The following is a 50,283-nucleotide window of genomic DNA, read 5'->3' as shown; positions in this document are numbered from 1 at the left end:
CCTTCGACTCGCGCTGTGGCGGCTCCTAGCGCTGGGGGATCCGACCCTCCCGACCCGCTCGGGCCTGCGAGGGTCTTGGGCGTCACGCCTCACGCCTCACCAACCAGACGCGCCCGGGAGAGGAGCGCCCCCGACCTCCGCCAACCCGCGAGCCTCCTCGACCCACCCACAGCCCCCACAAACGCCCCCTCTGGGGGCGACCACACACCCACTAGAAGGCACGAACGCGTTTGAGGACAACCCGCCCCCAGTCCGTCTCGCCTGCGGGGGCCATTAAGAGGCAGCAGCGTTCCAGGAGGAGTAGTCGTAGTCCGGGAAGCAGACCTGACACTCGCCGTCCGGGATGTTGTTGACCCGAGCGAAGCCCTCGGCGTTGAGTCGGCCGGTCTTCTTGGTCCCGTCGGGGAGGGTCAGCTCGTACTTGGCCTTGGGCACGGGGTCGCCGTCTTCGTCCTTGAGCTCGATCTCGATCCACCCGAGCTCCTCGTTGACGACCTCTCGCTCCTCGGGCTCGGCGGCCTGGTTGGGCACGTACTCCTGGGCCTGAGCGCCGCCGCGGAGGGAGGAGCGGGCGTCGGCGTGGAGCCGGCCCTGGGCGACGAGCGCGTCGACGATGCGCAGCATGGCCAGGCGATCGTCGACGCGGAAGGTGGCCGAGACGGCCATGGGCGAGGAGGGCCGGGAGATGTCGGCGATGGCGATGAGCCGGCGCAGGAGGTGGACGTCGCCGAGCTGGCGGAGGGACCAGCGCAGCTCCGAGACGGACAGTCGGCGGCCTCCAGTCGAGCGTGGGTTCGTCCCCGCGGCAGAGACGACGAGCCACTGCGCTCCCAGGCGAAAGGCGACGGTACGATCGAGCATGGACGGGACCCCCCGCGATGGTAGCAAGTCGGGCGGGCCCTGTGTCAGGGCGTGGTCGTGAATTCCAGCACCCGCGGCCGGGCGACCTTGGCCCAGTCTGCGGTGGCCAAAACGATGGAGTCTGTGAGCGAGCCGGCGTTGAAGGCGATGCGCGCGTTGGCCAGCACGGAGGCGTCGGCGATCAACGGGAAGGGGAGGATGGGCTCGCCGAAGGGGGGCACGCTGCCGGGCACCAACCCGCCGGTCAGCGCGGCGAGCTCCTCGGGGGTGGCGAAGCGGGACTTGCGGGCGCCGACGCTGCGGCGCAGGGCCTTGGAGTCGAGGCGGCGGGCGGCGGACAGCACGAACAGCGCGAAGCGATCGTCGACCTTGATGAGCAGGGCCTTGCCGCCGATCTCGAGGGGCTCGCCGCGCTCGCGGGCGCTGTCTCGTGAGGTCCGCGTGGGCGGGTGGTGGAGCTCGCAAAAGGGGAGCTCGTGGGTGGTCAGCAGCTCCCGGATGCGCTCGAGGATCACGGCGCCGAGTGTAGCCCGCGTGCTGCTATGCTCGCGCCGATGCTGCTGCCCCGCTCGCTCACCCTCGTGCTGACCTCGCTCGCGCTGTCCGTGTCCCTGTCTGCGTGCAAGGACAAGGGCGAGGCGGGGGAGGACACCGACGCCAAGGCCGAGGGGGGCGATGCGAAGGCCGCGGAGGGTGGTGAGGCCAAGGCTGGCGAGGGCGGTGAGGCCAAGGCCGCCGAGGCGGGGGGCGCGGACACGGCCGCCAACGCGGCCGGCGCGGACGGAGGCGGCGCTCCAGCCGTGGCCGAGGAGCGCGAGGATCTGAGCTGCGACCCCGCGGAGAAGGGCGCCTGCCTCGAGGGCGAGACCTGCGTCGGCGGGCAGGGCTGCGAGGCGGTCTGGGAGTGCGACGCGAAGATCGACTGCAAAAAAGGCGTGCGCGAGTACTGCGGCTGTGACGGGCGGACCTTCGAGGCGGTCTACGGCAACTGCCCGGCGCAGAAGTATCAGTACCCCGGCCCCTGCAAGTGAGGGCGCGTCAGCTCTCCTCGGCAGGCCCCGCGAGCGGGAGGTCGATGCGAAAGCACGCGCCGCGGCCCGGGGGGCTGTCCACGGACAGCTGCCCGCCGTGTTCGCTGACGATGCCGTGGGACAGGGCCAGGCCGAGCCCGGTGCCCTCGTGGCGGCCCTTGGTCGTGTAGAAGGGGTCGAAGATGCGGGGGAGGACCTCGGGGGGGATGCCGGGGCCGTTGTCTTCGACGCGGATCGTCAGCCAGTTCGGGCGCTCGCTGGTGACGCGGACCTCGATGGCCTTGGGCGCGCCCTCGCCGGTGTCGGCGGAGTTGAGGGCGTCGCGGGCGTTGGTGATCAGGTTGATCAGCACCTGGCGCAGCTGCTGCGGGCGGCAGCGCAGGCTCGGGGCCTGCTCGAGCCCGACGATGCGCAGCTCGACGCGATCGTGCTCGAGGGTCACGCGCAGCAGGGTCATCATGCTGTCGAGCACGCTGGCGAAGCGGACCGCCTCGAAGGGCTGGCGCTCCTCGGACCGGGAGAAGGTCAGCAGGTCGCGGACGATGGTCGCCACGCGCTCGGACTCCCGCCGGATCTCGAGGGCGAACTCCCCGACGACCTCGGGCTTGTCGCGGTCCTCGTCGAGGAGCTCGGCGTAGCTGAGGATCCCTTGGATGGGGTTGTTGATCTCGTGGGCGACGCCGCTGGCGAGGGTGCCGATGGCCTCGAGGCGCTGCTGCTGACGCAGCTGGGTGGCGAGGCGGCTGCGCTCGGCCTCGGCGCGCTTGGTCGCGGTGACCTCGGTGGCGATGACGATGACGCGGCCCTGGGCGTGGTCCTCGGCCGGGGTGGCGAGGGGGGCGAGGCGGGCGTGGAAGTGGCGAGCGGGGGTGTCGGCGGCGAGGGCCGGGAGCTCGAGGTCGAGCTCGCTGCCTCGGCTGAACTCGAGGGCGGCGGCGACGGCCTGGGACCACGCTTGCTTGGGCAGGGAAGACTCGGCGAAGCGCTCGAGGATGGCGCGGTGCTCATCGGGGCGCGGGCCCTGGCTGCGGTTGACGAACTCGACGCGGCCGCGCTCGCCGAGCAGGGCGATGAGATCGGGGGCCCCGTCGACGAGCGAGCGCCACCGGGTCTCGCTCTCGAGCAGGGCGCCGTGGATGCGCGCGCGATCGAGGGCCCGCGCGGCCTGCCCGACGATGAGCTGGAGCGCGTCGAGGCGCGCGGCGTGGAAGCTCCCCGGTGAGCCGTGGTGCTCGAGGGCCAGGACACCGAGCGGCCGGTCGTCGAGGCGCACGGGCATGACGAGCAGGGATCGGGCCGCGGTCGCGTCGAGGTAGGGGTCCCCGTGAAAGCGGGCGTTGGCGGGGTCTTCGAGGTCGTCGAGGATCAGCGCCTGGCTCGTGCGCATGACCAGGCGGATCAGCGAGGTGGGCACGCGCTGCTCCGCCTGGTCGAGGGCGAGGGACCGGGGGAAGACCTCGCTCTCGACCTCGCCGGTGTCGGGGGCGAGCTGGGCGACGCCGACCAGCCCGACCCGCCCGTTGCGCTCGAGCACGAGGGCGCCGTGGTCCGCCCCGGCGTTGGTCAGCGCGGCTCGCAGGACCTGGGCGACGACCTCGTCGAGGCCCAGGCCCATGGCGATGGCGGACACGCTGCGGACCACGCTCTCGTAGTCGAGGGCCTGGACGCCGCCCTGGCCGTGGCCGCGGCGGAGCTCGAGGCTGGCCTTGTTCGACGAGGCCAGGGAGCGGCCGGGGGCGCTCGAGGTGCTGGCCGCGAGCCGACCGCCCGAGCTGCCCTCGCGCGGGCCGAAGTCTGCGAGCTCGTCGGGCAAGCTCGCCTCGCGCAGGCGCTCGGCGGGCAGCCGCGCGCCCCAGCTCGAGTAGGCCCGCAGCGCCATCAGCCGCGCGCCGAGGCTGTAGCTGCTCAGGGCGTCGTCGGGGGAGCCGGGAGAGGGGGCGAGGGCGATCTGGGTGATGAGCTCGGCGCTCAAGCCCTCCAGCCACCGGCAGCCACGGGCGGCGGCGAGGGTGCGCGCGCGCTCGAGGTGGCGGAGCGCGGCGAGCTGTCGCGGAGGGCGAGCGCGGAGGCGCTGGAGGCCACGGGCGAGCTCGCGGTAGTGGGCGTAGTTGTGGGGGTTGTGCCGGGCCCAGCGCAGGACCAGGGCGTGGGCCCGGCGGCGCAGCTTGGCGGGCAGGCCTGGGGCCTCGCCGTGTTGGGCGCGAGCGCGGACCTGGAAGTCGGCGCTCAGCATGGTCACGGCCAGGCGGGGGATCAGCCAGGACGCGACCAGGACCTGCTCGCTCGTGGGGAAGGCGCGGGCGGAGACCTCGAGGGCCCGGGCCGGTCGACCCAAGAGCAGCTCGCCGAGGGCCCAGTTGGTGGCCGCCACGGTGACGCCGTAGCGGCTGGCGCCCGCGGCCTCGAGCTCGGCGGGGTGCAGGGCGCGGTCCGGATCGTCGCCGAGCTCGCCACGGCGCAGCCGCTGGGTCAGGGCCTCGAGCGATCGCATGCGCAGCTGCGCTTCGCTCGACGAGCGCCCGCGCAGCTCGGCGAGCCGCGCCTGGCAGTCCCGCCCGAGGGTCTCGAGGTGGGTCCCCGTGTCGAGCTGCATCGAGAGCTCGAGGGCGCCGGCGTAGCCCGCCCACAGCGAGTCGCCGGCCTCGAGGGCCTGGGGGTAGGCGTCCCGGACCGCGGCGAGGACCGAGGGGAAGGGCTGGCTCAGGTGGCAGACGAAGAACTGGGCGGCGCAGGTCGTCCGCACTTGCCCGGGGCGGTCGGTCAAGCTCGGCGCGACGGCTTGGGCCAGCTGGGCGAGGGCGACGGCGCCCTCGACGTGGCGCACGGACGACGCGGCGACCGTGGTCGCGAGCTGGGCGATGGCCGTGGGCAGGGTCGGGTGGCTGCCCGCGCGCAGGGTCCACTCGATCTGCGCGGCGATGAGCAGCTCGTAGAGGTTGTGGTCGACGGCGAAGGCGGCGTTCTTGGCCTTGTCGAGCAGGGCCATGACGGCGACCGCGTCGGGATCGGTGCAGCGCGGGAGCGCGAGCACGGCCGCGGCGTCGAGCTTGCGCAGCTGCGTCCACGCGCGCACCAGCTTGGCGCGGGCGCGCCAGCGGCTCGGGCGGCGGGGCAGGGGGCAGCCGTGGGCGGCGAGGCGCTCGAGGGCCAGATCCACGGCCTCGACGCTGCGGCCCCGCAGGTGCAGGTGCGCGACGCGGGCGCGGGCGATGGCGACGGCCAGCTCGGGCTCGACGGCGCAGTCCAGCAAGGCGGCGAAGATGGTGTCGGCGCGGTCCTGGCCGAGGGCGGCGAAGGCCCGGGCGCGGTCGTGGTGGAGGGCGGCGAGGCGGGCGTGATCGCTGCCGGTGTGGGTGGCGAGGTCCTCGGCTTCGGGGGCGCCGAGCAGGGCCGTGCAGCGCTCGAGGTAGCGCAGGGCGAGGCGCGGGGCGGCCTCGTCGAGGGCGCGCGCCCCCGCCCGCGACAGGTGGTCGACGACCCGGGCGCGGCGCTCGGGATCGTCGAGCCCGGGCGGGGGCCGGTCCTGGGCGAGGGCGGCCTCGAGGTGCTCGGCGACGGCGAACAGCTGGGCGCGCGCGTGGACGGAGCCCGCGGCCATGGCGTGCTCGGCCACGCGCCAGTGCAAGCTGGCCCGCTCGCGCGCGGGGCAGTCGGCCAGGGCCGTGGTCCGGATGTCCTCGTGGGCGAAGCGGTAGCGATCGTGGACGGGGTTGAGCAGCCCGGCCTCGACGAGGGTGTAGAGCTCGCGGACGAGGGCGTCGAGGGGCTGGGCGGAGGTCGCCGCGAGGGTCTCGACGTCAAACTCGGGGCCGACGCAGGCGGCCAGGCGCAGCAGCGCGGCGGTCGAGGGCTCGAGGGCGCGGAGCTCCCGGATCATGAACTCGTGCAGGTCCCCGGGGAGGTCGGCGGCCTCGACCTGGTCGAGGTCCCAGCGCCAGCCCGTCGGGGAGGGCGAGAGCAGCCCGTCCTCGTGCAGCAGCGAGAGCAGCCGGTGCAGGAGCAGGGGGATGCCGCCGGTCTTGCGGGTCAGCAGGGGCGCGAGCGCGGCGGCGTCCTCGGCCGGGCAGTCCAAGCTGAGCTCGACCATGGTCGCGACCCGGTCGACGGACAGGGGGGCGAGGGCGACGGTGTCGAGGGCCGGCGCGCCGATCTCTCGGCACAGCCGCGCGAGCCGTCGCAGGGCGTGCGCGTCGTCGGCCTCCGTCGCCGGGGTCGCGCTCACGAGCACGAGCAAGCTGCCCTCGCCCTGGCCCGCGAGCAAGGTTGCGAGGAGCTCGAGGCTGCTGGTTTCGGCGAGCTCGAGATCCTCGATGACCAGTACCAGGGGCTCGCTCCCTCGCAGCGCTGCGCACACTCGGGCGACGGTCAGCAGCACGCGCTCGTGGGGGGCGGCGGCGTCGTCGAGGGCCTGCGTCGGCGAGGCGAGCTGGGGATCGACGAGCGCCGCCAGGGTCGGGACGAGCTCGACGGCGAGGGCCGCGACGCCGCCGAGGCTCCGCTGCAGCCGCGCCCGCCAGTGCGCGAGGGACTCGTCGTCGCGGCTGAGCAGCTGCTCGAGGATCTGGGTGATGGCGTCGGCGATGGCCGAGTAGGGGCGCGTGGCCGTCGCGCGGAAGCTGCCCTGACCGACCAGGGCGCCGCGCTGCGTGAGGTGGTTTTGGAGCTCGAGCAAGACCGTGGACTTGCCCATGCCGCGGGCCCCGACCACGGCCAGGCCCGCGCTCGCGCCCGCGTCGACGCCCTGTTCGGCGAGGGCCCGGAGCCGGGCACACTCGCGCTCATGGCCGAAGGTCAGGGTCGGCGGGTGGAGGGCCCAGCCGCGCTCGCTGGTGTCGAGCTCGAAGCCGCGGGTGTCGTCGCCTGCGGCGTGCAGGGTCTGGAGCGCGCGGAGATCGGCGGCGAGGCTGGTCGCGCTCTGGTAGCGCTCCTGGGGCGCCTTGGCGAGGAGCTTGGCGAGCACCCGCGAGAGCCCGTCGGGGACGTCGAGGCGGCGCGCGTGGGCGGGCTCTGGGGTCCGGGCGAGGTGGGCGTAGACGAGCTCGAGCAGGCCCGCGCACACGAAGGGCGGCTCGCCCACGAGCAGCTCGTAGAGCACCGCCCCGAGGGAGTAGAGGTCGCTGCGCGCGTCCGTGCCGCGGTTGGTGCGGCCGGTCTGCTCGGGGGCGGCGTAGGCCAGCACCTCGGTCAGCAGCGCGCCCTCGTCGAGGGTCTCGCGTTCCCAGGTCAGCAGGGCCCGGACCCCGACGCCCGCGAGGCTGACGCGCAGCGGGTCGGCCTCGATGAAGGCCCGCGCCGGGCGGATGCTGCGGTGCAAGAGCCCGCGGGCGTGGACGCGGGCGAGGATCTCGGCCAGCTGCGCGCCGATCTCGAGCAGGTCGGCGATGGAGATGACCCGGTGCTCGGCGCAGGTCGCCAGCGTGATGCCGGCGGGGCGCTCGAACACCGTGGTGATCAGCCCGTCCGCGCGCTCGAGGCTGAGCGCGCGGGCGAGGCCGTCGACCTGCACGTCGACGAGCTGGGCGAACTCGTGGGCGACGCGGGCCTCGAGCTCGGGGTTGTCGACGCGCATCGAGGCGACGACGACCCGGCGTCCGCTCTCGGCGAGCTGGGCCTCGAACACCTGGACCCGGTCCGAGCCCCGCTCGCGCGTGACGTTGATGTAGCCGGTGGGGTTCGGGATCATCGAAGGGGCGCGGTCGCCTACTCGCTCGGAGGCACGAAGTAGCGGGTGAGGGCCTCCTTGATGCGCCACTCGCCGTCGACGCGGACGTACTTGTCGGAGTAGCCGCCGCGGAACTGGACGAGCTGGGCGCCCTCGCCAGCGGGCAGCGAGTCGATCAGGTAGTACCAATCACCGGTCGCGGCGTCGCCGTCGACCTCGATGACCGGGTTGACGATGTAGTGCGTCGACCACTTGGTGCCCTGGGGCAGGAGGTTCTCGAAGGCGTTGATCAGCGCGTCGCGGCCTTCGAATTTTCCGAACGGTCCGAGGTCGAGGACGCCGTCGTCGGTGAACAGGTCGGCGAGGGCCACGGCGCTGGCGTTGCCGGGCTCGTTGAACACGGCGTCCGAGCGCCGGGCATAGTTGGCGCGCAGCTCTTCGATGGCGGCGCGGGACTCGAGGGTGCGGAGGCGTTTTTTGATGATGGGCGGGACTTGCGACATGGCTACTCTCGGAAACTACGGGTGTCCGACGAGTGTACAGCTCGGTCACCTGCTCGCGGGCCGTTGTGTGTCCGCGAATCCGTCGTGTTCGAGCCGCTCGTGTTCGCGCTCGAGCAGCTCGTGTCTGCGCTCGCGCTGCTCGTCTTCGCTCGACAACCCCGCGCCATGGTCGGGCGCGAGTCCGTCTTCGTCGCGGTCTCGGTCCGTCCGCGTGTTCGCAACCGCGACGCCGCCCGCGATCAGCAGCGCGCCGACGATCGTGCTGGCGTAGATCGGCTCGTCGCGGATGACCCACCCCAGGGACAGGGCGATCACCGGCGTGGCGTAGGCGGTCAGGCTCAGGCGGCTCGCCGAGCCGTGGCGGAGCACCCAGTAGTAGAGCCCGAGGGTGAGCACGGAGCCGAACAGGGCGAGGTAGAGCATGCCGAGGATCGTCCGCGCGCCGCACTGGCTCGGGAGCTGCTCGCCGCTGATCAGCGCGGCGAGCAGGAGCAGCGCGCCGCCGAACAGCATCGCGTTGCGGTTGAGGACGACGGAGCTGCACTGCGAGCCGTGGCGCTTGAGGGTGAGGGTGCCGGCGGCCGTGGCCGCGGGGCTCAGCAGCAGCAGCGCCGAGTCGCGCCGCGCCGTGGGTCCGAGGGAGTCGAGGTCGCTGCCGAACAGCGCGGCGACGCCGAGGAAGCCGAGCAAGAAGCCCAGCCACTGCAGCGCGCCGAGGCGCTCCCCGTCGAGGATGAAGTGGGCGCCGAGGACCATCAGCACCGGGTAGACGGCCCACAGCAAGCTGACCAGCCCGGACGGGAGCACCTGCTGGACCGAGTAGACGACGCCGTAGCCGATGGCGAAGTTGGTGGTCGCGACGAGCAGCCACAGCCACGCGGGCGGATCGGCCCCGCCCTCGCGGCGTCGGGCCCAGGGCGCGAGCGCGGCCATGAACGCCCCCGCGATCACGAAGCGCACCCCCGCCGAGAACAGCGGGGGCAGGGTGTCGAGGCCGTCGCGGACCACGACCCACGCGCTGCCCCACACGATGCAGAGCACGACGACGGCGAGTCGGAGCGTCCACGCTGAGGGGGGCGCGTCCAAGTGCGGCGCCAGCCTAACAGAGCCGGGCACGCAGGCGCACCCGAACGCGGGGACGGGCCTGGCTACTTGGCTTTGGCCTTGGCGGCCTTCCGAGCCTTGCGCGCGGCGAACAGGCCCCGGACGCTGAAGTCATCAAAGTCGCGGAAGAATAGCCACAGTCCCAGGCCCAGCAACAACACCGAGGTGACGCCGATGATGCCGCCCCACAGCCAGTAGGGGCCGCCCAGCGCGTTGGCGACCTGGGCGACGTCCGAGGGCATGCGGCCGTTGGCCGTCTCGGCGTACTCGGTGAACAGGTAGTCCCCGCGGCTGAACACGGCCAGGGTCATCTGGGTCGCCAGGAACACCAGGGTGATCTGCGAGACCTCGGGGTTGGGCCGGCTGGCCAGGAGGCCGATGATCAGGGTGAACACGGCGACGAAGCCGAGGCCGAAGGGGTTGCGGACGATCAGCGCCGCGATCAACACGAGGCCGATGGTGCCGACGTAGAGCGCCCACTTGGCCCAGTTGGCCTTGCGCGCGATGAAGAAGGCGGCGGCGGCGAACACCGGGGGTCCGACGAGCCCGCCCGCGGCGACCATCGCCGTGCGCAGCGGGCCGAAGTTGCCGGACCAGGTCGCGGCCCCGGACGCGTCGGGGTGCATCACGAACTTGTGGAAGCGGCCGCCGAGGAGCGCCGCGGTGAAGCCGTGGGCCAGCTCGTGGACGAGGGTCGAGATCCACACCAGCGGCAGGCTCACGTACCAGGCCTCGGCGACGTAGTAGGGCGCGACGTAGAGCAAGAGGGTCAGGGCCGTGCTGCCCAGCAGGAACCAGCGGGCGCGCCGGGCCGCGCGCTCGGGGTCCACGCCGGCGGAGCGCCGCTTGATCTCGTCGTAGCTGATCACGCGAGCTCTAACTTAGCACTGGGGTGATCGATTCGCGCCGAGGTGGCGCACCTGGCGCATTCGGCGCTGTCAGGCCCGCTCGGCCTCGGCCTCGGCGGCCTTGGTCTCGGGCTCGCGCGGGGCCTCGTCGCCCCCTTCGTCCTCTCGCCGTCGGCTCCACAGCCACGCGCCGAGCAGACCCCCGATGCACAGGTAGGCGAACAGGTCGCCGGTCAGGTTCCAGACCGTGCGCCGCTCGGGGTCCATCATCGGGACCTCGACGACGAAGCCCTCGGCGCCCTTGTAGCCGTCGTTGTCGGAGTCGGTGACCCGGGTCTTCTCGACCACCTTGCCGGTCGGGTCGACGTAGGCGGAGATGCCCGCGTTGACCGAGCGGATCAGCCCGCGGCGGTTCTCGACGGCGCGGAACACCGCCAGGCCCAGGTGCTCGGACTGCTCGCGGGTCTTGCCGAACCACGAGTCGTTGGTGAGGTTGACCAGGGCGTGCACGCGCTGGTTGGCGACCTGCCGGGTGAAGCGCGGGAGGATGTCCTCGTAGCAGATCAGCCCGCCGAAGCGGTAGCCGGCGGCCTCGAGCACGCCCGGGCCGTCGCCGGAGTTGATGTGCGAGGCCGAGGGGATCTTCTCCAGGTACCACTTGGGGTCGACGCCGGGCGGGGCCGCCTCGCCGAACATCAGCGGGTAGTTCTTGTCGTAGCGCGAGCCCCAGTTGCCGTCGCTGTCCAGGACCCACGCGGAGTTCCACGGGAAGGGGTTCTCGCGGGTGCGGTCGCGGGTCACGAGGCCGACGATGAGCGGCACGTCGAAGCCCCGCTGGATGCGCCGGCGGTCCTTCATGGGCAGGTCGCCGGTGGCCTGGCGGGCGAAGCGGCCGTAGGGGTAGGAGCTCTCGCCCCAGACCACGACCTCGGCGCCCTCGTCCTGGAGGACCCGGGTGGCGCGCTGCATCTCGCGCAGGATCACCGGCTTCATCGTCGGCGTGGAGTAGGTCAGGATGCCGAAGTTGCCCTGGACCACGCCCATGTTCAGCTTGGGCGCGGCGTCCATCTGCTCTTGGACCTGGTGGATGCGCAGGGCGCCGTAGGCCGGCACGCCGATCAGCCAGCAGGCCAGGGCGATGGCCGGCTTGCGCGCGAGGGTCCCGTCCTCGATGTAGGACGACAGCACCTCCCACAGCGCCGCGTTGATCGCGACCATCACGAAGCTCACCGCCATGGCCCCGCCGAGCTCGGCGACCTGGATCCACAGCGGGTGCCAGGCCCAGCTCAGCGCCATGTAGACCGGGAAGATGCTGGGCAGCAGGAACTCCATGGCCGCCCACGCCATGGGGAAGATCAGCAGCGTCGACCAGCCGGTGCGCTCGCGCAGGTAGTTGGTCAGCGCCGAGGGGATGGCCCACTGCAGGCCCAGCCACAGGGCGAACAGCGCGGTGACCACCGAGGCCACGGGCAGGCCGAAGCCGGCGAAGCGGGTGAGCAGCTCGCTCATCCAAAAGAAGCCGACGAACACGGACACGAAGCCCGCGATCCAGCCGTAGAAGAAGGCGCGCCGGGGGGTCTGGCCGTGGATGGCCCACAGCAGCGGGACCCAGCCGATGAAGGCCAGCCACCACACGTCCATGTCCGGGGCCGAGATCCACATCGCGGAGCCGGTGGCCGCCGAGGCGAGCACGCGCAGGAGGATCGAGCCTGGGGAGGCCGGGGGGTCGGGGACCTTGGTATTGATCGTCACGGGGCGACGCTTGCTTCGCTCGAGGCCGCGCGCGGCCTCGGCCGCGCTGTCTTCCTGGCGGGCTTCGAGGGCGCCGCTGATCGACGCCGCGCCGGCCTTGCGCCGGGCCTCGAGGGCCTCGAGGAGCTCGAGGCGCTCGGCCTCGGTGGTGTCGTCGTCCATGGTGGCGACGACCTCCTCGACGCTCGAGCTGAGGGTCGAGCTGGCCGCGGCGGCGGGGCCGGAGTCTTCGCCCCCGCCCTCGACGACCTCGAGGTTGGGCGGGCGACCCGCGTCCTCGGCCGCGTCCTCAGCCTCGTTGTCGGTCTCGTCGCTCACGGCCGCGCTCCCGCCCGAGACGATACCACCTCAGCCCTCGTTGCCCGGCTCTGCGCCGTCTTCAGAGCCAGGCAGAGGCCGGTGGCGGATGAACAGCTCCGCGAGCTGGGCGTCGTCCGCGGGGGTCGGGCAGTGGGTCATGAGGTCCTGCCCCTTTTGGGTCTTGGGGAAGGCGATGACGTCGCGCAGGCTCTCGGCCCCCGACATCAGCATGGCCAGGCGATCGAGGCCCAGGGCGATGCCGCCGTGGGGCGGGGGGCCGTACTTGAAGGCGTCGAGCAGGAAGCCGAACTTTTGCTCGCGCTCCTCCTCGCCGAGGCCCAGGGCCTCGAAGACCTTGGCCTGGACGTCGCTGCGGTGGATACGGATGGACCCGCCGCCGACCTCGTTGCCGTTGAGGACCAGGTCGTAGGCCTTGGCCAGGACCTTGCCCGGGTCGCTGAGCAGGAGCTCGACGTGCTCGTCCTTGGGGCAGGTGAAGGGGTGGTGCGAGGAGGTCCAGTTGCCCTCGCCGTTCTTCTCGAACAGCGGGAAGTCGGTGACCCACAGGAAGTTCCACTGCTTGGCCTTGGGATCGACCAGGCCCAGGGCGTCGCGCAGGTGCAGGCGGATCGAGTTGAGCACCGCGTGGGTGGTGTGGAAGTCGTCGGCGATGAACAGCAGCAGCGAGCCCTCGTCGGCGCCCATGTCCGCGCTGATCTGCTTTTGCAGCTCGGGCGCGATGAACTTGGCGCTGCCGCCCTTCCAGGTCCCGTCGGCCTCGACCCGCGACCACGCCAGGCCCTTGGCCCCGCCGCTCTCGCGCTTCTTGGCGAAGGCGGTGAGCTTGTCGATCTTGCCGCGGCCGTAGCCCTTGCCGTGCTCGCCGGGCAGGCAGATGCCCTTGACGTACTCGGCCTTCTCGAACACGGCGAAGCCGCAGCCCCGGGTCTTCTCGGTGAGGTCGGTGAACTCGAGCCCGAAGCGGGTGTCGGGCTTGTCCGAGCCGTAGCGGTCCATGGCCTCGGCCCAGGTCATGCGCGGGAAGCTCTCGGCGAGCTGGGTGTCGAGCAGCTCGCCCCACAGCTTGCGCATCAGCGCCTCGATGGGCTCGAACACCCGCTCGGGGGTGGCGAAGCTCAACTCGACGTCGATCTGGGTGAACTCCGGCTGGCGATCGTTGCGCAGGTCCTCGTCGCGGAAGCAGCGGGTGATCTGGAAGTACTTGTCGAAGCCCGAGACCATGAACAGCTGCTTGAAGATCTGCGGGCTCTCGGCCAGGGCGTAGAAGGTGCCCGGGTTGAGGCGGCTGGGGACCAGGAAGTTGCGCGCGCCGCCGGGGGTGTACTTGACCATGTAGGGCGTCTCGAGCTCGAGGAAGCCCTGGCCGGCCATGTGTGTGCGCGTCAGGGTGCCGACCTTGGAGCGCAGGATGAAGTTTCGCTGGAGCGAGGGCCGGCGCAGGTCCAGGTAGCGGTACTGCAGGCGCAGGTTCTCGTTGGTGTCGAGGCGGTCGTCCTTCGACACGTCGAAGGGGGGGGTCTGGGCCTTGGAGAAGACCTCGAGGCGGGTGACCTCGACCTCGATCTCGCCGGTGGCGAGGTTGGGGTTGGCCTGGCCCTGGTTCTTCACGCGGCTGACGACCTTGCCGGCCACGCCGATGCAGTCCTCGCTGCGCAGGGCGCCGCCGGCCTCGTGGGCGGCCGCGTCCACGTCGGGGCCGAACACGACCTGGGTCAGGCCCTCGCGGTCGCGCAGATCGATGAAGATCCGACCGCCGTGGTCCCGGCGGAAATTCACCCAGCCAAAGAGGATGACCTCCCGACCTTCGTCGGACAGGCGCAAGTCGCCGCAGGTGTGGGTTCGACCGGTCTCGAGCAGAGTCGACATGTCGCCGAAATGTAGAGGAAAGTGGCGGCCGAGGCACGCGCCGGCCCAAGCCCCGCGAATGGGGACAAACTGGGCACAGCAGGGAGGGGAGGGGCTGAACTCCGCTCACCACGTGCTAAAACGCAGCGGCATCATGGGCCTGCGCTTTCTCCACTGCTCCGACATTCACTTGCTGAGCCTGCGCGGGGTGGGCCCTCACCGCTTCCTCAACAAGCGGCTCACCGGCGGGGTCAACCTCATGCTCAAGCGTGGCAAGCACCACGACGAGGCCCTGTTCGACCGGATGTGCGAGCACGCCCGAGATCGGGCGGTGGATCGCGTGGTGATTACCGGAGATCTCAGCAACCTCGCGCTGGAGCAGGAGTTCGAGCACATCCGGACCAAGCTCCGGGCCATCGGGGTGCCGGTCACCGTGATCCCCGGCAACCACGACGCCTATACCCGCGGCTCGGTCCGCAACCGTCGCTTTGAGCAGATGCTCGACGAGTTCATGGCCGGGGAGCGGAGCGAGGGCGGGGACTACCCCTTCGTACAGCGTTACGGGGACGTCGCGCTCGTCGGCGTGTCCACGGCCCAGGCGAGCTTGCCGATGTACGCTGTGGGCACCGTGGGGCCCGAGCAGCTCGAGCGCCTCGACGGGGTCCTGGAGCGGCTCGGCGCCGAGGGCCTCGGGCGGATCGTGCTGATTCATCACCCGGTGGTGCCCGGAGTGTCCAAGAAGCGCCACGACCTCCTCGACATCGACGCCTTTGGGGAGGTCATCGCGCGCCGCGGGGCCGAGCTGATCCTCCACGGTCACGAGCACACCCTGCTCGAGGGGACCCTCGCGGGGCCCGACTCTGAGCGGCCCGTGCCCGTCCACGGCATCAGCTCGGGGACCAACATCTCCCAGCACGAGGGCCGGCGGGCGGCCTTCGCCATCTACCAGGTGAGCGCCGCGTCGATCGAGCGCGAGCTCCATGTGTGGGATGGCGAGGACTTTCGACCACAGCCTGGAGAGGCGGCCGCGTGAGCCAGACCCCAGGGCGCCTGCGCTTGGCCTGGGTTGCGGTCTTGGGCCTGGGCGCGGTGACCTGCTCGGCGCCGGATTCGGACGCCGGAGGGCCCAGCCGCGATCCGCTCCCGCGCGGCCTCGTGCCCATGGATCAGGCCATCCAGCCGACCGAAGGCCCGCACCTCGCCGAGCCGGTCCTCCACCGCTTCGGCGAGCAGGTGTTCCTCTACGTCGCCAACTCCAACGACACCGTCGCAACCTACGAGGTGACCCCGGCCGGGACCCTCGTGCTGACCGACGAGCGCGCGCCGGGGGTCGACGAGGTCCGCTGCACGACCCTCGCCATCCACGAGCCGAGCGCCTCGCTCTACTGCGGCAACGACGACGTCTCGGCCCTCGACCGCTACTCCCTGGCCGATCCGACCAGGCCCGTGCGCGACGGTCAGTGGCCCTTGTACGACGACTTCCGCGGGCTGGCGGCAGACCTCGAGGTGCACGGCGATCGCCTGCTGATCGGCTCGTGGGACCTGGGCCTGGTGTCCATGGGGATCGGCCCCGACGGCCAGCTCGACGGCGAGCTGGTCGAGGCGGGCATCGAGGGCAACTTCCGTAGGCTGACGAGCGCGGGCGAGGGCCGGGTGTGGGCGCTGACGGCCGACCGCGGCGTGCTCATGCTCGAGCACGCGGGCGCGGGGGCCTTCACGGAGCTCGCGCAGCTGCCCATCGACGGCCCGGCGATGGATCTGGGCTTCGATCAGGATCACGCGGGCGAGGGCGGGCTCGAGCGGGCGGCGGTGGCCCTGGGCTCCATGGGCGCGCAGATCGTCGAGTGGGACGGCCAGAGCCTCCGCGCCGGGACCTCGGTGCATCCGCCGGGGGTCGTCAGCGCCGCGGATCTCGACGGGGACGCCCTCGCGGCCGTGACCTTGACCGGGGCGTACCTCTACGACCTGCGCGCCGACGCCCACGAGCGGGTGGCCGATCGCCCTGGCGGCGGCTGGGCGCCGGACGAGCCGCCGGTCGCTGGCTACCTCGACGACGGCCGCTGGACCTCGGTCGAGCGCGAGGGCTCGTTGCTCCACGCCCGCATGTTCGAGGGCGAGCTGTTCATGACCGACTGGAACTACATCGAGCGCGTCGGCGTCGACCTCGATGGCTACCCCGTCGGCATCGACATTCAGCGCGCGGCCTACCACGCCGAGGGCGACGCGTGGATCGGGGTCGGCGTGCGCAACCCGGGCGCCGTGGTTCAACGGGTCGAGCTGCTCGGCGTCGGCGGGGTGGTGTTGAACACCGCCGAGCTGGGCCCCTTCGAGACCGCCGCGCTCTACTTCCCGGCCGAGCGCTTCGAGCTGGCGAACCCCGAGCTGGTCATCGCCGTGGTTCGCGAGCGCGGCCTCCCGGTTCGCGAGTACGGCTCGATGGTGCTGCGGCGCCCGGCGGCGCAGGGCTGGCCCGTGGAGGTCCACGGCGCGCCGGCCCCAGGCGAGGCCGTGCCCCCGGTGACCTTGGCCCGCAGCCTCGAGGCCGTCCCCGGCTCGCCCGTCGAGACGGTGACCCTGCCCAACGCCCGGCCCGAGCGCGTGGTGTTCCTGGGCAGCGACTGCGCGGCGATGTGGCCCGAGCTCGACGACATGGCGTGGCGCATGCGCGAGGGAGACCTGCGCTCGCCCGACGGCGACGACGCCCAGGCCCGGGGCTTCCTGGCGATCTTCGACGACCTCACGGTGCGCGGCAAGGAGACCCGCTGGCGCCTGGTCGGCCTGCCCTGGGGCTTCTTTGGCACCGAGCTCCCGCCCGAGCTCGGCATGGCCAACCCCTGGTCCGATCTCTACGAGGACGGCTTCGGCATTCACGAGCTCCCCGGCGCCGCGCACCACCCCACGGACTACGAGCTCGACGCCGACGGGCGGGTGATCGCCGTCGAGCGCGAGTACCGGGGGACGCACCCGCTGTGGGCCGGGAGCGTCGCGCCGCCGCCGGAGTGAGCCGCTAAGGCGCGTTTGTATCTGGGTGTCGCTCGAGGGGCAGGGCGCCGACGAGGGCGCGCTGGGTCCAGGCGAGGTTCGCCAGGGTCAGCCCGGCGAGGACGAGCGCGGCCAGGGGACGGGCCCACGCAACGCTCGGCGAGCGCTCGAGCTTTGCCCAGCCCAGGCCGAGGCCCAGGGCGAGCAAGCCCGTGGCGCCTGCGAAGCGCCGGGCGCCAAAGGCCGCGCCCCCGTCGACGTCGCGCACGCAGGCGAACAGGAGGGTCCACGCCGCGAGCATGGCGAGGGCTCCGAGGGCGAGGCGGCGGCGCTCGGGCGTTGCCGCGTTCGAGCTCGCGGCGACGAGCAGGCCGAGGAGCGCGAGGGCGGCGACGGGGGTCCAGGTCAGCAGGCCGTGCACGCCCCCGAGGACGCGCAGGAGATCGAGGCCGAAGGCGTCGAGGTCGAAGAAGGACAGGTCCCAGCGGATCGGGCCGCGTTCGCTGCCCGGGTGGGCGAGGCCGAGGAACAGCGCGGGCGCGAGGCCGAGGCTGCCCAGGCCGAGGATGGTCGCGGCTGCGCGGGCGCGCTCGCTCGCGCCGCGACCTGGATCGCTCGCCAGCAACAGCCACGGAAGCCACAGGACATTTTGCAGGCGGACGAGCACGGCCGCGGCCAGCAGCAGGCCGAGCACGGTAGGCCGGCGACCCTCGACGAGGGCCACGAGCAGCCAGGCGCAGGCGAGGGCGTCCGCGGCGTGGGCGTAGGCGGAGCGGCCGACGGCGTAAAAGGGCACGACGAAGGCGAGCACGGCCACGAGCGCGAGGGCGTCGGCCGAGCGCGGGTGAGGGGAGGGCGCATCGCTCACGGCGTCGATGACCCGGGCGCACGCGAGCCAGCACGGGCCGAGGCACAGCGCCACGGGGATCGCGGCCGCGGCCGGGGCCCAAGCTGGCGCGAGGCCGAGGCCGTGGTGGACCCACAGGCCGGGGACCATGAGCAGGGCCGGGCCGAGCTCGCGGGGCGGCAGTCGCCAGCCGTCCGCCGCCGGATCGCGGCCCAGGCCCCAGCGGTCCCCTAGCACCCGGTATTGATTGGTCAGATCGAGATCACCGTCGTAGGCGAGACTTCGGGCGGTCGCGTAGAGGTAATGCCCATCTCCTGCGACGGCGAAGTTGGAGTCGACGAGCGCAGCCACGAGCAGCACGGTCAGCGCCGCGAGCAGGCTCAGCGCGGCCGCGATGGCGAGGCGGCGCGGCTGCGGGGGGATCGACACGGGCAGAGCTTCGCCCGGGCAGGGGGTGCATGGCCAGGGCTGCCCCGCTGGCGCGGCGCGGACGCAGCTCGGGGGACCAGATCGCACACCGAGTGAGCCCGCGGACCCCTGCACCCATGGGCCGTGACTGCCGGGGGCAAAACGGGCTAGCATCCGACGACATGGTCGATTGCCCCCACAAGCGCATCCGGCCCCTCGGCGAGGGGGCCGTCGGAGACGTGCACCTGTGCGTCGACGTTTTTGAGCGGCGCTTGGTGGTGGTGAAGTGGCTCCGCGCCGAGGTCCACGAGGACAGCGAGGCGGCGATCCGCTTCACCCGCGAGGCCGACCTGATGCTCGGCATGACCGCCGAAGGTCTGATCCGGGTCGAGACCTGGAACGTCGACGACTACGGCCGGACCTGGATGGCCATGGAGTTCGTCGACGGGCTCGTGCCCTCGGCGGTGATTCGCCCGGGCGAGGGGTGGTCGGTGCACCGGCTCATCGATGGGGTCGGGCGCACCCTCGATGAGCTCCACGGCGAGGGCGTGCTGCACCGCGACCTCAAGCCCGACAACGTGCTGCTGCGCAACCGCCCCGACGGCTGGGAGCCGGTGATCATCGACCTGGGCATCGCCAAGTGGCTGTCCGAGGAGGCCGCGACGACCACGGGCTCGGTGTTTGGCACGCCGCACTACATGAGCCCGGAGCAGTTCCGCGACACCAAGCACGTCGGCCCCGCGACCGATCGCTACGCCCTCGCGGTGGTCTGCTACGAGCTGCTGTGCGGCCGCCCGCCCTTCGACGGGCGCAGCCTGCCAGACCTGCTCCAGCAGCACATGAACTCCCCCGTGCCGCCCCTGCGCGTGCCTCGGGCGACCGATGCCCACGAGGACGGCTCGACCCTGCACGGCAGCGAGCAGGAGTACCGCGCCGCGCCGGCCCTCGATCGCTTCATGCGGCGGGCCATGGCCAAGGACCCCGGGGCCCGCTTCACCAGCTCCGCCGAGCAGTCGCAGGCCTTCCAGCAGGCCGCGATGGCCGACGGCATGTGGGTGCCGCCGCGTCAGCCCGCGCCCTTGTTCTCGCCCCTGGACCTGCCCAAGCTCGAGCTCAGCTCGTCCCGCGACGAGCTGTGCAGCGTGTTCGACATGCGCCAGGGCCCGGTCGTGCTCGGGCGCCACGAGGCCTGCCAGTTTCAGGTCACCTCGCGCCGGCTCAGCCGGCTCCACGCGTGCATCTACAGCCACCGCGGGCAGCTGTGGATCGCCGACCTGCACAGCCAAAACGGCACGGTCTACCAGGGCCGGAGCATGACCCCCGGCGTCCCCGCGCCCCTGCCCAGCGACGGCAGCGAGGCCGCGATTCGCCTCTACGACCGCGAGATTCGCATTCGCTGCGTCGCCTGATCCGAGTCTGACATGGGCCGCGCGGAGGCACGCCGGGCGACCGCGCTCTTGTTTGGCCCCGCGCTGTGTTGGCTCGTCGTCGCGGGCGTGGGTCTGGGCTGGACGGCGAGCAGCGAGGACGCCTGGGCCACCGTCGAACGCCACGGGGCGCCGCCCGAGGGCTCGGACAGCTGCCTGGCCTGCCACCCCGACGAGTGGACGAGCTGGCGGCACAGCTGGCACCGGACCATGACCCAGGCCGTGGGCGCGCCCGAGCTGGCGAGCCTCGAGGTCGCGCACCCCGGCCGCGCGCGCGCGGGCGCCGTGCTCCGCCCCGGCCAAGACGGGGTGCTCGCGCCCTTCGCCGGGGAACAGCTCGACTACCTGGGCTTTCGCGCGACCATGGATCGCAGCCCCGAAGGCACCCCGCGGGTGCTCGTCGAGCGCCTGGACGCGAACGGCGAGGCCGGCGAGGTCGCGCTGCGCGCGGAGGTGGTGATGAGCGTGGGCAGCCACCGCTACCAGCAGTACGTGGCCGAGCTCGAGGGGGAAGGGGAAGGGGAGGGCGAGACGGCGCTCTACCGCCTGCCGGTCGCCTGGCACCGCGCCGAGGCCCGGTGGATCCACATGAACGCCGCCTTCGTCGAGCCCGAGGTCGAGGCCGGCGACCTCGACGGCTACCAGCGCCACCTCAGCCGCTGGAACGACAACTGCATTTTTTGCCACAACACCGAGGTCGCGCCGGGCTTCGCCGTCGAGGCGCCCGAGCGCGGCTTCGCCAGCGAGGCGGGCGAGCTGGGCATCGCCTGCGAGGCCTGCCACGGGCCGGCCACCGCCCACGTCGCGCGCCACCGCAACCCCTTTCGCCGGCTGCTCGCGGGACAGACCCGCGACGGCAGCATCACCCACCCCGAGCGCCTCGAGCCCGGAGCGGAGTCGGCGATCTGTGGGCGCTGCCACGGCCAGCGCATCGCCCAGGACATCGCCGCGGTGCTCCGCGAGGGCGACGGCTTCGTGCCCGGGGACGCTCTGGCGTCAGTGTCCCGGCCGATCTTCGCCGACTCGAGCGTGGGCGGCGAGCAGCCCTTTGGTCCGCGCTTTTGGCCCGACGGGAGCCCGCGCTTGTCGGCCTACGAGTACCAGGGGCTGCTGCAGTCGCCGTGCTTCGACGAGGGGCAGCCCGGCGCGCTCGGCTGCGGCCACTGCCACACCATGCACGGCGACGCGCCCGACGGTCAGCTGCGCCCGAACCGGAGCGGGGAGGGGGCGTGCTTCGCTTGCCACGACGCGGCGGCGCTGGGCGGCGCGGCGAGTCTGGGCGGTCACGGGGGCCACGGCGAGGTCGCGGCCGCCGTCGACTGCCTCGATTGCCACATGCCGCAGACGACCTACGGGCTGCTCGAGGGGATGATCAGCCACCAGATCACCAGCCCCGATCCCGCCGCGTGGCTCGGCCGTGGCGACCAGCCCGACGCCTGTACGCTGTGCCACGTCGACCGCAGCCGAGGGTGGGCGGCCGCCTCGATGACGCGCCTGGGCTTTCCGGGCCGAGCCGAGCTCGCCGCGACCGACGGCCCCGCGCAGGTGGTCCTGGACCTGCTCGGCGGAGACCCCATCCAGCGCAACCTCGCCGCCCACGCCCTCGCCCAGCCGGGGGCCACGGGCAGCGTCGAGCAGCGCATGGCGTGGATCGCCGAGGGTCTCGAGGACGAGTACCCCTCGGTGCGGTGGTTTGCGTGGCGGGGGCTCCGAGACCTGGCGGAGTCGCTGCCGAGCGAGCACCCGGAGCGCTCGCCCCTGCTGGCGCTGCTGCGCGAGTTCGACTACATCGGACCCGTGGAGCGCCGGGCCGTCGTCGTCACCTCGATCCGCGAACGGCTCGGCCCGCCGCCCCTGGCCGACCAGCCCGAGCGCCGCGAGGCGCTGCTCGACGCCCGCGTGGGCCTGGAACTGTGGATTGGCGAGTGAAGGCATGAGCGAGGAGCGGCACCTTCGACTCTCCCTGGGCCTGGTCGCGCTGTTCTTGGCGACCGGGCTGTGGCTCGAGGCGATGTTCGGTCTGCGCGCCGAGGGCTGGATCGACGATCCATTGCGGCGGGAATTTTTGCGCCTCGGCCACGCGCACGGCGGCCTCCTCGGCCTCGTCAACCTCGCCCTCGCGTGGGCACTGGGGCGTCTGCGCACACCGCCCGAGTGGGCGGGCAAGATCCGCGTGGCGGCTTGGGGGGGCGCGCTCGCGGTCGGCCTGGGCTTCATGCTCGGCGGGCTCGTCCACGGCCCGACCGATCCGGGGTGGCCGGTGCTGATCGTACCTGCGGGGGCGATGGCTCTGCTCGCGGCCCTGGCCGCGACGGCGCTCGTGCGTCCCGATGACGTCGCGCTCTCGGCGGGGGAGTCCGAGTCAGGGGACCCGCCGGACCCGGCCTCCTCGGCGCAATCGGAGACCTAGTCATCGCGGGGCAGGGGACTACACTGCGCCCCATGTCGTCCGTGATCGAGACGCGAAACCCCGCCACTGGCGAGGCCCTCCCCCCCGTGGACGCGACCCCCGTGGACGCCATCGCCGGCGTCGTCGCGGCCGCCGCGAAGGCCCAGCGCGAGTGGGCCGAGCGCCCCTTCGAGGCGCGGGCCGAGGTCGCCGAGCGCTTCGTCGCCAAGGTCCGCGAGCCCGCCATCGCCGAGGCCCTGGCCAGCGCCATCACCACGGAGATGGGCAAGCCCCTGCGCTACGCCCGGTCCGAGGTCGCCAACATCCAGAGCCGGACCCTGGCCTTCATCGATCGCGCGCGGACGGCCTGCGCCGACGAGGTCGGGACCGAGGGCGGGATCGAGGTGACCACGCAGTGGCGCCCGCTCGGCATCGTGGCCGTGATCGCGCCGTGGAATTTCCCGGTCAGCACCCCCAACAACCTGGTCATGTCGGCCTTGCTCACGGGCAACGCCGCGGTCCTCAAGCCCTCGGAGTACACCCCGCGCTGCGGCGCCCTGTACCACGAGGCGCTGGCCGGGCTCGTCCCCGAGGGCCTGTTCGGCCTGGTCCAGGGGGGCGGCGAGGTCGGCCGCGGCCTGGTCGAGGCCGACCTCGACATGGTCGCGTTCACGGGCTCCATCGCCACCGGCCAGGCGATCATGCGCAGCGCCGCGGGGGGCATGAAGCGCCTCGTCCTCGAGCTCGGCGGCAAGGACCCGATGATCGTGTTGCCCGGGGCCGACGTCGAGGCGGCGGCGGCCTTCGCCGTGCGCAACTCGTTGATCAACAGCGGGCAGGTGTGCGTGTCGACGGAGCGCGTGTTCGTCCACGTCGACCTCGAGGCCGAGTTCGTCGCTCGGGTCCAGGCTGAGGTGGCGAAGTTGCGCGTCGGTGATCCGAGGGCCGAGGACACCGACTTGGGTCCGATGGCCAACGCGGCCCAGCGTCAGCTCGTGCTCGATCAGCTCGAGGACGCGCGCGCCCGCGGGGCCGAGGTGCTGGTCGCGGGCGAGAGCCACGGCCCGGGCTACTGGCTGGCCCCCTCGGTGGTCCGCGGGGTCGCCGACGACATGCGCATCGCCACCGAGGAGACCTTCGGCCCGGTCGTCTCGCTCTCGCGCTTCGCCGACGCCGACGAGGTCGTGCGCCGAGCGAACGCTACGGACTACGGCTTGGGCGCCTCGGTGTGGGGCCCCGAAGTCGACAGCAAGGCCGTCGCCGACCGTCTCGAGGCCGGCATGATCGGCATCAACCGGGGCCTGAGCGCGGCCGCGGGCGCGCCCTGGGTCGGCTGGAAGCTGTCGGGCTTCGGCTACAGCCGCAGCGCCGCGGGGATGCGCAACTTCATGCAGCCCCGGACACACGCCCGCACCGTCGGCTGAGTCGTGGACGTGGGGCAGGGAGGGCGTGGCGTCGTCCACGACGGCTAAAATAGACAGGGACTGTGAAAACTTCACAGTCCCTGAGTGGTCTGGCGCCGAGGTGCGAGTCAGCACCTTCCCCCGGGGCACGGTGGGGCGGACTCGCTCCGATGGTGATCGCACACGGCGAGCGCCCGAACTCACGCTGTCACCGAGGCCCCCGGGGCGCGGGTGTAGGGCGGGACATGAGGTATCGTTGCCGGGATGCGAACCCTCGCAAACGTCCTCGAAGGTGCTGTCTCTCGGGCGGCGAGCGAGGTCCTGCTCGAGTCGGGACAGCCCGTGGTCTACACGACCTCGCGGGGGAGTGAGGCGGAGAGCACGGTGCTGCCGGGCTCCGACCTCTTCGACATGATCGCGGCGGCGGTCGACGACGGTCAGCAGATCGAGCTGGCGGTCGGCAACCCCGTGGAGTTCGAGATCGACGCGGGCGCCAAGTGGTCGGTGCTCGCCGAGCCGGGCATGGAGGGCATTCGGGTTCGGGCCGAGCGCGAGGCCCCGGAGGGCGGCGCGGCCTTCTCCCTCGACGTGCCGGGCTTCGACGACGGCGAGAGCCCCCCAAAGCGAGGCGGCTCGGCGGCGGCCCCAGGCATCGACTTCCAGCCCTTCGACGCCAGCCTCGCCGATCGCCCGCCCGAAGCGGCGGCGCCCTTCGAGAGCGGGACCTGGGCCCTCGAGGACGACGACGACTTCGAGGTCGGGCACACCGGTGAGCACCAGGCCGTGTCGGCGTCGGTCTCGGGCGGTCTCGGCCTCGGCATGGCCTCCGAGAGCGACCTGGGCGTGCCCGACGACGACGACGACGCCCCCTTCGCCCCCCTCGACAACAACGTCCCGAGCGTGGGTGAGGACCTCGACCTGGGCCTGTCCAACGCTACCGACGGTGACTTTGGCCTGGGCGCAGCGGACCCCTTCATGCCGCCTCCTCCCCAGGCTCCGCCGGTGCCGACCGTGGGGGGGCAGGGCGGCACGGACGGCTCGGCGGGCTCTGCATCATCGGCGCCGGTGTTCTCGGCGCCTCCTCGCAAGGGCGGCACCACGCCGCCGGTCAAGGCCACCGCGCCGACGCAGCGGGCCATGGATACCCAGGCCATCCCTGACCGGGTCACCCGTCGGGACACGCCCGTGGCGGGCTCGCGCGGGAGCGCGGGTCCGACGGCGGTGACCCACCGCGAGCTGCCGGCGATGAGCCGGGACACGGAGACGCGGCGCGAGCTCCCGGTCCGTGACACCAGCGCGGCCGAGGGCTTGACGGGGCTCGCGGCCAACATCACCGAGGGCGCCCTCGTCTACATCTCCGAGTCGGGCTTCGGCGAGCTTCTCGCCGAGGCCTTTCACGTCCCCAACCTCGTCGTCGACGACCGCGTCAGCCTGCGCGACGCCTGGGCCCGGCTGCGGACCATGCCCGTGGGCAGCATCGTGGTGCTGACCCAAGAAGACCCGAGCGAGACCCTGGACTGGCTGCTGCGCCGCCTCGAGGAGGGCTATCGAGTGTTCCTCGAGACCCGCGCCCGAACTCCAGACGGGGCCCGGCGGATCCTCCTGGGCGTGGGCGCGACCGATCGCGCCGAGCGCTGGCTCGAGTCGCAAAACGAGCTGGTCATCGAGCCGAGCCAAAGCGGACCCAAGCTGCGCCGGGCGTGAGCATCGAGTGGGGCGAAGCGCCCCGCTCGCTGAGGGCTGAGTCGTGGACGTGGGGCAGACGGCTAAAGCCGAGGCCTGGCGAAGGGTCCAGGGCTCCGAGTCGCGCGGGTCTGCCCGGCAATTCGGCGGCGCGCGAGTCCCGTACAACTGGTATGAAATAGCGCGCGCGTCGTCTGTGTACGTCGCGTCACGGAGGTCACGATGCTCATCAAGGTCTACTTGTTCGCCATGGTCCTTGGCGCCGTTTTGCTCGGCGTCTCCTTCCTGCTTGGGGGCGATGACGCCGACGCCGATGGCGACGCGGATCTCGACGCGGACGCCGACGCGGACCTCGACCTCGATGGCGACGGAGATGTCGACGGAGGCGACGGTGGCCACGGAGACATCGGCGGCCTGTTCGGTGTCCTCGGCAGCACCCGCTTTTGGACCTTCTTCGCCACCTTCTTTGGCCTGACCGGTCTGGTCCTCGACGGCTTCGACCTCGCGGCGACGACCGTCGCCCTGGTCCTCGCCATCGCCGTCGGCACGCTGTGTGGCTGGACCGCCGTCACCCTCATCCGCCGGCTCTCGGCCAACGACACCGGCGTCGCGGCCTCGTCCTCGGACTACGTCGGCAAGACCGGCGAGATGCTGCTGGGCGCCAAGCCTGGGCGCCTGGGCAAGATCCGCATCGAGCTCAAGGGCACGACCGTCGACGTGCTCGCGGTCTGCGAAGACGGCGAGGTGGCCCGCGGCGCGGTCGGCATGATCGTCGAGATGCGCGACCACCAGGCCGTCGTCGTCAAGTACGAGGCCGGCGTGCAGGTGCACGCCAGCGCCTGACCCAACCTCCCCAGAGGCTGTGACTCCACAGCCTCTGTTTGCTTTTCCAGTGTTCGCTTTAGGTCCGGGGGCTCGCTTCCCTCGACGCTCACGCCCTCGGACTCATCCCTCACCACCGACTCTCGAACGGAGACCAACATGGACCACACAGCCCTCATCCTCGGGGCGGGCGCCCCACCCCTCGTACCGCCCTTGCTCGCGGAGATCACCGTCACCGCGGTCGTCGGCGTCGCCGCGGGCTTGGCCCTCTCGCTGCTCGCTGCCTTGATGCTGATCCGCAACTTCTTGCACATCTGCCAGCCCAACGAGGTCCTGATCTTCACGGGTGGCAAGCGGGTCGGGGCCGACGGCTCGGACCTGGGGCCGATGATCATCACGCCCCACGGAACCCGTGGAGGTGACGAGGGGGGCGGCCGCGGTCGCAAGTGGCGGATCCCGATCATCGAGCGCGTCGACTCGATGGACATGCGCAACCTGTCCATCGACATCGTGGTCGAGAACGCCTACTCGGCGGGCAACATCCCGTTGCGCATCCACGCCATCGCCAACGTCAAGATCCACTCGGACCCCACGTTGATCCGCAACGCCATCGAGCGCTTCCTCGGTCGAGAGCGGCGCGAGATTTACGTCGTCGCCCAGCAGACCCTCGAGGGCGCGGTGCGTGAGGTCGTCGCCGACATGACGCCCGAGCAGGTCAACGAGGACCGGCTGACCTTCGCCGAGAAGTTGATCGAGAGCGCGGTCAAGGACTTCAACAAGCTCGGCCTCGAGCTGGACACCCTCAAGATCCAAAACGTCGCCGACTCGACCAACTACCTCGACTCCCTCGGCCGCCCGCAGATCGCCCGCGTCCTGCGTGACGCCGAGAACGCCGAGAACCAGGCCATGCAGGAGATCACCCAGGCCCAGGCCGGCGCCAAGCGTCGCTCGGAGGTCGCCAAGGCCCAGGCCGAGACGGCCATCCTGCAAAAGCGCAACGAGCTGGCCAAGGTCCGCGCCGAGCTGTCCGGTGAGGCGGAGTCCGTCGAGCGCGAGGCCGTCGCGGCGGCGAACACCGCCCGCGCCCAGGCCGAGCAGGAGCTGCAGAAGATCCGCTCGGTGCTCGAGAACAAGCGCCTGCAAGCTGACGTGATCATTCCTTCGGAGGCCCGTCGCGCTGCCGAGGCCATCCGGGCCAAGGGCGCCGCGGCGCCGACGGCCGAGAACGGCCGGGCCCTCGTCGAGGTGCTCGAGGCGACCACAGCGGCCTGGAACGCCATGGGCGACAAGGCCCGGGAAATCTACGTCATCCAGCACCTCGACGAGATCATCTCGACGGTGCTCGACAACATGGACAACATCGACATCGCCGAGGTCAACGTCCTCGACCGCGGTGACGGCTCGGCCCTGGCCGCCTACGCGGCCGCCTACCCGCAGACCGTCGCGGCGGTGCTCAGCGCCCTCAAGGACACCGTGGGCGTCGACATCCCGGCGGTGCTCGCCGAGAGCGACGTACCCGGCGCGAGCATCCTCGGCGGCGGCGGCGGTGGTGGTGGCGGAGGCGGCGGAAGTCGTCGTCCGGCCCTCGGCTCGGGCGCGCCCCGGGTCACCAAGCCCGTCGGTGGTGGCGTCAAACCCCCCAGCCTGAGCGGAAAGGAGGTGTCGCTGTGAACGCGCTGCTCGCCGCCTTCATCGAGCCCGGCGCCATCGGTGCCATCGGCTTCATCCTCATCCTCGCCTTCTTCAGCATCGCCGCCGTCGTCAAGCGGGTGCTCTACGTGTGCCAGCCGAGCGAGGTGTTGGTCTTCTCCGGCCGCCCGCGCGGGACGGACAAGGGCAAGATCGGCTACCGCATCATCCGCGGCGGCCGGGCCATCCGCATCCCGCTGTTCGAGACCGTCGACCGCATGGACCTGACCAACATGATCATCGAGGTCCGGGTCCAAAACGCCTACTCCAAGGGCGGCATCCCGCTCTCGGTCCAGGGCGTCGCCAACATCAAGGTCCCGGGCTCCGAGCCCCTGCTCAACAACTGCCTCGAGCGCTTCCTGGGCAAGTCCCGCGAGGAGATCATGAAGATCGCCCGCGAGACCCTCGAGGGCAACCTCCGCGGCGTGCTCGCGGGCCTGACCCCCGAGCAGGTCAACAAGGACAAGGAGGAGTTCGCGGCCAAGCTCGCCGAGGAGGCCGAGCAGGACCTGAGCAAGCTCGGGCTGGTCATGGACACCCTGAAGATCCAAAACGTGTCCGACGACGTCGGCTACCTCGACGCCATCGGCCGCCAGATCAGCGCGCAGATCCGCCGCAACGCCCAGATCGCCGAGGCCGAGGCGCGGGCCGAGGCCGCCGAGCAAAAGTGGCGCAACACCATGGCCGGTGAGCTCGCCCAGATCGACGCGGAGATCGAGATTGCTCGCAAAGAGAACGATCGCCCGGGTCGCCGACGCGCGGACCCGCCGGGACGCGATGATCGCCGAGCAGCTCGCGTCGGTGCAGGCCAGCGTCGCCAGGCCAAGGCCGAGGTCGACACCCAGGAGGCGCGCATCGAGCAGGTCCGCCTGCAGCTCCAGGCCGACATCATCCAGCCCGCCGAGGCCGCCATGGCCGAGGCGCTCCAGGACGCCAAGGGCGAAGCCGCCTCGATCGTCGAGCAGGGCCGGGCCACGGCCAAGGTGCTCACCGACATCGCCGAGCGCTACAACACCTCGGGGACCGCGGGCCGCGACATCCTGCTGATGCAGAAGCTCGTCCCGCTCATGGCCAAGATGTCGGGCAGCATGGGCGAGCTCAAGGTCGACCGGCTCACCGTGCTCGGCAAGACCGAGGGCGGCAGCGCGGGCGGGGGCGACCTAGCGGCGACGCTGGTCAACTACGGCGAGCAGATCAAGGCCGCGACGGGCATCGACGTCCCGGCGATGCTCAAGTCGAAGCTCTGAGCTCGGGCTCGAGAGCCAACGAAGAGAGCGCCCCCCGGTGGGGCGCTCTCTTCGTTGGGGTGAGCTTCAGAGCATCAGCTCGAGGCGCCCTCGGCCAGGCGGACCTCGACGGGCACGCCCGAGAAGGCCGCGACGCCGCTGAGGACGTCGATGGCCTCGGGGTCGGTGAGCTCGTTGATGCTGACGCCGGCGTGGGCGGCCGCGACCTCGAGGGTCGAGTCGGCGTGGTCGTGGCCGAAGCCGTGGGGCAGGCTGACGACGCCGGGCATGATCGCGTCGCTGAGCTCGAGGGGGGCCGTCAGGCTGCCGACCCGCGAGTCCACGCGCACGGGGTCGCCGGGGCGCAGGGCCAGGGCCAGGGCGTCGTCGGGGTGCATCTGCAGGGTGCAGGCCGGCTTGCCCGCGACGAGCTTGGGCAAGTTGTGCATCCACGAGTTGTTGCTGCGCAGCAGCCGACGGCCGATGAGGGCGAAGCGCGGGCGCTCGGGGGTCGGCGCCCGGGAGCTCGGTCCGCCCTCGGGGTAGGTCCGCAGCAGGCGGCCCAGATCGCCGAGCAGGGCCTCGGGGGCGAGCTCGATGGTTCGCCGCCGCCCGACCCGGAGGCGCTCGGGGAGCGCCGGCTCGAGGGGGCCCAGGTCGATGCCGTGGGGGTTGCGGCGCAGCTCTTCGAGGTCGAGGGGCCCCTTGCCGAGTTGGCCGAGGCGGTCGAGGCCTGGCAGCTCGAGGCGTCCGAGCTGCGCGGCGGCGCGGCCCAGGCCCTCGAGGGGGCGGGGCAGGACGCGGCCGTGGGGCCCCGCGCGCAGACCCAGGTCGACGACGCCGTCGGGCCCGAGCCGAGTCAGCAGCTCGAGCACGCCGCGCTCGAGGGCGCGCTTTTTGTCCACGCCCAGACCCGACGTCTTCCGGTCGCGGCCGCGCAGGTTCGCCAGCCGCGTCCACAGCCCGAGCAGGATCTCCCAGTCGTGGCGCGCGTCCGCGTCGGGCTCGAACACCGGGGCGGACCACTTGACCGTGTTGCGCACGGCGAACAGGTGGAAGACCAGATCGAAGTGGCTGCGCTCGAGGGGCGAGGTCGGGGGCAGGATGAGGTCGGCCCGCGAGGTGGTCTCGTTGCGGTAGATGTCGATGGAGACCACGAAGTCGAGGGCGTCGATGGCCCGGCCGACGTCGCTGCCCCGGGGGCTGGACAGCACGGGGTTGCCCGCGAGGGTGATCAGCCCGCGGATCGGGGCGAGCGCGGGCCTGCCCTCGTCGGCGTCCTCGGCCGCGTCCTCGGCCGCCGCATGACCAGCGAACACGTCCTCGGCGAGGGTCGAGATGGGCAGCTCGCCGCCAAACTCGGGCAGCCCGCGGACCCGGCTGCGCCAGCGCCCGAAGCTCCCCGGGCCCAGGCCCACGCCCTTGGGCAGGCTGAGCGGGTCGAGGGCAGGGCGGGGCAGCATGGCGCCCCCGGGGCGGTCGAGGGCGCCGGTGAACACGTTGAGCAGCTGGATGGCCCAGTGGGTCAGGGCGCCGAACTCCTGGGTCGCGGCGCCCACCCGGCCGTAGACGACCCCGCGGCGATCGGCGAGCTCGCGGGCGAGGGCGCGGATGGTCTCGGCCTCGACCCCGGTGGCCTCGGCCGCGCGCTCGGGGGTGAAGGCCTCGACGGCGGCGCGGACCCGCTGCACGCCCTCGACGAGGTCCGCCAGCCGACCGAGGCGCTCGCGGCCCTCGTCGAGGATCACGCCGAGCATGGCCAGCAGCAGCAGGGCGTCGGTGCCCGGGCGGATGAACACGTGCTCGTCGGCGAGCTTGGCCGTCTCGCTGCGTCGGGGATCGACGACGACGACCTTGCCCCCGCGGCCTTGGAGCTCGCGCAGCCGTCGACGCATGTCCGGCGCGCTCATGATGCTGCCGTTGGACACCAGCGGGTTGGCGCCGACGATGACCAGGTGCTCGGCGCGGTCGAGGTCGGGGATGGGCAGGAGCAGCTGGTGCCCGTACATCCACATCGAGACCAGCATCTGCGGGAGCTGATCGATGGAGGTCGCCGAGTAGCGGTGCCGGGTCCCGAGCGCGCGCAGGAAGGGCGCGCCGACGATCGCCGCGCCGTGGTTGTGGACCGTGGGGTTGCCCAGGTAGACCGCGAGCGCGTCCTTGCCGTGCTCGCGTTGAACGCGGTGCAGCCCTTCGGCGGCGCGATCGAGGGCCTCGTCCCAGCCGATCTCGCGCCAGCCCGCGCTGGTGCGCAGCTGGGGTTTGCGCAGGCGATCGGGATCGTCGTGCAGCGCGGCGAGGGCCGGACCTTTGGGGCACAGGTGCCCGCGGCTGAAGGGGTCTTCGCGATCGCCGCGGATGTTGACGATCCGCGAGCCCTCGACCTCGATGGCGAGGCCGCACATCGCCTCGCACAGATGACAGGTGCGCAGGTGAGTCTGCCGCGTGCTCATCGCGGCGAGTATAGGGTCACTCGCCGGTGTCTTCGCTGCCCGCCTTGGGGTCGGGCTTGCGGGCGCGGTGCTTGAGCGGCGGATCGGCGCTGGGGTCACCGCCCTCGGCGAGGATCTGCTGGTAGAGCTCCTCGCGGTACACGGCCAGACCCTCGGGGGCAGAGATGCCCAGGCGGACCTGCCGACCACGAATCTCTCGGACGACGATCTCGATGTCCTCGCCGATGCGGATCTTCTGGCCGGCCTTTCTCGTCAGTGTCAGCATGCAGCCCTCCTTGGCGTGTGCGCTGGTCGCAGGCTTCGCGCGTCCGCCTGCGGGACAACCACCATCGCACGCTGGTGGTCCCACGCAATCGCGTGGAGTCGCTTTTTTCGTCGCTCAGGCAAAAAATTGCCGCCCAAATGCGCGCCACTACTGTCCGAAAGGACGATCGACCGGCGAGGTGTGGGGCGATCGTCTCACTCGGGCAACTCACTCGGGCGGCGTGAACTCGTCGCAGGTCGTGTCGATGATGTCGACGGCGTCCTGGAAGAACTCGTCGTAGTCGTCGGCACAGATCGAGCCGAAGAAGCCTTGGTCGCCCCAGGAGTCGATGAACTGGCGCAGCCGCGGCGAGGTCTCGGCCCCGCTGTTGTCACCAAAGGTCCCGCAGATCGGGTTGGGCTGATCACCGTCGCCGAACAGGCCGAGCACGACGATGGAGCTCGCGTCGCCGCCCTTGGCCGCGATCAGGGCCGCGCGCCAGCCGTCGACGGTGCCCGCCGAGCCGTCGTCGGCGTCGTCGTCTTCGTCGGTGATGAAGGTGACGACCAAGATGGCGTCGTCGCGCAGGAAGCCCTGGTTGCACTCGTTGACCGGGCCGTTCGAGGACAGCGCGGCGACCATGGCCTCCATGGGCTTCTCGGGGCTCTGCGAGGACCCGGTGCCGACTCGGGCGGCGCACTGGAAGGTCGCTGGGAGGTTCGGCTCGGCGTCGGTCATGAAGCGCAGGCCGTTGGCGAAGTTGCAGTCGACGTTGCTGGCCTGCGCGCCCTTGGGGTGGGTGACGCCGGCACCGAGGACGTCCTCGCACTCCTCGGGCTGGGTGACGCCGCACTCGTAGCCTTCGCACAGGCCGGGGACGGGGATGGGGAAGCCGCACAGGATCTCGCAGTCGCCGTGGACCCACGCGTCGGTGTCGATGACCATGACGTGGTAGTCCTGCGCCTCGTCGAGGGTCGCGCTGATCGAGTTGATGAAGGAGGGGAAGGAGCCCGCGAGGTTGTCCTGCTCCTCGAACATGGACCCGGAGTTGTCGATCACGAACAGGAAGTCGACCTTCTGACACCCGTTGCCCAGGCTGCCGTCGTCGGCGGAGGCCTGGCCCTCGTCCTCGCCGAGGGTGTCGAGCTTGGTCATCCCGTCGTCGGCGTCGTCGTCGTCGTCGTCCTCTTCGGTCGCGCCGTCGTCCGCCTCGTCCTCGCCGACCTCGTTCCCGACCGTCATGCCGGTCTGGTTGCTCGAGTCGTAGATGTTGCTCCCGCCGTCGTCACCACACCCGAAGGCCGGGAGCAGGAGCAAGAGCGGGATGGCAGTCAGGGAGCGGCAGAGCGTGGACGTGTTCATGCAAGTCGATGGGGCGCCAGGCTTTCGGGTCGGGGCCTGGGAAAATAAGTGTGATCGTTCGTGCCAGCCTATCATGAAGTGATTCAGGGAGGCGATCCCACACCGCTGGAGGGGAGTGCGCAGATCCGAGGCGCGGGGATTGCGTATTGGAGCCACAAAATCATGATTGTCTGCGGAGGAGTGCCCCAGCGTCCCAAGACAGGTCGAGTTGGGAGAGGTCGCTGATGGCGCATGAACGCCGTAGAGAGCGCCTGGCGCCGTGAATTCGAGTGATCTGTACCAAAGTACAAAAGCGCGAGGAGGCTGGCACGCAATCTGCTTTGTGGTGTCCTCAGCGTGCCGCGGGCACGCAGGAAAGGAACGCCATGAACCCTTCATCGAGCACCCTCACCGTGCTGATCGCGGCCCACAGTGCAGGCCAGCGAGCAGCGCTGTCGGACATCCTCTGTGCCACTCGGCCCGGCCTGAGCATCGCCAACTTCCCGGACACCGAGAGCAAGGAGGCCGGGGAGCCGGGGCCTACTCTGCACATGGCGATGGTCGTCGAGGTCCACGGAGAGGGCGAGGCGGCGTTTGGATCGCTGACGCAGCAGGTTCGCGCGAGCCACCCCGCGCTCCCCATCGTCGTCATCGCTCCGAGTTTTGACCGTGGCGCCGTGGGCGTGCTCGCGAAGGTTGGCGGCGTGACCATGATGCCGAGTCCCTGCGAGCCCTCGGCGTTGCTCCGTGCCATGCAGGCCGATCCCGAGGCGGGGGGCAGCCTCGGCCCCGCCGCCAACCGCGACGCGCGGGCTGAACTTGGCGCCCGCGTCGCAGCCTCGCGCAGCGGTGTGCTGCACGTCGAGGCCGCCGGCCGCGAGGGGGCCATCCACATCGAGGAAGGTCAGCTGGTCCACGCGCACACCGGCGAGCTCATCGGGGCGGCGGCCGTGGAGGCCCTGCTCGCCCTGTCCGAGCCCGCGCTGCGCTGGATCGCGGGGCGCAGCGCGACGGCTCGGACGATCCAGCATCAGGGCTTCCTCAGCCCCGCGGCCGGGCGGACTTCAGTCAAGCCGCGGACGACCGCGACCCTCGAGACCGGCGCCCCCCAAGACGTGCTCAACAAGATCTCCCGCCTCGCGGGGACGCCGGACATCCTCGCGGCTTACCTGCTGCGCGACTCCGAAGTGGTGATGGGGGAGTGCTCGGCGGAGCTCGACCCGGAGATCCTCCAGCGCACGCTCTCGCGCATGTCCCTCGTCTATCACGACATGGAGCGCATGCAGGGCGACGCCGCGGGCACGGAGATCCAAGCGACGATCGGCGAGCATCGCCTGGTCCTCGATCGCCTGGGGCCGACGCGCCTGGGCTTCCAGATTGGCGTGGTCGTGCGCCAGGCGACGCCCGTCTGCAAGAGCCTGCGCCGGCTCATCCGCCAGGTCGACCGCAGCTTCCGGCGGGCCCTCGCGCGCTCACAGACGCACGCGGGCCCTCGTGAGGCTCCGCTCCACCGCGTCGCCTGAGCGGGGCCGAGCGGACGACACGACACGACACGGCCGGGGCGACGCCGAGTGCGCTCCGGCGTGTCGAGACCCGAGCCGTGGGCCGGGTGAGCGCGGGTGATTGAGTGCCCGAGGCGGACGCGCGATGATGCCTTGGTCGATGGGCGGCGCGGACGAAGCGAAGGCGTGGACTAGAGCGTGGGTCGTGGCCTTCACGCCCGCGCTGGTCCTGGGGTGCGTGGACGCCTCGGTGCAGGGCGGGAGCGGCAATGGCGACGAAGGCTCCGACTTCGGCGTCGGCGAGGTCTCGGTTGGGCTCGTGGAGATCAACCAGGGGACGCGCGTCGACGTCGCGGTCGACGGCGTCGCCATCGATCCCGAGGCCCGCACGAGCGCGCTCTACACCGGGCGCGACGCCTGGCTCGGCGTGCACGTGGAGGTCAGCGAGGACTGGGCGCCGCGGAGCCTCGAGGCCCGGCTGAGCCTGGCCACGGAGTTCGAGTCGTGGACCCTGAGCCAGACGCGCTTCGTATCCACCAGCGCCGACGCCGAGGCGTCCGTGCGCGTGCAGGACGACCCCGAGGGCAGCTTTTGGTTCGTGCTCGACGCCGCCGCGGGCCAGACCGATCCGGGCCTGCGCTACGCCGTCGAGCTGTTCGAGGCCGACGGGACCCCCCTCGCGGCCGCGGGCAGCGAGGGCTTCGAGCAGGCGGGCTTCGAGGCCAAGACCATGGGCGTCGAGCTGGTCGTGGTCCCCGTGCGCTACGCCGAGAACGAGCCGGGCCTCGACGGCGGCGTGCTCGACGATCTCCTCGACGGCTTCTACGAGCGCAACCCGATCACCGAGCTCGAGGTCACCGTGCACGAGCCCGTCGAGTTCGACGGGAACCTGTTCGAGCTCGGGCTGCTGCTGCCCTGGCTGGGCGAGCTGCGGGCGAGCGAGGGGGCAGCGCCGCAGGTCTACTACCACGCGCTGATCGACGTCGGCGAGCCGACCCTCGGGGGGCTGCGGGGCATCGCCGGCATCGCCGGGGACCAGCCGGGCGACGACGTCGACCGCGTCGCCGCGACGGTGCTGTGGTCCGGGAACCCGGGGCTGTCGACCGTGACCTTCACCCACGAGATGGGCCACGCCCAGGGCCTCGTGCACGTCGAGTGCCCGGGCGCTGCGCCCGATGGCGTGGACGGGAGCTACCCCCACGCCGACGGGCTGATCGGCGCGCGCGGGGTCGGGCTGCTGCGGGCGGACATCTTCGCCGCCGACGGGGCCTACGACTACATGAGCTACTGCGCCCCGCGCTGGGTCTCGGACTTCACCTGGGGGCGCTGCGCCGAGCGCATCGAGCTGCTGTCGAGCTGGCCCGAGTCGCCGCCGCCCTCGGCTGGGCTGGGCGAGCGCGTGCTCATGGGCTTGATTACTCCGCAGGGGCGGGAGCGGTGGTGGTGGATGCCGAGCGCCGGGCCGTCGTCGAGCGCGAGCCGGGCCGCGGGCCCCGACCGCCTCGAGCTCGTCGACGTCGACGACGTCCGCCACGAGCTACCGAGCACGCGGACCTGGCTCAGCGACGAGCGCAGTCAGTGGATTCGAGTGAGCGTGCCGGCGGAGCTGGCCGAGCGCGGCGGGACGTGGACGCGCGTGCGCGGGGAGCTGCGCGCGCCTGTCAGTCTGGGTCGCTGAGGAGGCACCCGCGCGCCGGGTCAGTCCTTGCAAAGTCGAGCTTCGCGCTCGGCTGCCTCGGCGTCGCCGTCGAGCTCGGCGAGGGCCGCCAGATCGCAGTGGATCGTCGGGACGAAGGGGTTTTGACGGATGGCGCGATCGAGGGCCGCGCGCGCGCCCTCGGGGTCGCCCGTGAGCCGGCGGGCGTGGGCCTCGGCCGCGGCGATGTTGGCGTTGTCCGGCTCGTGCTCGCCCGCGCGAATCAACAGCGGCAGGGCCTCCTCGGCGCGCTCGAGCTCGAGGTAGAGCTCGCCGAGGCGGCGCGCGAGCTTGGGATCGTCGCGGACCTCGGGGTCGGCCGCGCGGGCCTTCTCGTACTCGATGACCGCGGCGTCGAGGTGCCCGCGCAGGGTCAAGAGCACGCCCAGGCGCGCGAGCTGGCGCCCCCGACCGCCGCCGAGGTGCGAGAACACGTCGCCGCGCAAGCTTGGGTCGTCCTGGAGCTGGCCGGAGCTGCCGGGGTCGTCGTCGGCGCGGAAGTCGATGCTGGGCAGACCCGCGCCCGAGCCCGCGCGGCTGTGGGCCGTCCGGGCCGTCATCACGGTGCGCCAGCGGGCGAAGAAGTCGTCGAAGTCGGCGCCCCAGGCCTCGGCGAGGGCCTCCTTGGCGTCGACGCCCTCACCCACGAGGGTCATGAAGGTCGCCATGCCCTCGGGGCCGCGCTCTTCCTCGAGCAGGCCGAGCATGGTCTCGGCCTCGGCGTAGGCGAGGGCGGCGAGCTCCTGGCTGGGCAGCATGGCGACGGAGGGGTGCATCTGCTCGAGGGTGACGAGCTCGTCGCGGGCCAGGGCGTCGTGGAGCAGGCTGCGGACCGGCTCGCTCAGGCCGGGCGTTTCGCCCTCCGGGGTCCGCCAGCGGGTCTCCATCAGCTTGGCCATGCCCTCTTGCATCCACACCGGCGCGTTGTTGCGGGTGCGCATGGTGAGCACGTAGTGGACGTACTCGTGGACGGCGGTGTCGAGCCAGCCGTAGCCGTGCAGCATCACCCGCGGGGTGATCATCATGACCCGGCGGTACTTGCAGATGCCGACGGTGCCCGTGGTGTAGATGTTGTCGAGGGTCAGCGGGGTGACCAGGGCGAGCTTGCCGGCCTCGTCATAGAACTCGAAGCGGATCGGGTGGTCGGGGCGAACGCCGACGTCCTCGCCGAGGGTGTCGTAGGCCTCGGCCATGGCCTCGAACAGGTAGGGCGCCAAGATGGCGTCGCGGCGATCGGCGAACACGGCCTCGAAGCGCCCGTCGTCGCTGCGCAGGGTCACCGCGTCGCCCAGGGCCAGCTGGGCTCCGCGGGCGACCTCGAGGTAGTAGCGCGCGCGCCCGGCCACGGGGTCGCGCTCTGGGTCCGCGCCGCCGGCCGCGACGACCCCGGCGAGCAGGCTCTCGGACTCGGGGTAGTCGGCCTCGTAGAGGGCGAGCATGCCCTCGGCCAGGTCGCGCTCGGAGCCCGCGGGGATCTGGCTCAGCCGGGCCCGGGCGCCCTCGAGGTCCCAGGCGTCGACGTCGACGAGGAAGCGCTGCAGGGCCGCGCTCTCGATGCGCTCGGGCGTCGCGGGCTGCTCGCTTTGTTTGGGGCTCTGCTCGGGCGGCGCGGCCTCGGCCGGAGAGGTCGCCGCGCCGTGGGCCGCGAGGGCGAGGACGAGGGCGAGGCCGGTCAGCTTGGTGAGCTTGACCAGGGCGCGCACGCGCGCGCGGCTGGGCTGGGTTGGGGCCGTCATCGCAAGAGCTCCTCATAGTAGCGCTTGGTGTCGGCGTCGAAGTCGTCCCGATCGCCCTCGCGCATGGCCTCGACGACCTGGTCGCGGAGCGAGCGGTCGCGGTCGGCCTCCGTGGAAGACTCCCCGCCGCTGGACTGGGGCGGGGGCGGGCTCGACTGGCGCAAGCTGTCGATGGCCCGCTGCAGCCCCTGCCAGGCTCGGGAGGCGCCGTCGAGGGCGTCGTCGAGGGCGGCGTCGTCGAGGCCCTGACCCGCGCGCTGCATGCCCTCGTCGGCCGAACGCATGGCGGCCTCGCCTGCGTCCGGCAGCAGGTCCGCGGCGGGGTCGTCGAGGAGCTCGCGGCTGCGCTCGCGCAGGGTCTCCTGGCGCTCGCTGAGGGCCTCGAATTGCTCGGTGCTCTCGGGCGGCAGGGTGTCCTCGGGGTCGGGCAGCTCGCCGCGAAGCTCGGTCTGCAGTCGCGCCGCTCGCTTCGCCAGCTCGTCGAGGGCCTTGGCCTCGTCGCCCTCGGCCCCGGCCTTGGCTCGACGGAGGGCCTCGTTGGCTCGCTGGGCCGCCTCGAAGAGCTCGAGCTGTCCGGCTTGGCCGTCGGCGTCTTCGGGCGCGGCGTCGAGGGCGTCGAGGGCCTCGCGCGCGTCCTCCCAGGCCGTGCGCCCCTCCCGGGACAGGCGCGCGTCGTTGACGGCCTCGACCTCCTCTCGAAGCTTCTCGGCTTCCTGCTTGGCGCGCTCGGTCGCGTCCGTCTCGGCCCGCTGGTCCCCGACGCTGGCGCGCCATTGCTCGTGGAGCTTTTGGGCCTCGGCGCGCACGCCCGCCTCTTCGTCCTGCAGCCGGCTGAGCTCGCGCAGCAGCTTCATGCGCTTGCGGTCCTCCTCGCTCAGGGCGGGGGAGGGCGCCTCGGCGCCGCTGCGCTGGACCTGCTCGCGCAGCTGCCGGATCGCGTCGAGGCCGTCCCGGGCTTGCTCGAGGGCGCCCTCGACGTCGCCGCGCTGGAGCTGCTCGAGGAGCTGCTGGCTACGCATGCGCGCCTCCATGGCCTTGTAGGCGTCGAGGTTCATCCACTCCTCGCCGACCTCCTTGCTGAGCTGGGCCTGGGCCTGCTGGAGCCGGCGGGTGTCCTCGCGGATGCGCTGCTCGAGCTGCTCAATCTCCGGGCGCACGGACTCGTCGCCCGCGGCCAGCTGCTCGAGCTTGTCGACGAGCTTTTGCTGCGAGGCCTGCAGGCGCGCCACGAGGGCCTCCATGCGCTCGATGATCTGGCCGTCGACCAGGTCGTCGAGGCGGATGATCTCGTCCTCGAGGGCCTCGACCTCTTTTTTGTTGTGCCGCCCGAGCTTGGCCAGGAGCTTGTGGGCCTTGCGCACCCCGCCCTCGTCGAACTCCGAGCCGACCGGGAGCTCCTCATGGAGCGCGAGCTCTTCGCGGTGCAGCTCGAGCAAGCGGGCGTGGATGCCCGCGAGGGTCTCGACGTCGCGCTCGGCGACCATGGCGTCGACGGCCAGAGCGTCTACGGCGTCGGCGAGCATGGTCAACAGCTCGGCCGAGGCCAGGTGGATGCGCCGGGCCCGATCGAGGCGCGCGGGCAGCTGGATCAGGCGATTGGTCGCGTCGCTCGTGGGCTCGTCGAAGACCTTCGTCGTCAGCCGGACGGCGAGCAGATCGACGGCGCCGTCGCGGATGGTCTGCAGGTCGCGGATGTTCGCGGCGTGCTCGGCCTCGTCGTCGCGGACCAGGAGGCGCTGGCGGGCCGAGCTGGCGACCTTGCCGGGGCCGTCGTCGAGGGGTGTGCGGCCGAGCCCGGGGTCGTTGTCGCGGACCTCGATCCAGTAGCTGACCTCGCTGCGATCTTCGATGGGGATGGTCGACAGATCCCAGCGGTGGCGGTGCTGCCAGCGTCGCGCCGCGCCGCCGGGGGCCGTGCCGGCCGGGAGGCGCACGCGGCCGCCCTCGACGCTGCCGTCCTCCCCGTCGATCTCGTAGACGAGCTCGGCCTGGACCACGCCAAAGTCATCGCGGGCCGAAAAGCGCAGGTCCACGGCCTGGGTCTCGCTGGCCTCGCGCTGGGCCTCGGGCAGGGGGAGCAGCTCGACCTCGGGGGGACCGTCGGGCTCGAGCTCGAGGCGCATGGGGGGCGAGCGGCGAGCGGCCCGGGCCAGGGGCGTGTCGGGATCGTCGAGCAGCACGGCGATCCACGAGCCCGCGCCGCGGAAGGTGAAGCTCCCGGTCCAGCGCAGCGCTTCTTCAACCTCGGCTTCGGGCTTGGGGTCGGGCTCGAGGGGGGCGAGCTCGATGAACTCGGGCTCCGGGGCCGCCGCGAGCTCGACGCTGTCGGGCACGAACACGACGCGCACGTGCTCGGCGGGCTCCTCGAGATCCATGGTCAGGCGGACCTCGGTACCGGCCGGGATGCGCAGGGCGCCGCTGGGGTTGGGGACCACCCGGGGCGCGCGCTGGGTGTAGTCGGGATAGTCGAGCTCGAGCTCGAGGCGCGTCCACACGTCCTGGGGCGGCGGGGGAGGGCGAGCGTCGGCGCCCGCGAGGGTGATCAGCAGGGCTTGCTGCCCCCACGCGGTGCTCATCAAGGTGGTCAGACCTGCGACGGCCAGGGTCGCCGCGAGCAGGCGCGACCACAGCTTGGGTCGGTGGGCGCCCAGGCGGGGGTCGAGGTCGAGGGTGGCGACGCCGATGCGCCGGACGTAGGCGGCCGCGAGCTCGCGCGAGCGGGCAGGGCCCTCGTCGGCGGGCTCTCTCTCGAGGTCCAGCCACAGCTCCGTCGCGCCGAGGAGCTCGTGGCGCAAGGTCGCGTCGCGCTCGCGCTCCCGCGGCGTCGCCCGGGCGCGCAGCGGTCCTCGGTGAGCGGCGACGCTGCGCGCGACGGCCATGGGCGTCCCTGGCGGAGCCGCAGCATCCAAAATCGCCACACGGTCCAGGCCAGCGGCGCGAGCACACACACGGGCAGCGCGAGGGCGAGCCCGAGGTCACCGCGGAAGCTCCAGGCGACCGCGAGCAGCCCGAGGCCCGCGAGCAGCGCCCAGCCCGAGGCCAGCTCGACGACGTGGACCGCGAAGGCGCGGCGTCGCGCGAGGGCCTGGACGTCGCCCAGGTACTCACGAAGCAGCTGGGCCGCTGCGGCTCGGGGCGCCCGCATGAAGTTCTTGGATACCCTCGACGGGGGTCGACGGGTAGGCGGTGCGAGATGCGCATTTTGCTTCTCGGGGCGTTTGGCTCCCCAGGCGGACGGGTCACGGCGTGTGCGACATCGGCCAGTGTTCGGGCCATGGCTGTGCGAATTCGCCCAGCCCCGGCGCCGTGTTCGGGGCATGTTGGGCGAGCATTGGGTATAACCGTGGGAGCAGGCCCCATTTCCGGGCGCCAAAACCGCGCTTTCGCAGGCATCCCTGACGGCGCGATCCCCCTCACGCACCGCTTCTGGCCTCGACGGATCCTCGATCTTCGGGCATGTGTTCGGACGCATCCCCGCCCAGACCCGCCAAATGAGCCCCAACTCGCCTTCTCCTCTTCCGTCGAGCCGCTGAATAGCGATCGAGACTCCCCGTCCATAGGCAGCGACACACGTGGTTTCCACAGACGCCGAGGACCTCGTCCTGGTAACCGCCGTTCAAGGCGGGGACAGGCGAGCATTCAAGATTCTGATGCAGCGCTATCAGCGCAAGGTCTATGCGGTCGCCTTCGGATTCCTCCGCAACCAAGAGGACGCCCTCGACGTGGTGCAGGAGAGCTTCATCAAGGTCCACCGGTACATCGGGAAGTTCGAGGGCAACTCGAGCTTCTACACCTGGCTGTACCGGATCGTGGCCAACCTCTGCATCGACCACTTGCGCAAGGCCAAGCGGCACCGCGACGTCGAGTTCGATGACGGGTTGCGCCACGACGGCAAGGACGAGCCCCCCTCGGACTTGCTGCCGCACCTGGCGCAGTTTGGCGATCCCTCCGACATGCTCCGCCGCAAGGAGATTCTTCAGGCCGTCGAGGCCAGCTTGGATCACCTCAGCGACAAGCACCGCGCCGTCATCGTGATGCGCGAGCTGCAGGGCATGTCTTACGAGGAAATGGCCCAGGCCATGAAGTGCTCCAAGGGCACGATCATGAGCCGGCTGTTCCACGCGCGTCGCAACATGCAGAAGCTGTTGACCGAGCAGCTCGGTGCCTGCGTCCCTTCGAAAGATGTCGTCACCGAGGCGATTGGTCAGCATAAACGGGCGGCCGAGGCCGTCGGAGTGATGCGATGAGCGCCGAATCAAACACCTCCAACTTCGCCCTGAGCGAGGAGCTGTCGGCTTATTTCGACGGTGAGCTCGACGCCGCGGCCGAGGCCGCGATGGAGGCCGAACTCGAGGCCAACCCGAGCCTGGCCGAGCAGCTGGGCGATCTCTCGTTCATGCGCGAGATCGTCGCGGGTGATCTCGAGCTTCAGGCCGAGCGCGTGCCCGAGGCGCGCTTCGAGCAGATCTGGGACAGCTTCGAGCGCAGCCTCGAGCGCGAGTCCCGGCTGCAAGAGGCCGCCGAGGCGCCGCCCAACCTGTGGGAGCGCCTGCTCGAGTGGGCCCGACCGCTGCGCGTGCCCTTGGCCGTGGTCGGCACCGCGGCCGTGGTCGCGCTGGTGTTCGCCAAGTCGATCCAGGCCCCCGAGCCGGACCAGGGACCGGACGCCGTGGCCTCGAATACGCCCGAGGATGCTGCGTCTGACCAGCCGGCCGCCGACGAGGCGTCCACGCCCGAGTCCGAGGCGCCCAGCCTTTCGACTCCCTCAAAAGCGCCGCAGATGGCGGTCGCTCCCAACCCCGACACCAAGGCCGAACCCGAGATGTTCCCGCAGCCCGAGCCTGGAGAAGCCGAGATTCGCCACATCTCCTTTGGTGGGCGCACCGGCACCATCTCTCAGGTCGAAGGTACCCGGGGCACCACCACGGTCATCTGGGTCACCGAAGACGTTCCCGCTCAAAGTGAGCGCTCGCTATGACGATGCACGCGAAGATCTTGGCTTCCACTCTGGCCAGCTGTCTGGCGGTCCCGGTCGCCCTCACCGGTGCGTCGCTGGTCTTGCTCGCTCCGGCTCAGGCCGACGCTGCGGTCAGCGACGCGACCTGCCGCATCCACGCCGTCGAGGCGACGGAGACCGGCGACGGCACGATCCCCAAGGACCTCGGCTTCCTCAAGGATCAGCTCGAGGCCCCAGAGTTCGCCCGCTACAAGAGCTTCCGCTTGCTCGAGTCGAAGGACTTCAAGCTGACCTTGAACACGGTCGTCGAGGAGCGCTTCAAGTCGGGTCACTCGGTCAAGCTCAGCCTGCTCGGCGGCGACAAGGACAAGCTCGAGCTGAGCACCGATCTGATGCGCTCGGGCACCTCGCTGGTGAACATGAACTTCTCCATGCGCAGCAACCAGATCGTGCTCATCCCGGTGCGCCGCTCGGACTCGATGGTGATCTTCGCCTACCAGTGCAAGGCTGGCTGAGCGCGCCCACACCGCTGACCATCAGGCGCCAGACTTCGGGTCTGGCGCCTGATTTGTTTGTGCGCGCTTGATTTTTTGCACCTCACTTGGGGAGCTCGGGCTTGCTCACGGATGAGGACGGCGGGCTGAGCTCTGTTTTGCCCCCATGGGCGCCTGGGACCGGGGGCGCTTCGTCGCTCCGCTCCTCCGCTTTGGCTTGTGGGCAATGGAGTTCGTGCCTTTGAGAGGGCATCGGGTCGCCCCCGCAAGCGGGGGGCGTGGATTCGTTGACAGTCCCTGAGTCGTGGACGTGGGGCAGGGAGGGCGTGGCGTCGTCCACGACGGCTAAAATCGTCAGGGACGTGGGGCAGGGAGGGCGTGGCGTCGTCCACGAGGGCGAAAATAGTTAGAGGCTGTGAATTCATTCACAGCCTCTGAGGCGTCCACGGACGCCAGCGTCGCAACGCTGCGCTAAGGTCCCCAACCATGGCCGCGCGCTCCCCACAGCGCCGCACTCGTCGGCGGCGCATCCTGCTCACCGCCCTCGCGGTGTTCGGGGTGTTGCTGGCCGCGGGGCTGATCGCCCTGCTGACGCTGCCGCGCTGGGCGGGGCCGCGGATCGGCCGAGAGCTCGAGCAGCGCCTGGCCAATCGCCTCGAGCTCGAGGTCCACGTCGACGAGTTCGCGATGAGCTGGGAGGCCATCGACATGGGGGGCGTCGAGCTCGACGGCGAGGGCCTGCACCTGGTCGTCGACGCCGTGCACGTCGAGCTCGATCGCAGCGCGCTGTGGTCCGCCCGCATGCAGGTCGTCGAGGCGGAGGCCCGCGGAGGCTCGCTGGACGCGGAGGCCGAGGCCCTCGAGTCCCTCGCCCGCCGCCTCGAGGCCATGGCCAGCGCGGACGAGGACGAAGGTTCGCGCAGCTGGTGGCGGCGTCGCTTGAGCCTCACGCCGGAGCTGGCGAGCGCGAGCGAGATCGCCGTGGCCGTTCGAGACGGCGCGCGCCGGGTCACGGGCCAGGCGAGCGCGACCGCGGACCTCGACGGGCGCAGCGTCGATCTGCGCCTCGAGAGCATGCGCGCCGACCTGGGCATCGGGCCCCTGCTGCGGGCCGACGCCGTCGACACCCACGTCGAGCAGCGCGACGCGTCCTTGCGTTTTCCCCTGCGGGTGAAGCTCGAGGGCGCCTCGGCCCAGCTCGACGAGAACGTGGCCGTCGCCGGAGTCGCAGGCTCGGTCTCGATCCTCGACGCCGAGCTCGCGGAGATCGGCGTCGAGCTCACGGGCGGCTTCGCCGAGATCCGCGAGGGGGAGGGCGCGGCGGGGGAGGGCGCGCAGCTTTGGTCGGTCTCGGGCCGCTTCGCCCGGGATCTGAGCGCCGGATCCCTCGAGGTCGACATGGAGGCCTTCGAGCTCGGCCGGGTGCCCGACGTGCTCGAGCGCCTGCCCGTGGTCGACTCGGACAAAGCGACCATCGGCGGCCAGCTGCAGATCGACTTTGGCGGGGGCGTGGCGCGCCTCGACGGCGACCTGGCCGTCGCGGGCCTCAACGTCAGCCACCCCCTGCTCGCCCGCGAGGTCGTCCACGACGTCGGCTTTGGCCTCGACATCGAGGCCGAGATCGACCCCGACGCGCGCCACCTGAGCCTCGAGCGCCTGGCCGTCGCGCGCGCAGGCGTGGAGCTCATCGCCACCGGCGACATCGTGCACGCGGCGGCCCGTGAGCAGCGGCGCTACCGCGTGGATCTCGAGGTGCCCGAGGTCGACTGCCAAAAGGTCCTCGACGCCATCCCCCGCGAGCTCGCCCCGGGCCTGGCGGAGTTCGAGCTCGGCGGCGTGTTCCAGGCCAAGCTGGCCATCGAGGCCGACTTCTCGAAGCTCGACGACCTGCGCCTCGAGGGCGCCGTCGATGCCGATCGCTGCCGGGTCAACGTCGCCCCGCGGCGGGCCTCGGCGGCCGCCCTCAACCGCGGCTTCAGCCACCGCGTGACCATGCGCGACGGTCGAACCCGGACCGTCCGCCTGGTGCCCGGATCGAGCAGCTACACGCCCCTGGCCAACATCTCGCGCTACATGACCGAGGCCGTGCTGACGACCGAGGACGGCAGCTTCCGCCGCCACGAGGGCTTCAACACCACGCAGCTCGAGGCGGCCCTGCGCCGCAACCTCAAGGCCGGCAAGATCCGCCTGGGCGCGTCGACGATCACCATGCAGATGGTCAAGAACGTGCTGCTCAGCCACGAGCGCACGCTCTCGCGCAAGCTCCAGGAGCTGTTCTTGACCTGGTGGGTCGAGGAAGCCCTGAGCAAGCAGCGGATCATGGAGCTCTACCTCAACGTGGTCGAGTTTGGCCCGGGCATCTACGGGGTGACCAACGCCTCGCGCCACTACTTTGGCAAGCACCCGGCGGAGCTGACCTCGCTCGAGGCGGCCTACCTCGCGCTCATGCTGCCCAGCCCCGTGCGCCGCCACGTGCACTACTGCAACGGCGAGCTGACCGAGCGCTTCACCAAGAAACTGCACTGGATCCACGACCTGATGCTCGAGCGCGAGCGGATCACCGCGAGCGAGCACGCGATCTACGGCGCGATGCCCCTGGTCTTCGACCTGCTCGAGCGCGGCGACCCGGAGCTGTGCCTGGCCGAGATCGAGGAGCTGATGGCGGGTACGCACACCCAGCGCGCGCTCTCGGGCTTGATGGGCGACGGCGACGAGTCGGCCTTCGACGCGGCCTCGGGCTGGGCGGGGGCGGGCGAGACCGGGCCCTCGTGGGGCGTGCGCCCGCCGCTGCCGAGCGCCGTCGATCTGCCGGTCATCGGGGGCGAGGGCGCGGACGGAGGGCCCGGCGAGGGAGACGTGGACGGGCGCCTGCAGCCGCGCGAGAACGCGGACTGGTTCGAGGGCCCGGGCGGCGACCCGTCGGACCCGGCCAGCGCCGACGCGCCGGGCCGCCCGGCCATGGACGACGGATAGACGAGACGACAGCATGAAGCGAGACGAGATCACCAAGCTCGTGGACCACTACGGCCTCGACGCGATGCTCGAGGCGTTGACGCCCTACGTCAGCGAGCGTCGGCGCGAGCGCATCGAGTCCGTCCTCGACGCCCGCCTGGCGAGCGTGCAGGTGGCGATCGAGAACCCCTACGACCCCCACAACGCGGCGGCGGTGGTCCGCAGCACCGAGGCCCTGGGCGGCTGGACGGTGCACGTGATCGCGGCCCACGAGCGCATCTTGCGAGCCAAGGGCACGACCACGGGGACCCACCACTGGCTCGAGACCCGCAACCACCGGACGCTCGCGGACTTCGAGGCCCACCTCGGGCCTGCCCGCGCGGCTGGGGGGGCTGGGGGCCCTGGGGAAGGAATGATCCTGGCCGGCGCCTGCGTCGACGCCACGCACATGCTCGAGGAGCTGCCCGTCGACCGCCCGCTGTGCCTGCTGTTTGGCAACGAGCACGCGGGGCTCAGCCCCGAGGCCAAGGCGAGCTGCGATCTGCGCTTTCGCATCCCCATCCACGGCTTCGCCGAGAGCTACAACCTCTCGGTCTCCGCGGCCCTGACCCTCTACTCCGTGACCACGCGGCGGCGGGCGGCGATCGGCCGCGCCGGCGACCTCGAGCCCGGCGCCCTGGCCATCGAGCGCGTGCGTTTTTACCTGCAGAGCATCGATCGCCGCCACGCCAAGGCCCTGTTTCCCCCCGTCGAGTAGACTGCGCCCGTGGCCAAGCGAGCTGCCAAACACACCGACGCGGACGCCGGTAAGGGCCGAGAGCCCGGAGGACGCGAGCGCTGGCTACCCCGCTGGCTGCGGATCACGCTGATCACCACTTTGGTGCTCGGCGTGCTCGCGGGCCTCGGCGGCGTCGGCAGCATCGTCGGCGTGTTCTGGTACTACGGCCGCGACGTCCAGGAGGTCGACGCCGCGACGCTGCGGGACTACAGCCCGCCGCAGGTCACCCGGGTGCTCGACCGCAACGGCGTGCTGATCGGCGAGATCTTCACGCAGCGCCGGACCTTCGTCGCCTACGAGGACATCCCCGCCCACGTCGAGAACGCCTTCCTGGCCGCGGAGGACTCGGACTTCTACCGCCACGAGGGCATGGACTACATCGGCATGGTCCGGGCGCTGATCGCCAACCTCAAGGCCCGGGAGGTCCGCCAGGGCGCCTCGACGATCACCCAGCAGGTGGTCAAGAACTTCTTGCTGACCTCGGAGAAGAGCCTCGAGCGCAAGGTCCAGGAGCTGGTCCTGGCCCGGCGCATCGAGGACATCCTCGACAAGCAGGAGATCCTCGAGCTCTACCTCAACGAGATTTACCTCGGCCACGGGCGCTACGGCATCGAGGAGGCCAGCCGCTTTTACTTTGGGGTCGGCATCGAGGAGATCGACCTGGGCCAGGCGGCCTTGCTCGCGACCTTGCCCAAGGCCCCGGGCACGCGCACGCCCTACAAGGACTACGAGCGCGCCAAGGCCCGCCAGGTCTACGTGCTCGGGCAGATGCAAAAGCACGGCTTCGCCAAGCCCGAGGAGGTCGAGCGCTTCATCGACGCGCCCTTGAAGATCGTCGATCGCTCGCCGGACGCGACGGCCGACACCAGCATTGAGAGCGATCCCGAACGCGAAGCCAAGGTTCAGCCCGGCGCCGAGGAGTTCGTCGACCTGGCCCGGGCCGAGCTCATCGAGCGCTACGGCGAGGACGCCCTCGGGGAGCTCGGCGCGACGGTGACCATGACCGTCGACCTCGATCTTCAGCGCAAGGCTCGGGCGGGGCTCCTCGACGGGCTCGTGACCATCGACGAGCGGCGCAACTGGGGCCACGGCATCGAGCCCGCGAAGGCCAAGAACCTGGCCCGGGCCGAAAAGCGCGGCAAGGGGCCCCTCGCGGTCGGCCGCGTCTACCCGGTGATCATCGAAGAGCCGCCCGCGGACCTGCCCAAGGCGCTGCGCGGCCAGGGCTTCGCGGCGCGCATCGGGGAGGACTTCAAGGTCTGGGTGCGGGTCGCCGAGGGCAGCCGCTACGACGAGCCCGAGCGCAGCCACGCCGAGCAGTTCCCCGTCGGCGGCATCACCATGGGCCGGGTGCTCGCGCTCGAGGCCAAGGACGACCTGGGCCTGCCCGAGGGCTGGGGCTTGGCCGAGATCGGCTCGGGGCCCGAGGCCGCGGTCGTGCTCGCCGACGTCGACACCGGCGAGGTCCTGGCCATGGTCGGCGGCTACCGCTACGGGCGCGGCGACTTCAACCGCGTGCTCAAGGCCAAGCGCCAGCCGGGCTCGGCCTTCAAGCCCTTCGTCTACGGCGCGGCGCTGCGCAGCCAGAAATTCACGGCCGCGAGCCTCATCGAGGACTCTCCGGAGATCTACGAGAAGTGGCGCCCGACCAACTACGAGCGCGACGTCTACCGCGGGGAGATCCGCATGCGCGTGGCGCTGACCAACTCGGTCAACACCGTGGCCATCAAGCTGCTCGACGCCGTGGGCATCGACGCGGCCATCGAGCTCGCGCGGCTGTGCGGCATCGAGACCGAGCTCGGCCGCGACCTCTCCCTGGCCCTGGGCACCTCGGAGGTCACGCCCTTCGAGCTCATGCGCGCCTACCTGACCCTGGCCCGGGCCGGCTCCCGCGTCGAGCCCAGCCTGATCCGCTCCATCGAGGTGCCCGGCAGCAAGCCGTGGACGCCCGAGCGCGCGGGCGAGCAGGTCGTCGACGAGGGCGTGGTGTTCGTGCTCGCCAGCATGATGCGCTCGGTGGTCGAGGAGGGCACGGGGACCCGGGCCAAGAAGCTGGGCGTGCCCGTGGCCGGGAAGACGGGCACCGCCGCCGAGAGCCGCGACGCATGGTTCGCGGGCTTTAGCTCCGAGCTGGTCGCGGTCGCCTGGGTCGGCTTCGACACGCCCAAGCCCATGCGCCGCGAGAGCGGCGGCCGGGCGGCCCTGCCGATCTGGCTCGCCGCCATGCAGGCCGCCCTCGACGGCCGCGAGCTCCCCGTCGCCGAGGCCGAGTCCGGCGTCGCCCCGGCCTTCTCGCCCTTCACCCCGCCGCCCTCGGTCAGCGTGCGCAGCATCGACAAGGCCACCGGGTTGCTCGCGCCCGCGACGGTCGTCGACGCCGAGGGCGTCGAAGGTCCGCCCCCCGCCGACTCGATCATGGAGGAGTACTTCGTCGCCGGGACCGAGCCCACGCAGGTCGCCACCGGAACGGTCGCGGCGACGGACGAGGCCAAGGCCGACATCCTCCTCGATCTCTACGGCGACGGCGAAGACGCGGGCGAAGCCGCCGAAGACGACGCAGCCCCGGACGAGCCGGCTGCTCCCGAAGGCGAGGAGGCCCCCGCTGCACCCGCGCCGGCCCCAGAGCCCAAACCGAGCGAGGCGGACGGGGACGGCTACGACGAGCTGCCCGGCCTGTGAGCGCCGCCTAGTTGGTCTCTTCGAACACCAGGGTGTCGAACTCGAGGGCCGCGAGCACGCTGTCCTCGAGGTCCTTGGGCGACACCGCGGCGAAGTCGATGCCGTCGAAGAAGCTGTCGTAGGTCTGGACGATCTTCAGGTTGCGCGGGAACTCTTCGTCGTCGAGGGTCAGCGGCCCGCCGCCCTGGATGTCGGAGAGATCCAGGATCGCCCGGGCGCCGCGGGGCGTGATGATCTCGAAGGGGACCTGCTCGTCGTCGCCGCGCCTGGCCTCGCCGATGATGTAGATGGTGTTGCCCTCGACCTCGGAGTTGTCGGGTTCGACGTGGTCCTCGAGGGTGTCGTCGACGATGTAGGGGGCGAAGTCGACCTCGACGGCGCAGAACTGTCCGTCGTCGACGGTCACGGCGCCGAGGGGGAGGGTCTCGCCGTCCTCGATGGTGATGTAGTTCTCGGCGCAGGGGCCCCAGAACATCTCGACGGACACGGGCGGCTTGCCGCAGGGCACCAGGCGGACGTTGGCGGTGGTCACGTAGGCCTGGAACAGGGAAATCTCCCAGCCCTCGTCGTTCGCGAACACGCGGGTCTCGCCTTCCATCCCGTAGTCCGGATATTGCGAGGGCGAGCTGGGCGTGCCGCCGTGGGCAG

Annotated in this window: 34 protein-coding genes (1 of these 34 running past the window's edge); 19 read left to right on the top strand and 15 right to left on the bottom strand. The window is 71.6% G+C overall.

Annotated features, from left to right (window positions below; translation table 11 throughout):
* Positions 1-273 precede the first annotated feature (273 nt).
* Together PPSIR1_RS41955 and PPSIR1_RS06280 are read right to left on the bottom strand one after the other, a co-directional pair.
* Positions 274-861, bottom strand: coding sequence for a hypothetical protein (locus PPSIR1_RS41955; protein ID WP_006970163.1), 588 nt, complete (start codon positions 859-861; stop codon positions 274-276).
* 44 nt (positions 862-905) lie between these two features.
* Positions 906-1,376, bottom strand: a complete 471-nt coding sequence (locus PPSIR1_RS06280; protein WP_006970162.1) for a YbaK/EbsC family protein — start codon at positions 1,374-1,376, stop codon at positions 906-908.
* A 39-nt stretch (positions 1,377-1,415) separates the two neighbouring features.
* Between PPSIR1_RS06280 and PPSIR1_RS47430 the strand changes: the two genes are divergently transcribed.
* Positions 1,416-1,892 (top strand): hypothetical protein, encoded by a 477-nt coding sequence (locus PPSIR1_RS47430; RefSeq protein WP_157595248.1) that lies wholly within the window; start codon positions 1,416-1,418, stop codon positions 1,890-1,892.
* Between the two features lie 7 nt (positions 1,893-1,899).
* Here PPSIR1_RS47430 and PPSIR1_RS06270 read toward each other — a convergent pair whose 3' ends face one another.
* The 6 genes from PPSIR1_RS06270 to aspS form a co-directional block, all read right to left on the bottom strand.
* Positions 1,900-7,575: a trifunctional serine/threonine-protein kinase/ATP-binding protein/sensor histidine kinase gene (locus PPSIR1_RS06270; protein ID WP_006970160.1), complete on the bottom strand. Its 5,676-nt coding sequence runs from the start codon at positions 7,573-7,575 to the stop codon at positions 1,900-1,902.
* A gap of 17 nt (positions 7,576-7,592) precedes the next feature.
* Positions 7,593-8,057 carry a nuclear transport factor 2 family protein gene (locus PPSIR1_RS06265; RefSeq protein ID WP_006970159.1) on the bottom strand — a complete coding sequence of 155 codons (465 nt, stop codon included), beginning with the start codon at positions 8,055-8,057 and terminating at the stop codon, positions 7,593-7,595.
* A gap of 45 nt (positions 8,058-8,102) precedes the next feature.
* Positions 8,103-9,143, bottom strand: a complete 1,041-nt coding sequence (locus tag PPSIR1_RS06260; protein WP_198154471.1) for a DMT family transporter — start codon at positions 9,141-9,143, stop codon at positions 8,103-8,105.
* A 62-nt stretch (positions 9,144-9,205) separates the two neighbouring features.
* Positions 9,206-10,030 carry a M50 family metallopeptidase gene (locus PPSIR1_RS06255; protein WP_006970157.1) on the bottom strand — a complete coding sequence of 275 codons (825 nt, stop codon included), beginning with the start codon at positions 10,028-10,030 and terminating at the stop codon, positions 9,206-9,208.
* A gap of 69 nt (positions 10,031-10,099) precedes the next feature.
* Positions 10,100-12,079, bottom strand: coding sequence for an apolipoprotein N-acyltransferase (gene lnt, locus PPSIR1_RS06250; protein WP_006970156.1), 1,980 nt, complete (start codon positions 12,077-12,079; stop codon positions 10,100-10,102).
* Between the two features lie 30 nt (positions 12,080-12,109).
* Positions 12,110-13,948, bottom strand: coding sequence for an aspartate--tRNA ligase (gene aspS, locus PPSIR1_RS06245; RefSeq protein WP_006970155.1), 1,839 nt, complete (start codon positions 13,946-13,948; stop codon positions 12,110-12,112).
* A gap of 112 nt (positions 13,949-14,060) precedes the next feature.
* Between aspS and PPSIR1_RS06240 the strand changes: the two genes are divergently transcribed.
* Both PPSIR1_RS06240 and PPSIR1_RS06235 read left to right on the top strand, forming a co-directional pair.
* Positions 14,061-14,960 carry a metallophosphoesterase family protein gene (locus PPSIR1_RS06240; RefSeq protein ID WP_157595247.1) on the top strand — a complete coding sequence of 300 codons (900 nt, stop codon included), beginning with the start codon at positions 14,061-14,063 and terminating at the stop codon, positions 14,958-14,960.
* On the top strand, positions 14,957-16,930 hold the full coding sequence (locus tag PPSIR1_RS06235; protein ID WP_006970153.1) for a hypothetical protein: 1,974 nt from the start codon (positions 14,957-14,959) through the stop codon (positions 16,928-16,930). The genes PPSIR1_RS06240 and PPSIR1_RS06235 overlap by 4 nt, the downstream gene beginning before the upstream one ends.
* A gap of 4 nt (positions 16,931-16,934) precedes the next feature.
* Here the strand turns inward: PPSIR1_RS06235 and PPSIR1_RS06230 are convergent, their stop codons facing one another.
* The gene (locus tag PPSIR1_RS06230; RefSeq protein WP_006970152.1) at positions 16,935-18,185 is read right to left on the bottom strand and encodes a hypothetical protein; all 1,251 of its coding nucleotides are present in this window, start codon (positions 18,183-18,185) and stop codon (positions 16,935-16,937) included.
* A gap of 161 nt (positions 18,186-18,346) precedes the next feature.
* Between PPSIR1_RS06230 and PPSIR1_RS06225 the strand changes: the two genes are divergently transcribed.
* The 8 genes from PPSIR1_RS06225 (at position 18,347) to PPSIR1_RS06190 (ending at position 28,824) form a co-directional block, all read left to right on the top strand.
* Positions 18,347-19,573 (top strand): FHA domain-containing serine/threonine-protein kinase, encoded by a 1,227-nt coding sequence (locus PPSIR1_RS06225; protein ID WP_006970151.1) that lies wholly within the window; start codon positions 18,347-18,349, stop codon positions 19,571-19,573.
* A 12-nt stretch (positions 19,574-19,585) separates the two neighbouring features.
* Positions 19,586-21,520, top strand: coding sequence for a cytochrome c3 family protein (locus PPSIR1_RS06220; RefSeq protein WP_006970150.1), 1,935 nt, complete (start codon positions 19,586-19,588; stop codon positions 21,518-21,520).
* A 4-nt stretch (positions 21,521-21,524) separates the two neighbouring features.
* A complete protein-coding gene (locus PPSIR1_RS06215; protein ID WP_006970149.1) occupies positions 21,525-22,001 on the top strand; it encodes a hypothetical protein in 477 nt (158 codons plus the stop codon).
* 32 nt (positions 22,002-22,033) lie between these two features.
* Positions 22,034-23,404, top strand: coding sequence for an aldehyde dehydrogenase family protein (locus PPSIR1_RS06210; protein WP_006970148.1), 1,371 nt, complete (start codon positions 22,034-22,036; stop codon positions 23,402-23,404).
* Between the two features lie 243 nt (positions 23,405-23,647).
* Positions 23,648-25,087, top strand: coding sequence for a hypothetical protein (locus PPSIR1_RS06205; RefSeq protein WP_006970147.1), 1,440 nt, complete (start codon positions 23,648-23,650; stop codon positions 25,085-25,087).
* Positions 25,088-25,288: 201 nt separating this feature from the next.
* Complete coding sequence (locus PPSIR1_RS41950) at positions 25,289-25,909, top strand: hypothetical protein (RefSeq protein ID WP_006970146.1); 621 nt, start codon at positions 25,289-25,291, stop codon at positions 25,907-25,909.
* Positions 25,910-26,047: 138 nt separating this feature from the next.
* Positions 26,048-27,559 carry a flotillin family protein gene (locus tag PPSIR1_RS06195; RefSeq protein ID WP_006970145.1) on the top strand — a complete coding sequence of 504 codons (1,512 nt, stop codon included), beginning with the start codon at positions 26,048-26,050 and terminating at the stop codon, positions 27,557-27,559.
* Positions 27,556-28,824, top strand: a complete 1,269-nt coding sequence (locus PPSIR1_RS06190; RefSeq protein ID WP_006970144.1) for a flotillin family protein — start codon at positions 27,556-27,558, stop codon at positions 28,822-28,824. The genes PPSIR1_RS06195 and PPSIR1_RS06190 overlap by 4 nt, the downstream gene beginning before the upstream one ends.
* Before the next feature lie 74 nt (positions 28,825-28,898).
* Here PPSIR1_RS06190 and PPSIR1_RS06185 read toward each other — a convergent pair whose 3' ends face one another.
* From PPSIR1_RS06185 to PPSIR1_RS06175, 3 genes are all read right to left on the bottom strand, one after another.
* Positions 28,899-31,256 carry a molybdopterin-dependent oxidoreductase gene (locus PPSIR1_RS06185; RefSeq protein WP_006970143.1) on the bottom strand — a complete coding sequence of 786 codons (2,358 nt, stop codon included), beginning with the start codon at positions 31,254-31,256 and terminating at the stop codon, positions 28,899-28,901.
* 16 nt (positions 31,257-31,272) lie between these two features.
* Positions 31,273-31,521, bottom strand: coding sequence for a carbon storage regulator (locus PPSIR1_RS06180; protein WP_006970142.1), 249 nt, complete (start codon positions 31,519-31,521; stop codon positions 31,273-31,275).
* Between the two features lie 207 nt (positions 31,522-31,728).
* Positions 31,729-32,862: a hypothetical protein gene (locus tag PPSIR1_RS06175; protein ID WP_006970141.1), complete on the bottom strand. Its 1,134-nt coding sequence runs from the start codon at positions 32,860-32,862 to the stop codon at positions 31,729-31,731.
* Between the two features lie 365 nt (positions 32,863-33,227).
* On the opposite strand from PPSIR1_RS06175, the gene PPSIR1_RS06170 reads away from it, so the two are divergent.
* Both PPSIR1_RS06170 and PPSIR1_RS06165 read left to right on the top strand, forming a co-directional pair.
* Positions 33,228-34,364, top strand: coding sequence for a DUF4388 domain-containing protein (locus PPSIR1_RS06170; RefSeq protein ID WP_157595246.1), 1,137 nt, complete (start codon positions 33,228-33,230; stop codon positions 34,362-34,364).
* 184 nt (positions 34,365-34,548) lie between these two features.
* Positions 34,549-36,021: a zinc metalloprotease gene (locus PPSIR1_RS06165; RefSeq protein WP_006970139.1), complete on the top strand. Its 1,473-nt coding sequence runs from the start codon at positions 34,549-34,551 to the stop codon at positions 36,019-36,021.
* Between the two features lie 20 nt (positions 36,022-36,041).
* Here the strand turns inward: PPSIR1_RS06165 and PPSIR1_RS06160 are convergent, their stop codons facing one another.
* Entirely contained in the window at positions 36,042-37,775 is a 1,734-nt protein-coding gene (locus tag PPSIR1_RS06160) for a peptidase MA family metallohydrolase (protein WP_006970138.1), read from the bottom strand.
* Positions 37,772-40,654, bottom strand: coding sequence for a DUF4175 family protein (locus tag PPSIR1_RS06155; protein ID WP_006970137.1), 2,883 nt, complete (start codon positions 40,652-40,654; stop codon positions 37,772-37,774). The genes PPSIR1_RS06160 and PPSIR1_RS06155 overlap by 4 nt, the downstream gene beginning before the upstream one ends.
* Positions 40,655-41,347: 693 nt before the next feature.
* Between PPSIR1_RS06155 and PPSIR1_RS06150 the strand changes: the two genes are divergently transcribed.
* The 6 genes from PPSIR1_RS06150 (at position 41,348) to PPSIR1_RS06125 (ending at position 49,635) form a co-directional block, all read left to right on the top strand.
* Positions 41,348-42,022 carry an RNA polymerase sigma factor gene (locus tag PPSIR1_RS06150; RefSeq protein ID WP_157595245.1) on the top strand — a complete coding sequence of 225 codons (675 nt, stop codon included), beginning with the start codon at positions 41,348-41,350 and terminating at the stop codon, positions 42,020-42,022.
* Positions 42,019-42,753, top strand: coding sequence for a hypothetical protein (locus PPSIR1_RS06145; protein WP_006970135.1), 735 nt, complete (start codon positions 42,019-42,021; stop codon positions 42,751-42,753). Before PPSIR1_RS06150 ends, PPSIR1_RS06145 begins: the two co-directional genes overlap by 4 nt.
* Before the next feature lie 17 nt (positions 42,754-42,770).
* Positions 42,771-43,247, top strand: coding sequence for a hypothetical protein (locus tag PPSIR1_RS06140; protein WP_157595244.1), 477 nt, complete (start codon positions 42,771-42,773; stop codon positions 43,245-43,247).
* A gap of 465 nt (positions 43,248-43,712) precedes the next feature.
* Positions 43,713-46,199 (top strand): biosynthetic peptidoglycan transglycosylase, encoded by a 2,487-nt coding sequence (locus PPSIR1_RS06135; protein WP_006970133.1) that lies wholly within the window; start codon positions 43,713-43,715, stop codon positions 46,197-46,199.
* 13 nt (positions 46,200-46,212) lie between these two features.
* Positions 46,213-46,935, top strand: a complete 723-nt coding sequence (locus PPSIR1_RS06130; protein WP_006970132.1) for a TrmH family RNA methyltransferase — start codon at positions 46,213-46,215, stop codon at positions 46,933-46,935.
* A 9-nt stretch (positions 46,936-46,944) separates the two neighbouring features.
* The gene (locus tag PPSIR1_RS06125) at positions 46,945-49,635 is read left to right on the top strand and encodes a penicillin-binding protein 1A (RefSeq protein WP_006970131.1); all 2,691 of its coding nucleotides are present in this window, start codon (positions 46,945-46,947) and stop codon (positions 49,633-49,635) included.
* Between the two features lie 7 nt (positions 49,636-49,642).
* Here the strand turns inward: PPSIR1_RS06125 and PPSIR1_RS06120 are convergent, their stop codons facing one another.
* Positions 49,643-50,283, bottom strand: partial view of a hypothetical protein gene (locus PPSIR1_RS06120; RefSeq protein WP_006970130.1) — the 3' portion only. Its footprint extends 124 nt past the window's final position; 641 of the gene's 765 nt are visible here — the last part of the coding sequence; the start codon falls outside the window, past its right edge — the gene reads right to left on this strand; it ends in the stop codon at positions 49,643-49,645.

This window comes from Plesiocystis pacifica SIR-1, assembly GCF_000170895.1.
Classification (GTDB): Bacteria; Myxococcota_A; Polyangia; order Nannocystales; family Nannocystaceae; genus Plesiocystis; species Plesiocystis pacifica.
Note: the sequence above shows the minus strand (reverse complement) of the source record. Positions and strands in the feature narration are given on the sequence as shown.

Coding starts and splice junctions, on each gene's coding strand:
- PPSIR1_RS41955 (WP_006970163.1), bottom strand. CDS start 861: ATGCTCGATCGTACCGTCGCCTTTCGCCTGGGAGCGCAGTGGCTCGTC.
- PPSIR1_RS47430 (WP_157595248.1), top strand. CDS start 1,416: ATGCTGCTGCCCCGCTCGCTCACCCTCGTGCTGACCTCGCTCGCGCTG.
- PPSIR1_RS06270 (WP_006970160.1), bottom strand. CDS start 7,575: ATGATCCCGAACCCCACCGGCTACATCAACGTCACGCGCGAGCGGGGC.
- PPSIR1_RS06265 (WP_006970159.1), bottom strand. CDS start 8,057: ATGTCGCAAGTCCCGCCCATCATCAAAAAACGCCTCCGCACCCTCGAG.
- aspS (WP_006970155.1), bottom strand. CDS start 13,948: ATGTCGACTCTGCTCGAGACCGGTCGAACCCACACCTGCGGCGACTTG.
- PPSIR1_RS06225 (WP_006970151.1), top strand. CDS start 18,347: ATGGTCGATTGCCCCCACAAGCGCATCCGGCCCCTCGGCGAGGGGGCC.
- PPSIR1_RS06220 (WP_006970150.1), top strand. CDS start 19,586: ATGGGCCGCGCGGAGGCACGCCGGGCGACCGCGCTCTTGTTTGGCCCC.
- PPSIR1_RS06215 (WP_006970149.1), top strand. CDS start 21,525: ATGAGCGAGGAGCGGCACCTTCGACTCTCCCTGGGCCTGGTCGCGCTG.
- PPSIR1_RS06210 (WP_006970148.1), top strand. CDS start 22,034: ATGTCGTCCGTGATCGAGACGCGAAACCCCGCCACTGGCGAGGCCCTC.
- PPSIR1_RS06205 (WP_006970147.1), top strand. CDS start 23,648: ATGCGAACCCTCGCAAACGTCCTCGAAGGTGCTGTCTCTCGGGCGGCG.
- PPSIR1_RS41950 (WP_006970146.1), top strand. CDS start 25,289: ATGCTCATCAAGGTCTACTTGTTCGCCATGGTCCTTGGCGCCGTTTTG.
- PPSIR1_RS06195 (WP_006970145.1), top strand. CDS start 26,048: ATGGACCACACAGCCCTCATCCTCGGGGCGGGCGCCCCACCCCTCGTA.
- PPSIR1_RS06185 (WP_006970143.1), bottom strand. CDS start 31,256: ATGAGCACGCGGCAGACTCACCTGCGCACCTGTCATCTGTGCGAGGCG.
- PPSIR1_RS06180 (WP_006970142.1), bottom strand. CDS start 31,521: ATGCTGACACTGACGAGAAAGGCCGGCCAGAAGATCCGCATCGGCGAG.
- PPSIR1_RS06175 (WP_006970141.1), bottom strand. CDS start 32,862: ATGAACACGTCCACGCTCTGCCGCTCCCTGACTGCCATCCCGCTCTTG.
- PPSIR1_RS06170 (WP_157595246.1), top strand. CDS start 33,228: ATGAACCCTTCATCGAGCACCCTCACCGTGCTGATCGCGGCCCACAGT.
- PPSIR1_RS06160 (WP_006970138.1), bottom strand. CDS start 37,775: ATGACGGCCCCAACCCAGCCCAGCCGCGCGCGCGTGCGCGCCCTGGTC.
- PPSIR1_RS06155 (WP_006970137.1), bottom strand. CDS start 40,654: ATGGCCGTCGCGCGCAGCGTCGCCGCTCACCGAGGACCGCTGCGCGCC.
- PPSIR1_RS06145 (WP_006970135.1), top strand. CDS start 42,019: ATGAGCGCCGAATCAAACACCTCCAACTTCGCCCTGAGCGAGGAGCTG.
- PPSIR1_RS06135 (WP_006970133.1), top strand. CDS start 43,713: ATGGCCGCGCGCTCCCCACAGCGCCGCACTCGTCGGCGGCGCATCCTG.
- PPSIR1_RS06130 (WP_006970132.1), top strand. CDS start 46,213: ATGAAGCGAGACGAGATCACCAAGCTCGTGGACCACTACGGCCTCGAC.